This window comes from Gemmatimonas sp., from assembly GCF_031426495.1.
GTDB lineage: Bacteria > Gemmatimonadota > Gemmatimonadetes > Gemmatimonadales > Gemmatimonadaceae > Gemmatimonas.
In genome coordinates, this window is the sequence record NZ_JANPLK010000078.1 from 56,528 (window position 1) to 113,371 (window position 56,844).

Here is a 56,844-nt window from a genome sequence, read left to right on the forward strand (position 1 = left end):
GGCAGCGACGCGCGAGCCGTTCATGGAGGACATGGCGATGTGTTTTTGGAGTGGTAGGCGGCACGACGGACGTAAGCTGACCGACTGTACCGCTATTCGTGCACAAGTTGCAGGAATATGTCAGACTCGGGCACAAAAACCAACGTCACATTACCGGATCGTACCGGCGATGCTGCCAGAGGTGCGAAGTTTATGGTACAGCTCGGTGTTAATGCCATCATTAGCGAACATAGCCCGAACAAAGGTGCCCTCCGTGTACTCTGCGCCCTCTTTCTCTCTGCGTGATCTTTTCTGGTACACGTCGGTGCTTTTGCGGCTCGGATCGGGGGAACCGATCACGCAGAGACAAGGAGAGCGCAGAGATCACGGAGGGTTTGGCGGTCGATAGGGTCACGGGGTACACTGGGTCATGCGAACTGCTTTTCTTTTTGAATGCGCGCGACGGACGGCGGTGATAGCGGCGGTGGTCGCGGTTGCCGCCTGCAGTGGCGACGACGCCCCGAAGGTCGATTCAGCGGCCGGCACGCCCATCGTCGCGGTGATGCCGCGGCCGATGACGCCGAGCGATTCGGCCTGCCCGCGCGATGGCACCTGGAAGCGGTGCGCGCTGGAGGATCGCGTCGTGAAGTCGGGGCTGGCGTTCAAGCCGGCTGGCGACTCACTGCAGGTCGCATATCTGAGCGTGCCGGGGGTGCGCTACAAGATCGGGCTCACGGCCTCGATGGTCGCCTTCTTCTATGCGGATACGCTGGCTGCGGCCAAGGACGTAACCGCGCTGGACCGCTTCCGGCTCACGCCGCGGGGCGACACGATCGGTGCATGGAAGTCGGTGCCGAGCGATGTGATCTGGTCGGGGAATCTGGTGGCGGTGTTGTTCGACGCGTCGGCCACGCAGATCGAGCGCATCCGCCTCACGATCACCGCCGGAGCCCCGCAGCCCTGGAGTGAGGCGGCCAAGGCGGCGAAGGCCGCCGCCGATACACAGACGGTGCAGAAGCTGCCGCTGATGCCGGCGCGTTAGGGCGCCGCCGGCGCGCGCGCCGCCGGCTGCCGCGCCTCGGGCCGTCGCCGGGCATCGGCGCGCCAGTCGGTCACCAGCCGGACGAAGGCGGTCGCCCCGTACGTGATCGCGATGCGCTGCAACACAAACGAACGGCTGGAGACGGCCGTCTGCCGCTCGGGGCGCCAGCTCAGCGACGTCACGGTGCCGATGACGGCGCCGGCGAGAAACGGCAGGTTTGGGCGTACATCCCCGTGGGCCGTGCGCAGCGTGCTGGTCCGCACGATCGCGCAACCTGCCCGGGTCAGGGTCTCACGGGCCAGCGACACTGGCGGCGTGATGCAGACAGAGTGGTCGTCGACCCACGGTACGGCGCGATCAACCAGGTGTCTCACGGTCGTCTTGACTGCGAGGTAGCCCAGTTGATCGCCCACGCGTGAGCCGTAGCCGCCCCAGGTCCGCTTCCAGGCTTTGGGGGTGCCCAGTGTTTGCGACCAGCCGGCCGACAGGAGCGGCGTCACGAACAGCATGGGGCTCGGCTTCCCGGACACAGCGGCGCGCTCGACGGAGGTGGTGTCCTGGGCGTCGAGGCGCAGTGCGGCGGAAGTCGCGAGGATCAGCAGGGCCGCGCAGCGGCGCGCCGGTGAGGTGAGCATGCGGTGGGATTGAACGGAAACGAACGGTTCCAGCGTAGGCACTGCCTTCGGCACTGTCGATAGGAAATGATAGGAAGCGATAGGCGCAGATCAACTGCAAGAAGTTGGGCAAGGCAAATGGCCGCCAAGTTGACTGCTTGGCGGCCATCTGGACGAGGCTACTTCATAGGTCCATTAAAGGGACACTATAGATACACTTGCTACTATCTCCGACCAGCGGGAGTCGGCGCCGGCGGCTGAGCGTCGAGAGCGGCACCCAGTGCTTCGGCGGTCCAGCTGATAGCGTTGGTATAGAAGTCGCCGACCTTGGCCGGGTCGATGCCCATCTCCTTGGCGATCTCCGACGCGTTCTCGAAAAGGCCGAGCTCGTACGATTCGGCGAAATTGATGGCGTTTGCGTACGGGCCGGTGCGGTCGAGCAGGGCTTCGTTGGCCTCGTCGCTGAGCACGACGCGCGAGAGAATTTCGGGAAGCGGCATGCGGAAGACGGCATCGAGCAACGAGAAGAGGCCGACGAGGAACAAGGTGCCGGCGTCGCGTGAGCCGCCAACCAGCTGCTCGAGCAGTCGACCGCGTTCCACCGCCTGACGTACCAGTTCCTGGTCCACGCCGTTCGACGAGCGGCGGGCGGCGGCCACGGCCACGGCCAGCCAGCGGAGGAAGGCGGTGCGACCGATCAGCCGCAGTGCCTGTCCGATCGAGCTCACGCCGCGCATGCCGATGGCGGCCGAATTCACGAGACGAAGCAGCTGGAAGGTGAGCACCGGATCGGTCGATATGACGTCTTCGAGCTGGCGGTCGTTGATCTTCTGATCGCGCGCCATGCCCATAAGTCGCATCGCGGCAACGGTGGACTGCGGCATGTTGGCCGACGGCAACGGCTCGGGGCGGCTGAAGAACGTGCCCTGGAACGCGTCGAAGCCCAGCCCCAGCACCACCTCGTACTGCGCGAGCTCGTCGATCTGCGTGGCGATCAGCTTGGGGGCGTGCTTGCCGAAGCCCTGCGTGATGCGATCGCAGATCTTGCCGATCGTGACCGCGTTCTCGCTGCTGATATCGACCCGGACCCAGGTGACGTAGGGGACCAGTGCCTCCGACGGGCCGGCGGTTTCGCCGACGTCATCGAGGGCGAGCAACCCGCCGTGCGCCCGGTAGCGGGCGACGGCTTCGGTCACCGCTTCGTCGGCTTCGAGATCAGGCGGGAGCATCACGATCGCGGAGCCCGGCTCGGCGACGTGAAACGCATCATCGAGCAGCTGCGTACGCGTGCAGGACACGAAGGCCGGCATGCGATTGCGCACGAGGTCGAAGGTGCCGCTCAGGAAGCTCTCGACGAAGCCGTGTTCCCCGGTCTCCGTTTCCTTGAAGCGGATTTCGTACCCGAGCAGGGCGCCGGTCGTACCGAAGACGGGCTGGCGAACGAGGCAGAAGTCGGACATTTGGCTGGGAAGAACGCGGTACAGGGGTGGCGCAGACGACGTCGTCGTAGCGACTCTAAGACGATTCAACTGCTCGCGAGGTACTCTTTCGGGATTCGGTCCCGGCGTCCCTCGTCATCTCCCTTCGATCAGACATGAGTATTACGACGCTCGACGGAAGCCTTCACCGCGGCTGCGGTGGCCGGTACGCCCTTCAGACGGAAACGGTCACGATGCGCATCAGCGGCATGGCGGCCGAAGTCACCCGCGAGTTCTATCGCTGCGAAAAGTGCGGGCATGAGAACCGGACCATCGACCAGCGCGATGTGGCGGAGAAGTCGGCGACCGAGCAGATCCGGGTCGCCCACGATCTGTTGGCGCCGAAGGCGATCCGACAGCTGCGTGAGTCGCTGGGGCTCACGATCCCGCAGTTCGCGGAGCTGTGCTACGGCACGCCCAAGGGGATCGTGGAAGGCTGGGAGAAAGGGAAGTACCTGCAGAACCGCGACGCTGATGCGCTGATTCGCGGGCTACTCGATCGCGAAACGCTGGAGAAGCGCGCGGCGAAGGCCGGCGTGACGCTGCCGGTGATCGTCGATCCCGCCGCGGCAGCGGCAATCGCCGTCTGAACCCGAGGACGCTCCCATCGCACTGATCATCACCCACGAGCTGACGCGTCGGTTCGGCGACGTCACCGCGCTCGATGGCCTCACCGTGTCCATCGAGCCGGGCATTACCGGCTTGGTGGGGTCGAATGGGGCCGGGAAGAGCACGCTGGTGAAGATTCTGCTTGGCCTGCTCGATCCGTCGAGTGGGTCGGCGCAGGTGATGGGACATGATGTGGTGCGAGAGAACCGCGCGATCCGCTCACTCGTGGGCTACATGCCCGAGCATGACTGTCTGCCTCCGGAGATGACGGCAGCGGAGTTCGTGTCGTTCATGGCCCGTTGCTCCGGGCTTCCCGCGACGGCGGCGCGCGAGCGGGCGGCCGAAGTGCTACGTCATGTGGGGCTGTTCGAGGAGCGGTACCGGCCCATGCGCGGCTACTCCACCGGTATGGCGCAGCGCGTGAAACTGGCGCAGGCGCTGGTGCACGATCCGCGCATTCTGGTGCTCGACGAGCCCACGAACGGACTCGATCCTGCCGGCCGCGACGAGATGCTGGCACTGATTCAGCGCACGGGGCGCGAGTTCGGCATTTCGGTGTTGGTGTCGTCGCACCTGTTGGGTGAGCTCGAGCGCGTGTGCGAGCATGTCGTCTTGATCGACGCGGGGCGCCTGGTGCGTGCGGAACGACTGGGCGCGCTCATCGGTGAGACGAGCACGTTGCTGGTGGAAGTCGACGGCGACGTGGACGCGTATTGTGCCGCGTTGGTGGCGCAGGGGTTGGTGGTGCAGCGCGAGCTGTTGCGCGCGCTGGTGGACCTGCCGAACGGCGACGACGCCGAGAGTGTGGCGCGGGTGTTCGCCACGCATGACATCGTGCGCGATGTCGCGGTGGCGACCGGCGTGGGACTGTTGCGCATCGAACGCCGGCGCGGACATCTGGAAGACCTGTTCGCCGGAGCCAACACGTGAGCCAACACGTGTTCCAACACGTGAGCGATCGCGTCAGCGATACCACGATTCACGACCTCGGCTATCGACGCTATGAGGGTGCGCGGGACGGCGTGCGCGGAGCGTGGCGCGCGCTGTTTGCGCAGGGATTCCGCGCGATGTTCGGATTTGGTCGTCCACTCAAGTCGAAGGCGGTGCCCGCGTTCGTGCTGGCGGCTACGATGCTGCCGTGTCTTGCCACGCTGGCGGCGTCGTCCGCCACCAAGGGGCAGTTGCCGATCATGTACGGCGGCCTGATTCAGGCGCAGCTCATTCTGTTCGTACTGTTCGCCGCCGCGCAGGCGCCGGAGGTGATGAGTCACGATCAGCAGCATCGCGTGCTGCCACTGATTCTCACGCGCGACGTGACGCGCGACGTGTACACCAGCGCGCGGGTCGCGGCCGTGCTGTGTGCGCTGCTGGTGGTCTGTGCCGCGCCATTGCTGTTGCTGTACATCGGCGAGATCGGCATCGCGGTCGATCCGGCCACCGCGTTCTCCAAGATGGGCACAAAGGCCGGCCCGGTGCTGATGCAGGCCACGCTCACCGCGTGGGTGATCGGGGGAATCGGCGGTGCGATGGCGTCGATGACGCCGCGCCGCGCCTATGCCACGACGTCGGTGATCGGTGTGTTTCTGGTAGCGGCGGCGGTGTCCATCGGGCTCGACGATCTGGCCGGCATCTCTGCCGACGTCTCGGGGTTCATCGATCCGCTGCGTTCGTTGCACAAAATGGCGCTGATTCTATTCGGCGAGAAGAATCGCGCGATGGAGCTGGCGCCACCGCCGCCGCTGTGGATGTTCGCGGTGCTGGCGCTATCGCTCGGGGCGGCCGGTGTGCTCGCGACGTTCTGGCGCGTGCGCCGCGTGCGCGTATGAGCACCTCGCAGAGCGTCTTGCAGATTCCACTGGCGTTCGATCACGTCTCTCACTGGTACGGTGACGTGGTGGCGGTCAATGATGTGACCTGTGCCATCGAGGCGGGCATCACCGGATTGCTGGGTCCGAACGGCGCGGGCAAGAGCACGATGCTGCAGATGGCGGCAGGACTGTTGGCGCCATCCAGCGGCACGGTGCGCGTGTATGGCGAGTCGCCGCTCGAGCGCCCGTCGATCTTCCGCCATGTGGCGCTGGTGCCGGAACGGGAGGCGCTGCCCTCGATGTTGTCGGCGCGCGCCTTCGTGGAAGCGCGCGCCGTACTGCTTGGGCTGCGCGATCCCAAAATGGCCGCGCTGCGCGCGCTCACGACGGTCGAGATGGACACCGTGGCGGATCGCAAAGTGGGTGGCTTCAGCAAAGGCATGCGACAGCGCACCAAGCTGGCGGCGGCGCTCGTGCACGAGCCGACGCTGTTGTTGCTGGACGAGCCGTTCAACGGACTTGATCCGCGTCAGCGCATGCACATGATGCGACTGCTGGAAGACCGTGCGGGTGAAGGCACGGCCGTCTTGCTCAGTTCACACATTCTCGAAGAGATCGAAGGGGTGGCGTCGCGCATTTTGGTGATGTTGTCCGGGCGACTCGCGGCGAGTGGCGATCATCGCACGCTGAGGCGCATGATGACCGATCGGCCGCACACCGTGCGCATTCGCTCCACCAACGATCGTTCGCTGGCCTCGGTGCTGCTGGCATCACCTTCGGTCATGGGCGTCGATATCGAGGCTGATGCCTTGATCGTACGCACGATTGATTACACCGGCTTTGCGCATCACATCGCGGCCGTCGCGCAACAGGCGTCGATTACGCTGCTCGAAGTGCAGCCCACAGATGAATCGCTGGAGCACGTATTCGCCTACCTGGTGGCCCGATGAGCGTGGCGTACGGTCGTATCTCTCCGTGGGCGACGGCGCGCGTGCTGGTTCAGCTCGCGTGGGCCCGCACCTTCTCGGTCACGCTGGTGGTGGGGGTGATCGGACTCCTGTTGCTGCCGGTGCTCTTCGCGTTGGCGTTTGCCGCACGCGGGAGCCTGAGCGGGGATCCGGTGGTGTTTCTGGTGCAGCGCTACGACACGCTGGTGTGCGGACTGGCCATGCCGTTGATCGGCTTGTTGCTGGGCACCAGCGCGTTTAGCGCCGAGACAGATGACGGCACGCTGCTGTATCTCGTGACGACCACGACGCCGCGATGGTGGATAGCCTGCGTGCGCGTGCTGTATGCGTCGATCGTGACGGGAGTGCTGTCGGCGTTTGCGGTGTGGAGCACGGGTGCGATCGCCGCCGACGGCAGCAATCCGGAGCATGTCACCACGGCGTTCACGGTGGCCGTGCTGTTCGGTGGCGTGACGTACGCGGCGCTGTTCACGGCGCTCGCGTTGCTGACGCGTCGGGCGCTGGTGGCCGGCCTGGTGTACGTACTGTTCTGGGAAGGCGCGCTGAGTCGCACGTTTCCGGCGCTCAATTATCTCAGCGTGCGACAGTGGACCCTGTCGGTGGCCGCATCACTGACCGAGTCATCCGAGCAGGCCCTGCAAACTGGTCCGTCGCTCGCGGCGTCACTGATGGGCGCTGCGGTGTTGGTGGTGCTCTCGGTGTATGTCGGTGGGCGGAGATTGCAGCGACCGCGAATTACACGATAACGGCGAAGTAAGGGGTTCGGAGTAGGGAGTAGGGGGTACTCCATACTCCGTACTCCATACCCCCTACTCCATACCCCGTACTCGTTACGCCTTACTTCGCTTTTAGCGCTGCCTGCAGCTCCAGATCCGGGATCGCCTTTCGCAGCACATGGTCGATCTGCGTGAGTCGTGCGGCCGGCGAACGCTCGGCCAGCAGCCGATACCGGCTCTCGAGATCGAGGTCGATCATCGCGCCGACACTCCACGCGACCTGTGCAGCGTCGTCGGGCAGGTTGGGGAGCGGATCGGTGTCGTCGTTCAGCGTGCGCACGGCCTGCACGACGCGTTTGAAGTTGGCGAGCACTTCATCGGCGGCGACCGCCAGCGCGACGGGGGCGTAGCCGGTGTGGTCGAGCACGACGGTGCCGGTGGCCACGTGATATGGTGCGTCGTGTTCGATGAACGCCGTGAGCGCGAAGCGTTCGCGCCCTGTGACGATGATGTTGGCGCGACCATCGGGCATCACGTCTACATCGGTCACTTCGGCCACGCACCCCATGCGTCCCGCCGGTAAGTCGCGTTCGGCGACGCCAGGCATAGCCGCGATGATGCCGAAGCGCCCGTCGCCGTCACGCACATCGGCCAGCATCTGCCGATAGCGCGGCTCGAAGAGATGCAGTGGCAACATCGTGCCCGGGAAGAGCACGACGCCCAGCGGGAAGATGGGAAGCAGGAGATCCGTCACTCGGGAAATATCTAGCGAAAGCTGGTCGTGCGCTCGATGGCGTGACGATGCGAACGGAATCCGTCATCGGCACCGCGACCGAGGGCCACCATGGCGGTCATCGTGGCGCTGGCCGGGATGTCGAGAATGGCCTTCACCTGGTCGGGCTGAAAGCCGAGCATCGGCGAGGTGTCGAAGCCTTCCGATGTGGCGATGAGGAGCAGATAGCCGAGGGCGATGTTGGCCTGTCCGTTGCCCCAGGCGGCGAGGGCTTCCGGCGTCATGCCGCTGAAATTCTTCTCGAGCATCGCGATGGTGCTCGCGCGCTTGTCGGGCGTGAGGTCGGGGTGCACGATATCGCCGAGGTTGGCCATCGTGTCGTCCATGTCCGAGTACATCGCGATCACGACCGGGGCTTCGCCGACCTGCTTCTGCCCGTAGGCGGCGTCCTTGAGCGCGTTCTTGACCTCTTGGTCGCGCACGACGACAAAGCGCCACGGCTGGAGATTGAACGCGGACGGGGCGCGTCCAGTGAGTTCGAGGAGCGTATGGATCTCGTCGTCGGTGATAGGGACGTCGAGGTACGAACGCACCGAGTGACGCGCCATCGCGGCATCGGCCGCCGAGAGGCGTTCGGTGGGAGTGGCGTACGCCGCGGTGAGGAGCGCGGAGGTGGTGGCTTCGGAAGTAAGCATCTCAGTAAATCCCTGTTGGCGTGACGTATTTCGTTATAACAAGCGTTGGCGCGAAAGAATCAGTTCCCGGGGCAGTTGCGGCGAACACCCTGGAGCAGAATGGCCAACTGCGCGCGCTGGCTATCGGCGAGCCCGTCGAACACGGTCAACTCCGCCTGCTGCACCGCCGGAGCGGCCATCTCCAACAGTGCCTCGCCTTTCCCGGTTAGCTCCGTATGTACAACTCGTCGGTCTTTTTCGTCGCGCTTACGCGCCACTAACCCGGCACTATCGAGCCTGTCAAGCATTCTGGTGACGTCGGGCCCAGGTGCAGCCAAGTGTTTTCCTAGCTCGCTGCAGCCGGCGCCACTCTTGCCGTGGCGCTGGATCACCAGAAGCAGCTCGTACTGTGCCGTGGTCACGGCGAACGGTTCGAGCGCCCACGTCATTGCTCGTTCTACATGCGCCGCGGCAGTGCGCAGCGCATGCACCGTGGACGCGGGGCTGTTTGCGGAGGCCAAATCCTGAGGTGTCGGGTCAACAGTGGCGCGAGAGGACATGCGAGAATTGTATCTGTTAGAACAATAGTTGTCAATCTAACACATTGAGCGAGGGTCGAGCATGGGTTGCTACCACTGGAGGGGTGAGTTCGATACATTGCCGTGCTGTCTGTGAAGTGCAGGCACGGCGCCGTCGCCAAGTGGTAAGGCAGGAGACTGCAAATCTCCCACCGTCGGTTCGATTCCGACCGGCGCCTCTTCGAACTCCAGTGCTGCGCTGTGGGTCCTGGATTCTGATGCGCGTTCAAAAAAGTCTTTGCACGGTTTTTCGAAAGTCTTTGCACGACCTCCGATGTACTGTCGTGATGCTGTTTGTGTCGCACTGCTCGGCCATCTCGTTGTACGAGATGGCCGTCTGTGTTTCTCGAGGGAAAGAGAGAGGCTGCGCGCTTACGACTCGCGCCTGCTGAATCCATGCTCGCCGCGGCGTTGAGGATCGCGTGGTGGATCGCCGCGCGCTTGCGCCGCCATGTCGCAGCGCGACGGAGCCTCCCACCCGGGAGCCTGGTCATCGCACCGATGACGCCGAGCTGTGTGGCGAGGGCGGGTATTCAGTGCCCACTGGATGCGAGTCCAGCACCACATTGTTTGCGCCATTCACAACGCTCCCGTTGTCTACGTCGCTTGCTGCCGAATGGCGACAGTGCGAGCGCGTTGGTACGTCTCGATCAACTCCGCCTCGGTGGGCAGCCCCGCCAACACCTCGGCTGGGGCCGTCGAGTACGTGGCCACGCCCATGGGAACTTGCGTGCCGCGCAGGGAGTAATCGACCACGACTCCGTTGCTTTCGCGGCAGAGCAGGATGCCGATGGTTTGGTTGTCGCGAGCGGCTGGTCCGAGATGACGGTCGGTGAGAAGATCGTCGACCGCGTTGACATAGAAACCGAGCTTGCCGAGAAACTCTGGCTCGAACGCGCCGATTTTGAGTTCGAACACGACCCATCGATGCGTGGGTACATGGTAGAACACAAGGTCGAGGAAGAACTCTTGGCCGCCGACGACAAGTCGGTACTGATTTCCTGCGTAGGCGAATCCGGTATGGAGCTCCGTGAGGAACGCCTTGAAATTCGCCAAGAGGCCAGCTTCGACCGCTCGCTCAGAGGCGTCGAGTGGAAGGCCCAAGAAATCAAAGTTGTACCGATCCTTGACCAAGGCCTGAGCCAAGTCCGATTGCGCGGGCGAAAGCGCAACGGCGAAGTTCGTGGGCGCGGCACCTAGCCGGCGATGCAGCCCGTTGCCAATGTGGGTGATAAGGACATTGCTGGACCACCCGTTCGCGACGGCCTGCTGGGCGTACCAGAGGCGCTGCTCAGTCTCATCGAGTCGCTCCAAGAGCGCGATGTTAGATCTCCAAGGCAGGTTTGCCATAGTGGCGGCCACGACCGTTTCGTCCGGGTAGGCCGCGGCAAACTGGCGCATGTAGTAGAAAGTGCGCGGAGCGTACCCGCGCAGTCCGGGCAACCGCAGCTTCAGGTCGGCTGCCAATCGTCCCGCAACGCCCTCTCCCCATAGCTCTTTGCTGATTCGTGCATTCAGTTCACGACCGATGCGCCAGTGCGCCAAGATCGTCTCGCGATTGACTGCTGCGGCCGCCTCACCAGCCCCAATCGCGATGAAGTTGAGGACGCTCTCTAGGATCTCTGCGTAGGGCGCATCACCGGGGGCAGGAATCGGGGCGGGCAACCGGCTCTTTCGGGTCGACATTTGGGGATTTCCAAGTAGAGGGCAATTTTGCAACACCTGTTGCAATACTGTAAGTCGTTGCAATATAGCGATTTGGACTGCCGGTTCAATTCTGCAACACCCGTTGCAAAATGCAGACGAGTCCGCCGCTGACCCACCCGCGCGCCAGGCGCAGAATCCGGCGTTCGCGGAGTATCTGCTGCGAAAAAATATGGCGACATGCTCTGTGGCGCTGAGCGCTGCACGAGAGCCTCACGCATGCCCACGCCCTGGCGGACGCGATCTGGGCGTCGTGGGATGCCACAGTCCCCCACTTCGGGAAGACTCTGCGTGAGCCTTCCGAATGCAAGAGGCAGTCGCCGGCAAACGCCAAGCGGGGCGATCGGAGCCGAGCACGAAAAGCTTGAAACGACGAGACACGAAAGGCTAGAAGTCGCGGGCGGGCGCTACGGACAAGCGGGAAGCTCGCTGTCGCCTTGCTGACGTGCAAAAACCCTCGTGCAAAACCGTGCAACAACTTTTGCAACCGCGCATTCTGCGTATGCGGAAGCGGGCGACTCCCGAGGGGAGCCGCCCGCTTTTCATGGCGCCGGTACGGGCGCCGCTACCGGAGACAATTACTCCCAGTAGGCGGTGAAGTCGTAGTACGCGGCGCCCGACCGGGAATCGTTGATCCGGATAATCGCCGTGTAGCCGTTCCAGGAACTGGGCTGCTGCACCACGGCGATGCTACCACGGCCCGAACGCTGGTCGATGCGGAGGTTGACGTTCCGGTTCGGCAGGCCGCCGCCGCGGATGTTCGAGTTCACGTCGCTGACGCGGACACCGCTTCGCGTGATGGCGTCCACCCGGCGCCCCGAGATCTGGATCTCCACGACGTCGTCCACGCGACCACTCCAGTTCAGCGAGCCGGCGCCACCGTTCTGGCTGCCGCCGTTGTTGCCGCCGCGACCGTCGTAGCCACCATCGCGGTCGTCGCGGTCGCCGCGGTTGGGATTCTTGTCTCGGCCGTTGCCCCGGCCGTTGCCCGGGAACGGTTCGCCATCACGACGGCCGCCGCGTCCCCAGCCCCCACCGTTGCCGTTGTTGCCCTTGTCGCCCTTGTCGCCCTTGTCGCCCTTGTCGCCCTTGTCGCCCTTGTCGCCGCGGTCATCATCGCGGCGATCGTACACGTCGTCGCGACCATTCCGGCCGTCGCGATCGTCGTAGCCACGGTCATCGACATAGGCGGTGATGCGATAGTTGTCGGCACCGGCGCGCGGGTCGCGCACGCGCAGCACCGCCTGATATCCATTGCGCGCCGACGGCTGCTCGATGACGTCGACATCACCGCGTCCGTCGTTGAGCTGCACCACCACGTTGGCGCTGGTACGAGGGAGCGCGGAATTCACTCGCGTGCGGCTCGGCAAACCCGCATCGAAGCCACGCGTGCTCACGTCACGTCCGCGCACGACGATCAACACTTCGCGATCGACGCGACCCGTCCAGGTGAAGAGTGCGCGATCGGCATGATCGGGCGGCGTGGCGCCGGCTTGCGTCGCAGCGATGAAGAGCCCGGCGATCACCGGCACGGTGATGACAGAGCGGCGGACACGAGATGAAGTCGAACGATGCAGCGTCATGTGCTCCTCCAGAGAGCAATAGTCACTGCGGTATAGGGCATCTGTGATGCCATGCCGCCGCTGCGCCGACGGGTTGCCGGGCCAGATGCCTTTGGCTCGGCGCAACTGCTTGTGGGGGAATCGCTTCGCCACCGTCGCGCGTGGTCCATGCGATGTGCCCTGCACGCCAATACGCGCCGTAACTGTCCCCAAAGACGGACAGTCGTCGCAGTCGCGACAGGACGATGCCCGGCGATGTGCTGCTATGCGTTCGCCGTTCTCGCACGAAAGACGGCGCGCCCGATCCGTCGCACCCAGCCGGGTCGCGGCGCCTGCTGCACATCGTGGCTGAGGAAGAACTCCTCCGGCCGGTAGGCATGCATGGCTTGTTGAGCGTGGGCCAGCACGATGCGGACCTGATCTGCCGACAGCGGCTCGAACGGTTTGAACTGAAATGGATGTCGACGCGCTTCTTCCGCGAACGCATGCATGGCCGGCCATTCGCGCGAGAGCTTGGGCATCAGTTCGAGTACGCTGGCGAGCAGTTGCTTGGGGCCGGGCTGCTCGCCGAAGGAGTAAGCGAGATAGCGATCTTGCGCCAAGCGCCAAAAGGCGTCGGTGGCTTCGTTGATGCTCACCGCGTCGTACTCGAGCGCGGTGCACATGAGCCCCCAGAGCACGTGCTGCTCACGGCCGGTCATGTTACGCGTGGGCGATTCAGGCGCTTTGTGCCAGTGACGAAGATATCCGCCGCCGAGCACGTAGCCGGTGGGGAAGCCGTGTCGCCACATGCGCAGATTGAGTTCGGTCCATTCGCCCCAGAAGAGCCGTCGCGGGTTGAATCCACCGATTTCCGCGAAGAGCCGACGATAGCCGGCGACCAACATGCCCTGCACGGGCATATAGCGCACACCGTCCACATCGACGGAGGGCGTGGAATCCCGCGGCTTGAATCGGGTATCGGTGTCCTCTTCGTACGACGGCAGTCCCACGATGCCGAGCGGCGTGGAGCGCAACGTCGCTTCGATCGTGCCGATGATGTCACCGTGTACCGTGAGATCGTCATCGATGAACGCCACGAGTGGCGTACGGCACACCGACAGTTGCATGCGGCGACCGCTGCCGATCGATGGTTCGTTCACGTTCACGTAGACGCGAATCGGCAACGAGGGCGCCATGGCGCGAATACGCTGTTCGATCGTGAGCGGCTCTTCCTCCGTGATCGCATTGAAGATTACGACTACGTCAATGCGATCGGCCGATGGCACGTCGGCCAACGATTGCAGCAGTCGCGCGAGATACTCCACGTGGGACGGGATGGTGAGCATGGTGAAGGTCCAGCGCGGTGCCCCATCGACACCGAGTGGAGCGCGGCGGGAAGCGGAAACCGCCGCGCGCTTCATTGCACCAACTCCTGCAGACAATTCAGCATTTCCAACCATCCTCCTGGTCCTTCCGTGTCCGACACCACTGCTCGGGGTATGGCAGTGAGCGCGGGATGCGGACCACGTCCGGGGTTGCGGATCACGAAGGCGAGGTCAGCGAGTGTAAGCCACCGTCCGCCACGTCGCAGCTGCAGCCCGCGGTCTGCGGCGATGGTACGAATCGTCTGCCTTTCGTCCCCGGACATTCGCGAAGGATCGAGCAGCAGCGAGTGATGTCGCGCGTGCAGCGCGCGTCGGATCGCGCCGGTAGTGCGAAGCCCCAGTGCTGACAACGATTCGCGATCGAGCTGTGACGCATCGGCCCGTTGCACGGCGTCCAGCTCCTGAATGGCCATGCGTAAGCCGCCGCGTGCTGGGCTCGGGTCCAGATGCACATGGTACGCCGTCCGTACGCGCGAAGCTCGTCATGCGGAGCAAGCGCGGGGTCTCGATCCGACGCGCCGTCGGCAGCACGCGCGAGCACGGCACCGTCTTCGGCGATGCAGGGTCCTTGCACGCCGAGGGCGCGCTGCAGCACCATGAGCTCGTCGAGCGTGCGGCTCGAGGCGAAGGCGACACGGCATCCAGCTGCGCGCGCTCCCAGTGCGTGTATCGCACGTCGCCACGTATCGGCGCGAAAGGGCAACTGCGCGTCGTGATCGAGCAGCGTGCCATCGATATCGGTGGCGATGAGCAGCGCGCGGTCGCGAGTGACTATCATGCGCCGACGGGAACATTCTCCGTCGCCGCCTTGGTATGACGTGCGAAGAGCAGCAGCGCGCCACCGCTCCCTGCGATGAGCGACCCTGCAAGAACGCCCACCTTGGCCGCATCGAGCAAGGCGCCTTCGCCGAAGGCCAGTGCGGCGATGAAGAGCGACATGGTGAAGCCGATGCCGCCGAGCGCAGCGACGCCGATCAGGCGTGGCCAGTCGGTGCCCTCAGGCAGTGCGGCCCACCCGGCGCGCACGGCGAGCCACGCGGCGCCGGTGATTCCGAGTGGCTTGCCGAGCACGAGTCCCAGAGCGGTGGCCAGCACGGCCGGCTGACTAGCGAAGCCTGCGACATTCCCAGGGAAGGTGACGCCGGCGTTGGCGAAAGCAAAGACCGGCACGATGAGATACGTGACTGGCCAGTGCAGTCCTGCTTCCATGCGATGTTGCACGCTGGGCGCGCCGCCGGCGGCGGGCTGGCGCGCAGGAATCGTGCAGGCGAGCAGTACACCGGCAATGCTGGCGTGAATGCCGGACGCATAGACGGCACCCCAGAGCAAGAGTCCACCCAGGAGATATGGCCACAGCGCGTGCACGCGCTTGGTGTTCAAGAACAGCAGCAGGCCAACGAGCAGGGCGGTCGCGCCGAGCGCGACGGCATTCACCGAGGGCGTGTAGAAGAGCGCGATGACGAGCACGGCGCCGATGTCGTCGGCGATGGCGAGCGCGGCGAGAAAGATGCGGAGCCCGGTGGGAACGCGGTCTCGCAGCAATGCGACGATGCCAAGCGCGAAGGCGATGTCGGTGGCCATCGGGATCCCCCAGCCGCGCATCGCATCGGAGTCACGAGCGACGGCGACATACACGAGCGCCGGCACCACCATGCCGCCGATCGCGCCAACGACCGGCAGCGCGGCCTGGCGCATCGTGGACAGGGCGCCGCCCTGCACTTCGTGCGTGATCTCGAGACCGACCATAAGAAAGAAGAGGGCCATCAGACCATCGTTCACCGCGTGCAGTAGCGTCGTCGAACCGATCGGCAGATGCCACAGGGCGTGATAGTGCGGCGCCCACGGCGAGTTGGCCCAGCCGAGCGCCAGCAGGGCACAGACCAGCAGCAGCACGCCGCTGAGGGCCTGTGCGGCGGGTGGCGTCGTGGCGGAGATCATTCCGGCGTCGTCGGACGCGTGCACGGGTGTGGTCATGTCGAATGTACATTCATGGTGGTGGTGTGCTCATCCATACCCGATGGCGCGCATGAAGTGCGCCATTGCCGGAAATCTCTGCGATTGACGGATCACGGCATGGCTCGTGTAGTATGAAACAGTCTGCTCCCTGAGGCCGACGTTTCCACCCACCCAAGGTCATCATGACCGTTTCGACCCGCATACGCCGTTACTGGCTGGCTCCGCTGATTGCGGCGGGGCTTGGCGGTGCGTTTGCGCTGGGGTCGTGGCACGGCGCGCATCGCGTGCGCACGATGAATGAGTGGGCCGATGCGCAGTTGTTGTCCACGGCGATCGATTCCGTGCGCGCGAATGCGATCGACTCGTTGGGGAGCGATGAGCTGATTCGTCGGGCGGTGGCCGGGATGCTGCGCGAGTTGCGGGACCCCTATGCGGCGCTCCTGCGTCCTGACGGGTTTCAGCGGTATCGGGGCAGCATGATGGGTGAAGGTCAGGGCATGGGCCTCACGCTGCGTCGTGAGCCGGATGCCGCCGGTGTGGTGCGCGTGGCGCCGGGATCGCCGGCGTTCACGGCGGGCGTGCGGGCCGGAGATCGCATTCTGATGGTGGATGCCGTCGCCGTTGGCGAGGCGTGGAAGCGGAAGCCGGGCGACAGCACCCGCACGTTCGGCGACTCGAGCGTCCTGACACTGTGGCGCGCGCCCTTCGGCGACACGCTGCGTCTGACGGTGCGTCGGACCGCGTGGCACATGCCCGCGGTCAGTGAACACGGACTGCTGGCCGACAATGTAGGCTATGTCCGCCTGGCCACGTTTACGTCGCATGCCGCGGATGAATTGGAAGAGGCAGTCGCTTCGTTGCTGCAGCGCGGCGCCACGTCGTTGGTGCTCGATCTGCGCGGCAACATGGGTGGATTATTCGAGGAAGGGGTGAAGTCCGCCGGGCTCTTCCTGCCGCGCGGGGTGGTAATCGCGTCGTTGGCGGGTCGTGGCGGGGCGGCACCGCAACCGCACAGCACGCGTCATTCGCGCTGGCCCAACCTGCCGCTCACGGTGCTGGTCGATGGGAGTACGGCTAGCTCGGCGGAAGTCACGGCGGCCGCGTTGCGTGACTACAACCGCGCGCTGTTGGTGGGGACGCCGACGTACGGCAAAGGCGTCGTGCAGCGCGTCGTAACGCTCTCGAAGGATCTGTCGGTGCGTCTCACGACCGCGCGATGGCTCACGCCGAAGGGCATCAGTCTCGACCGTCGCACAGGAAACGGCGCGCTGGCGAAGGGGGGATTACACCCCGACGTGCTCCTCGATGATGCCACTCGGCGCGACGCATTCGCCGTGCCGCACGCATGGGAACCGGCGGCCACCACGCAGGTGATGCGCATCGCGGATTCTCTGGCCATGTATGCGCTTCGTGAGGGTTGGTCGACGACGCCGATGGCGCTGCTCGAAGCGCGATTGCGGACGACGCTGGCGCAGCTGGCGCCCAGATCGGCGCGCGACCCACTCGCGCGGGCGGAGTGGGTCACCGTGAGCACACGTCTGGCGCTAGTGCGGATCCTCGAGGTAGAACGGGAGAGCGAAGCGTTGTTGCGCTACGCGGTGCGTGAGGACGCGGCACTACGCGCCGGCATTGATGTGGTGGCCCCCGGCACCGAAGTGGCCCGCGTGCTGCCCGCCACGCTGCCGGCGGTGATTTCGCGGAAAGGATTGGCGCAGTCGCTCCCGCTGCTGCGACCGTGATCGGGTGGAGTGCGTGCCTGTGCCTGGTCACGCAGCTGGCGGTGAACGCGAATCAGCCGGTGAGTTCGCTCGATGCTTGGCTGGTGTCGCGCTTTCAAGGCACACAGCTGCTGGCCGACACCATGCCGACCACGGCATCGGTGGCGGCCGAGAGCCCGTTGCCACGGATTGAGGGCACGCGCGCGGGGCGTTCGGCCGACACTTTGTATGCCATTCACTTCGGCGTGCGGCTTGGCACACCGGCGCTGGCCGTGAATGACGTGGTCCAGCTGACCGGCCCAACGGGTACCATCACGCCCCTCTCGGCCCGCGTCATCGCGCGCCGCGCCTTTCGGGCACCGCGGCGGCCAGGTGCGTTGTCGAATGCCGATGCCGCCTGGCGCTACGGATGGAGCTACCAAGTGGTCATGCCGCGCCGTGCGAAGGCCAACGGCGCGGTCGCCGTACCGGTGGCGCGATACCGCGGGTGGTTGCTGCTCGCGGTGAACCGGCGATAGGCGGGTGGGTAGACGTTCAGGCGCGCATCATTCCCGCTACATTGCCCGTCGCTATGGAAAGCCTGACGTGACATCGAATCGACCGCGGTCCATGCGACCGGCGTTTGCCACGCTGACGGCCGCCCTGGTCGCACTCGCGATGCTGACGCATGTGGTGGAGGCCCAGGCGCAAGGGCAGACGCCGTCGGCGGCACCGGCCCAAGGAAATCAGGTGTGGCGCGACGCGTTGGCGGATTCCCTCGTGCGCCGTGCCATCGATCGACGCAGCGTGCAGCTCGCCGACAGTACGCTGCTCAGCTACACCGCCAGTGCGCACGGCTTCCTGGCGTTTCTGGCGCAGCTGGGCGAAGGCGTGATCATTCCGCCCAAAGTCGTACAGAGCGAAGAGCTGCAGCTGTCGATTGCCTGGTGGCAACCGGGGCGCAGCGCGCAGCGACTGGTGGGTCGCCGTGACACCACGCTGCTGCCGGCCGATGTGGGCTACTATCGCGATCGCTACAGCGTAGTACTCGACAACCTGCCCGATCGCATTCGACTCGGCGATGGGCAGGATGTGCGTGACGTGCCACATCCGCTTGGCGCCGTCGCGCCCAGGCAGTACGAGTACGCGATGGGCAGTGCCCTGCGCATCCGCATTCCCGGTCGCGAGATCGTGGTCGATGAGATCAAGTTCCGCCCCCGGAATGCCGCGCTGCCGGCGGCCGTGGGGTCGGTGTATCTCGATCGCGAGACGGGCGCCGTGGTGCGGCTGTCGATGACGTTCACCCGCGCGGCGATCATCGACAAGCGCATCGAGACGCTGGTGGTTACGCTCGAGAACGGGCTCGTACGCGAGCGGTACTGGCTCCCGCGCCGACAGGAAGTGGAAGTCTCGCGCGGCAGCACGTGGTTCGACATTCCGGCGCGCGGCATCGTGCGCGGTCGCTGGGAGATCTCGGGCTACGACGTGAATGAACGCTTGCCGCAGAGCACGATGCTCTTGCCGCGATGGAGTGCGGTGCCGCGCGACTCGGCCAAGGCGTATCCGTTTGCCGGTCGCGTCATCGATGCGTTGCCGCCGGAGATTCAGATCGCCAGCAGTGAAGAGGTCGTGCGCGCGCGGGTGCAGGCGGAGGCGGCGATTCGCAGTTCGATGCTGTCACGGCCCACGACGGCATCGGTGACGGGTCGCGGCATCAGCGATCTCGCGCGCTACTCACGCACCGAGGGGATGGCCATCGGAATCGGCGCGTCGCATCGCAGCAGTCTCGGAGTGCAGGTGGGTGGCCGGTTGCGCTACGGATTCAGCGACGAGCAGGTGAAGGGCCAGCTGGCGATCGGTCCGGTGCCGGCCTTCGGACGCACGCCGCTGATTCAACTGTTTGCCGAGCGCGACTACCGCGATCTGGCGTTTGCCGAGCGGGCTGGGGTGACGAACTCGCTAGGGTCGGCGCTATTCGGCAGTGATTACACCACGCAGGTGGACACGCGCGCCATCGGCGTGCTGTGGCGCCGCCGGCCCACGAGTGCGTTTACCTGGCGACTGGCGTACGAGCGCGATCGACCGTTGTCGGTGCAAGCGTCATCGGTGTCGGGGCGGTTCGCGCCGACGCTGGCCGCGCGGGAGATTTCCGGCGTGCGCGCCGAGGTGCAGGGCACGGGCGGTTGGGTGGGGGCCGACGAGCGAGGCGCCCGCGGGAACTGGACGTTGCAGATGAGTACCGGCGCCCTCGAGGGAAGTGGAAACGTGTTGGCCCGCGCGCAGGCGCTGGTACAGATCACGAAGCCGCTGGGCGGCGACCGCGCGCTCTTTCTGCAGAGCTTCGCCGGGGTGGCCGGCGGGCGTGACTTGCCGCCACAGTGGCTGATCTTCGCTGGCGGTCCGTGGTCGGCGCCGGGATACGACTTCCACGTCTTCGCCTCGCGGGCGATGCTGTCGCAGCGGGTCGAGTTCCGGCAGCCCATTCCGGCGCCGTCGATTCCACTGAAGCGGTGGGGGAAGTCGCCGCCGCACGTGACGCTTGCACCGTTCGTGCAGCTGCTGGCCACGGCTCGCGGGACGCCCGATCGTCCAACCATGGCCGCGCTGCGGCCGTCGGCGGGCATGGGGATGCTGTTCTTCTACGACCTGGTGCGGGCCGATGTGGCTCACGGCCTTCGCGACGGACAGTGGCGCTTCGCCATCGACATCGATCGCGGCTTCTGGGGGATTCTCTGAGCGAACGCTACGACGCGGCATACTTCGACAAGTGGTACCGGCACCCCACGCATCGTGTGAAGACGGCGGCCGAGCTGGCCCGTCAGGTGTCGTTCGTATTGCATACGGCCGAGTGGGTACTGGGGCGGCGCGTGCGAACGGTGCTGGATGTGGGCTGCGGCGAGGGCAACTGGTATCCGGCGCTGCGGGCGCTTCGTCCCCGGATCGCGTATCAGGGTGTTGACCCGAGCGCATATGCCGTGGCCAAGTTTGGCGCGCAACGGAATCTCCAGCGGGGTGGCATCGAGGATCTTGGCTCCCTCGACCTGCGCGAGCACTACGATCTGGTGGTGTGCTGCGGGATGTTGAACTACCTGTCGGTAGCCCAGCTCACCAGCGGCATCACGCACGTGGCAGCGCGCACCGGCGGGATGGCCTACCTGGAGCTCTTCACGAAAGACGACCACTTCGAAGGGGACACCGACTGGCCGCCACCCAAGTCGACGTCGTGGTATCGCGGGCTGATGCAGCGGGCCGGCCTGGTTCCCGTCGGCATGCAATGCTACGTGGCGGAGGCCGAGCAATACCGGGTCTCTTCGCTGGAACGGCTGTAGATTCTGCAGCATGACTGATCGGATTGCCGCGCCGACGCGCTGGTCGACGTTTCTCGAGGAGCTGCGCGCCGAACGCCGCGCGTGCGATGCCCCGCGTCCACTGCGGGCGCTGGCGGAGGAGTTCGCCGGTCGTGTGTTGGCGCTGCTGTTCCCGCAGTTCGCGCATCCGTCGCGACTTGGCGTGGCTGGTGTCGACGAGGAAGCGGCGCATATCGAAGCGCTGCTGCGCGCGGCGATCACGCCGATCGTGAGCGACGTCGAGCAGGTGGTCGCGACGTTCCTGAACCGCTTACCGGATGTGCGCGCGTCGCTGCAACTCGATGCCGAGGCGATTCTGTCGGGCGACCCGGCAGCCGAGAGTCTGGAAGAAGTGATCGTCGCGTATCCGGGATTTCTCGCCACGGCGGTGCATCGCGTGGCGCATGAGCTGTATCGGCTGGGCGTCCCCGTCTTTCCGCGATTGCTTTCCGAATGGTCGCATGGGGAAACCGGCATCGACATTCATCCGGGCGCGGTGCTGGGGGCGAGCTTCGCCATTGATCACGGCACTGGCGTCGTGATCGGTGAAACGAGCATCATCGGCGATCGTGTGCGACTGTATCAGGGGGTGACGCTCGGTGCGCATGCCGTCAGCAAGAAGCTGGCGAATCAGAAGCGGCATCCTACGCTCGGCAACGACGTCGTCGTGTATGCCAACGCGACGATTCTCGGTGGGACCACCAAAATCGGCGACGGATCGATCATCGGCGGCAACGTCTGGATGACGTCGTCGGTACCACCGCGGTCGGTGGTGCAGTTCTCGAGTCGGGTGGAGCAGCGCCCGACCGACGACGGACTCGAGTTTCATATCTAGCACGCCGCGAGCACTCCGTACCCGCCCGCAGCAGCAGCACCGCTCACTCACTCCGACCTTACCGACCATGCGCGTCTCCACGATTCTCGACACCATCGGCCACACGCCGCACGTGCGCCTGCATCGCTTGTTCGATCCGCGCGTGGAAGTCTGGATGAAACTCGAGCGCGCGAATCCGGGCGGCAGCATCAAGGATCGCATCGCTATGGCGATGATCGAGGATGCCGAGCAGCGTGGTGTGCTGACGAAGGACAGCGTGATCATCGAACCGACATCGGGGAACACCGGCATCGGCCTAGCGATGGTCGCGGCGGTGAAAGGCTACAAGCTGGTGTTGGTGATGCCGGAGTCGATGTCGATTGAACGTCGCAAGCTGATGGCCGCGTACGGCGCGACCTTCGACCTGACGCCGCGCGAGAAAGGCATGAAAGGCGCGATCGAGCGCGCCAATGAACTGGCGGCCGAAACGCCAAACGTGTGGATGCCCAACCAGTTCAACAACGAAGCGAACATCCGTGCGCATGCCATGACGACGGCGCGTGAGATTCTCGCCGACTTTCCCGATGGCGTGGACTATCTGATCACCGGTGTCGGTACCGGCGGTCACCTCACGGGCTGTAGCGAGGTGCTGAAGCAGCACTGGCCGGCGATGCAGACGTTCGCGGTGGAGCCGGCCAAATCACCGGTGCTCAGCGGTGGCGCACCGGGTCCGCATCGCATTCAGGGTGTCGGCGCGGGCTTCATTCCCGACAACCTGCATCGCGACACGATGGACGGCGCAATTCAGGTCACCGAGGAAGAGGCCTTCGAGTACACGCAGCGGTCGGCGCGTGACGAGGGAATCTTGATCGGCATTTCGAGTGGTGCTTCATTGGCGGCGGTGGCCCAAAAGATTCCCGACATGATCGACGGTGCCCGCGTGCTCACGTTCTGCTACGACACCGGCGAACGCTATCTGTCGATCGACGGGCTGTTCCCCGCGTGATACGCCTCTTCAGGGCGGTCGCTGCCGTTGTGTGGTGTGCGCCTGCGCTCGTGCGGGCCCAGGCGTCGGCGCCGGCGCCGGCGTTGAAGATCACGCGCGCCGATCTCGCGGCCGCGTACATGCGCGTCGATGCGGCGTATACGCAGCGGGAGAACGCGAAGACGCTGCCCGACAGCCTGCGCGCTCAGGTGAATCGCACGGTCGATCGCGCGGCGTTGAGTTTCTTCAGCGGACAATTCGGTGCGGCCGTCGGCACCATCGACGCGGCTGCCGCGCAGCTGACCGGCGCGCCGACACTGGGGCCCACGAAACCGACGGGGCCGCGCTCGCTGAATGGCGCGCCGGTCAGTGCGGCGCGCGACGAGTATCTGGCGCGGCTCGCGGTGGTGGACAGCGCGGGGCCATTGGCGCAGGCGCTGCTTTCCGCGCGGGAGCGGGCCAAGCTGCTGGTCGATGTACCGTCTCCTGAGAGGAGCGCCGAGTTTCTGAATGACCCCGCACGGTTGTCTCGCGATCTGGCGCGCGAGGTGAGCGTGCTGGAGCGCGGACGCGATCCGTATATCGGTCTGGTCGGCGATTTCTGGCGCGTGTATCGCGGCGCGAACAACGCGCTGGTGCCCATGCGTATCGTGGCACCGCCATCGGCAAATGTGCGCAAGCCGGTGGGCGTGCTGCTGGTGCTGCACGGAGCCGGTGGCGATGAAAACATGTTCGTTGATGCCTACGGCAGCGGGATCGCCACGAAGCTTGCGGCCGAGCAACGCTTGATTCTGGTCTCGCCGAAAACCGATCTGTTCGGTGTGACGCCGGAACACTTCGACGCGCTGATGGTGCTGTTGCGCAACGAGTTCCGCATCGACAGTTCGCGGGTGTACCTGATCGGCCACTCGATGGGTGCCGGCGCCGCCGCACGGCTCGTGCAAGCGCGCCCGACGCAGTTCGCCGCGGTCGCCCTGCTGGCCGGTGGCAGCCCCATCACGGTGGCGAATGCACCGCCATCACTCTTCGTCGGTGCGGAACTCGACGGCATCATTCCCGCCGCACGGGTGGAAGCGGCCGCCAAGGCGACGCCGGGTGCCACGTATGAGCTGCTCCGCCACGAAGGCCATCTGCTGATGGTGGGGAACGGGGTGCGGCGCGCCGTGCCGTGGCTTGTGTCGCACACGCGATAGGCGCGCCCCGAAGCACCGTGCCGCACTTCTCTCCGATTCTGTTTGGATTGGCGTTTGCCACCTTGGTGGTGGCGCTGACGGCGTTCGGTCGTCGCTTGCCGATTCCCGCGCCGCTGTTGCAGGTGCTGGCCGGACTCGCGGTCGGATTCGTGCCCGGCGTGGAGATGCCGACGCTCGATCCCGACGTGGTGTTCTTCGTGTTCCTGCCGCCGATTCTGTGGGCCGCCGCGTTCTTCACGTCGTTCCGCGAGTTCACCGCGAACCGGCGTGCCATCGGTGGCTTGGCCATCGGACTGGTGCTCGCCACCACGGCCGTCGTCGCGGTGCTCATTCGGATGCTGATTCCCGATATGCCGTGGGCGGTCGCCGTCGCCCTCGGCGCCATCGTGTCACCGCCCGATGCCGTGGCGGCCACGGCGGTGGTGTCGCGCTTGCCGGTGCCGGGTCGCGTGATCGTGATTCTCGAAGGCGAGAGCCTCGTGAACGATGCGTCGGCACTGGTGCTGTATCGCACGGCGGTGGCGGCCGCCGTGACCGGCGCGTTCAGTTTCGGTGAAGCGCTGGTGCGCTTTTTTCTCGATGCGGGTGTGGGTGTACTGGTGGGCCTCGCCGTGGGCTGGCTCACGATTGCGGTGGCCCGTCGCACGCGCGATGAACTGGCGGAGACCGTGCTCACGTTGGCCGCGCCGTATGCCGCGTGGGTGCTGGCCGAAACGCTGCACGTATCGGCCGTGCTGGCCTGCGTGGCCGGCGGCCTCTACGCGCGTCGGCATCTTTCGACCGCAGTGGGGCCGCGCTCGCGCATTCAGTCACGCGCGGTGTGGGACCTGCTGGTGTTCACCCTGAACGCGCTGATTTTCATTCTCCTGGGCCTGCAGTTCGCGGAGCTCATGCAGCGATCCGGCGTGGCCGCGTTCGACGGCGCCGTGAAGTACGGCGTGCTGCTGGGCGTCGCGGTCATGGTGGTCCGCCTGATCTGGGTGCCGGTCACCACCATCTGCCGGGAATCGCTGCATCGCGGTCGCATGGTGACGTCGACCGCCGGCAATTGGAAGGCGATGTTTCTAGTGTCGTGGACGAGCATGCGTGGCATCGTGTCGCTGGCCACCGCGTTCGCGCTGCCGCTTACGCTCGACAACGGTGCACGATTCCCGTATCGCGACGAGGTGATCATCATGACGATGTGCGTCATTCTGGTCACGCTGGTGGTGCAGGGATTGTCGCTGGCGCCGATCATTCGCGCGTTCAAGTTCGTGCCGGAAGTTGCGCACCACGAAGAGGAACAGATCGCGCGACAGGAAGCGCTGCGCCGCGCGGCCGAGGCACTGGACGACGCATCCCGCGAGCCGTGGGCCGATCCCGCCGACGTGGAGTGGCTCCGCACGGAGCTGCGCGACCGCCAGCACCGGCACAAGCACGGCCGTCACGTCAATCACGGCAGCCGGTCGCGTTTACGCTCGCACATGCTGGACGCCGAACGACGGATGCTGCTTCGCCTCCGCAACGAAGGCGCGATCTCCGACGAAGTGCTGCGCACACTCGAGTCGGAGATCGACCTCGATACGCTGCGCCTCAGCCCTTCGTCGTAAGCTCCGCGGCAGCGGGCACGCTGGTGGTGCCTTCGGGAAGCCGGTCGAGCCGATCGAGGCGCTCGACGTCGATCGCGATCGATTCGCCAGCCGACTGCGCGAAGATATCGGCGAACTTGGCGTCCCAGGTGACATCGTCCCAGTAGTAGGACGCGCGTACGGACACGTGCGTGGAGAACGTCTCCTCGTGCGCCGTGATCAGGATGAGCAGTTCCGCTTCCGCCTCGCGCAGTTGCTGCGGTGTGAATTTGTGCAGCGGACTGTCGGCGGTGATCGGATGCACGACCGTCCAATGCAGTGGGAAGACCGCGACCCCGCTGCGTTCCAGCGCCAGCTGATGAAAGTTTCGTTCACGCTTTCCATCGAACATCTCGTATAACGCGAGACTCACGTCGGCGCGCACATCGGTGAGCTGGCTCGGGAGTTCATTCACGAATCGGAACATCAGTCCGCGTCCGCCATCATACGGCGCCACCACGGCGGATTCACTGAAGCGCAGTTGCGCCCGAGGCCGGATGAGTCGGGCCAGCAGCAGTCCACCGGCGAGCACCAGCACCAGCGGGCCGGTCAACGACTCGATCACCACGACCCAGTTGGCGGTGACCCCCACGGCGTGAATAGCACCGGTGCCGGTGGTCGTGAAAATACCGACGCTGAATACGAAGGCGCGCAGGAAGGGATCGGCGATGTCGAGCACCTCCGTCCCTACGAGCGCCCCGGCCGGTAGCGCGGCATAGGCGAGCGCGAAGAGTCCATTCAGCAACAAGACAGCGCCGAAGACCCACAACACGAACACGACCCAGGGCGCATGCAGGGCGGCGAGATAGAGTCGCTCGGTGCGTTGCGCGCGAAGCCCGTACTTGGTGGCGGTGGACGTGCCGTCCCGATTGAACAGGCGACCGCGCGAACGCTGCGCCACCACGCGGCCGAAGCCGAGGTCGTCGCTGGCTGCAGGTAGCGCGCTCGGTGCGGTCGCCGCGTTTGGCGCGGTCGTCGGCGTCGCGCTGCCCACGTCGGTATCGTCGAACGTGCCGGCGGTCGGAGTAGTCACGGCGATCTGGTTGGAGTTCGCGAGCGGGGACCATCCGAAGATACCGTATGGCCGGCCGCGTGGCGCGTGCCGCGTGGCGCGTAGTATCGTTGGAGATGACTGCTGATACCCTCCGCATCGCCGGCGCACAGATGGCGCCCGTCTGGCTCGACCGCAACGGCACGCTGGCGAAGGTGATCTCGACGATTCACGCCGCTGCTGACGATGGGGTGCAGCTCCTTGCCTTCCCGGAGGCGTTCGTCCCAGGCTACCCGTGGTGGATCGAGTGGACCGACGGCGCCCGTTTTGATGCGGCCGTGCAGAAGACCTTGCACGCGCACTATCTCGATCAGGCCGTACAGATCGAAGCCGGACACTTGGGCGACGTATGCGCGGCGGTCCGTGGCCGAAAGATCACGGTCGTGCTGGGCATCATCGAGCGCCCGCTCGATCGAGGCGGACATAGCGTCTACGCGAGTCTGGTCACGATCGACACGGAGGGTGCGATCGTGAATGTGCATCGCAAGCTCATGCCGACCTACGAAGAGCGGCTCAGTTGGGCGCCGGGTGATGGGCACGGTCTGCGCACGTGCCGCGTGGGCGCGTTCACGTTGGGGGCGCTGAACTGCTGGGAGAACTGGATGCCGCTGGCGCGGGCGAGCTTGTACGGGCAGGGCGAGGATCTCCACGTCGCCATCTGGCCCGGCAGCGTGCGCAACACGGAGGACATCACGCGCTTCATGGCGCGCGAGGGACGCTCGTACGTGATGTCGGTGTCAGGGCTGCTGCGACGTGATCAGGTGCCGGAGCAGACGCCGCATTTCGAGCTGCTGCAGCGCGTGCTCCCCGAGGTGATGGGCGAAGGCGGGACCTGCATCGCCGGTCCCGACGCCCGGTGGATCGTGGCGCCGGTGGCGCATGAGGAGCGTATCGTCGTCGCCGACATCGCGCACCGGCGCGTGCGCGAAGAACGGCAGAACTTCGATGCGATGGGGCACTACGGCCGGCCGGATGTGCTGCAGCTCGAGGTCAACCGCGAGCGCCAGCGTGGGGTACGGTTTCGCGACTGACGCCGGCCACGACGCCGGCCACCATGCCGCGCACGACGCCGCGCACGACGCCGCGCACGACGCGCGTCAGTAGCCCCGTTCGCGGTCGACCACCCACGTCGGCAGTTCGCCACGCTCGAGCGATGCGAGACACTCGAGAAACCCGTGCGCGGCGCCGTCGATCGTCGTGAGCCCCGAGATATGCGGCGACACCAACACGCGCGGATCGGTCCAGAGCGGCGAGTCGGCGGGCAATGGCTCTGTGGCGAACACATCGAGCGCGGCACCGCGGAGCCAGCCGTTGTCGAGCGCTTCCGGCAGCGCGGTCTCCTCGACGACGGAGCCGCGGCCGGCATTCAGCAGCACCGCACCCTGACAGCGCGACAGCACCTCGCGTGAAATCAGTCCGCGCGAGGCCGGCGTGTCGGGCACGGCTACCACGATCCAGTCGGCGCTGCCCACCAGATTCGCGAGTTCACTCGACGCATACACCGCACTGAACGCCGCGCTGTTTGCCGTACCGCGGCGCGAAGCGCCGGTCACGTGCACACCCAGCGCGTGCAGCGAGGTCGCGATGGCGCGGCCGATATCCCCGGTGCCGACGACGAGTGCGTGCGTGCCGGCCACCCGCGCGATGTCGCGTGGCGCCCAGCGTCGCTCGCGCTGTGCTTCGGCCAACTCCAGGACCTGCAGCTGAATGGCGAAGATGCGTGACACCGCCCATTCGGCGATCATCGGACCGAACGACTCTGGGCTGCGGGTGAGCAGGATGGACGGATCGAGATCGGACGCCATCCACGAATCGACGCCAGCGCCCGTGCACTGGATCCAGCGCACGTTGCCCATATCCGACACCGACGGTGGCCGCTTGAAGCCGATATAGGCCTCGGCCCACTCGAGGTCATCGGCCGAGATGTCGGTAAACACCTTGCCACGCAGTTCGAGGTCGGGACGACGCGCGCGAATCGAGTCGGCGATTCCGGCATGCGCGTTAGCGCCGATGGCGATGCGACGCGGAGCAAACGGAAGCGGGAAGGTCATCAGGCGAGTTGGCGTTGAGTCGGAGACGAACCGATGGCGTCGCCGACCGCATTGCAGGCGAGCACCGTGGCAAAGATGAACAGACCAGGGAAGATGGCGAGCCAGGGCTCGCTGGTCATCGCCGTCTGCGCCTGATACAACATGTTGCCCCAGCTGGCCGTCGGCGGCTGCACGCCGACGCCGAAGAAGCTCATCGTGCTTTCCAGCAGAATGCCGCGCCCGATGGCCAGCGTGGTGGCAACCGTGGCCGCGGGAATGATGCCGGGGACGATGTGGCGCACGATCACCGCCACCGGATTCGCACCAATCGCCCGCGCGGCCTGCACGAAATCGAGCGACGACAACGACTGCACTTCGGCGCGGACCACCCGCGCCGTTTCCATCCATCCAGCGGCAGCGACCAACAGGATCAGCATCGGCACGCCCGGCTGCAGCACAGCCGCGCCCAGCATAAGCAGCGGAAGACGCGGAATGGCGAGCATCGCATCGGTGGCGCGCATGAGCACATCGTCGACCAAGCGACCGGCGTATCCGGCCACCGCGCCGACGGCGACACCGATTGCTGCGCTCATGAGTGCCGACAACACGCCAATCGCGAGCGAGACGCGAGCGCCCACCAGTACGCGCGTGAGCACGTCGCGCCCGAGTTCATCGGTGCCGAACCAATGCACCAACGACGGCGCGGCGCGACGGTTGGCGAGGTCGAGCGCATCGGCGGCGAATGGCGCCAGATACGGGGCCAGCAGCGACGCCACCACGAGCGTGGCGAGAAAGAGCAAGCCGCCTCGAGGTCCCGCCTTCATAGGGTGCCCCGAGTGCGCGGGTCGATGGTGCGCACCGCGATATCGGCCAAGAGGTTGAGCACCATCACCGCGATCGCGCCGCACATGAGAAAGGCCATCAGCACGGGATAATCGCGCTTGACGAGCGACTCGGTGAACAAACTGCCCACGCCGGGCCACGCGAACACGCTCTCGGTGACGACCGCACCAGACGCCATCATCGCGGCGTCGAGCAGCACGACGGTAATGAACGGGCCGAGCGCATTGGGCAGCGCATGACGCAACAGGACGCCGCGCTCGGAGACGCCGCGCACCCGTGCCGCATTCATGAACGGCCGGCCAATCGTTTCGCGCATGGCCCGGCGCAGATAGCGCGACCATGCCGCCGCCTGCACGGCAGCGAGTACAACCACCGGGAGCACGAGGTGTGCGATACGATCGGCGAACGAACTGGCGCCGAACGACGCGCGACCCGACGACGGCAACCAGCCCAGCGTGATCGCGAAGACCAGCTGCAGTAGCAAGCCGAACCAGAACACCGGCAGGGAGATGCCCGCTACGGCACCAAACGAGGTGATGCGATCGAACAGGCGATGCACCGACGCCAGCACGCCGACCGGCAGCGCGAGACAGAGCGCCAGCAGCGTACTCGCGCCCACCAGTTCGAGGGTGGCGGGCACGCGCTCGATCACGCGGTCGAGCACGGGACGGCCGTCGGCAAAACTGTAGCCCCAGTCGCCGCGCACGAATGCCGAAAGCCACGAGAAGTACTGCGCCGCCAGCGGACGATCGAGCCCCATCGCGGCGCGTAGGCGTTCGATGTCCTGCGGCCGGACATTCGGATTCTCGAGATAGGCCGCCAGCGGACCGCCGGGCACCGCCTGCAACAGGGCGAACACCAGCACCGAGATGAGGACCAGCAGCGGAATACTCTGCAGCACCCGCCGCACGATCATGCCACCCATCACGGCGTGCCGATCTCCCACCGGTACACATTCCAGAACGGGCCGGCGTTGGTCGGATTGCCGGTGAAGCCCTTCAGCGACTTCGGTACGGCATCCACCTTGGCGGTGTTGTACAGCACGATCTCCGGCGCGAGCGCCGCGATACGTCGCTGCGCTTCACGCAACAACTCGTTGCGCTGCGCCACGTCGGCGGTACGATCGGAGCGATACAGCAACGATGACAGCTCGGCGTCGTTGACGTAGTTGATGTTGCGTCCAGCCGGCGGCATGCGATCGCCGGCGAAGAAGAGCGTGAGCTCGGGGTCGGCACCCATCTGCCACCAGTGCAGCATCGCGTCGAAGTCACCCGCGAACCACACGCTGCTGATGGTCGTGCCATCGAGCAGCTTCACCGTCATCTCGGCGCCAACGTCGCGAAACGCCTGCTGCAACGCTTGCGACACATTCTCACGGATTGCGAAGCCCGACTGCGTGATCAGCGTGAACGCGAGTCGCTTGCCGTCCTTCATGCGGATGCCATCGGCGCTTGGCGTCCATCCCGCGTCGGTGAGGAGCGTGCGTGCGCGCTCCGGATCGAATCCGTACGTGGGCACCTTGGGTTCATAAGCGGCGGACAGCGGCTGAATCGGACCGTTCACCACTTTCACCTGTCCGTCGAGAATCGTGCGCACGAGCAGATCGCGGTTCACGGCATGGGCCATCGCCTGTCGCACCTTCACATCGGCGAAGGGCGTGAAGTGCTTCTGGTTAAGCGTGACGTGCTCGTAGCCATTGCCGACCACGCGATTCATCCGAAGACCCGCGATGGACTCCAGCTCGCGCACCTTGTCCCACGCCACGAGGGCGACCATGTGCACCTCGCCCGACTTGAGGAGGTTGATGCGCGTGGTGGTGTTCGTGAGAAAGCGGAAGAGCAGCTGCTTGATCTTGGGATACTGCGCGCCACGCCAGTAGCCCTCGGCGCGTTCGAGCAGGATGTACTCGCCCGTCTTCCATTCCTTGACCTTGTACGGACCGGTGCCGAGCGGGGCGCGATTGTAATCATTGGCCGTGTTGAGATCACGCCCTGCCAACACATGCTTCGGCAGCGTCCCGCGCACGAACTGCAGTTGATAGGGCGCGTACACTTCCTTGTAGTGCACGATCGCCGTGAGCGAGTCGGGCGTGTCGACCGACGAGATACGATCGAATCCGTCCACGCTCTCGGGCTTCCAGTCACCTTTGTTGATGGCGTCCACCGTGAACTTCACATCGGCTGACGTATGTGACACGCCGTCGTGCCACTTCACGCCGGGACGCAGTTTCCACGTGACATCCATGCCGCCATCAGGACGCACCACCACGCCACCATTCTCCGTGGTCGGGATCTCGGCGGCGAGCACGGGAATCACCTTCATTTCCTCGTCGTTGGTGACAAGTCCTTCCACCACGCACGACTCGATGTCCTCGAGGATGTGCGTGGCGTAGCGGTTCATGGTATCGGGCTCACGGTCGTAGCCCACGATGAGCAGATCATTCGACGGTCCACCACGGGAGGTCTCTCCGCCGCACGCCACGAGTGATGCGCACAGTGCGGCGGCCACGCCAAAGGCCGCGAAGGGAGTTGAGCGACGGGACAAGCGTACCGACCAACGCATCATGAAGTTGCCGTGAGAAGTCGCGCCGCGAGCGCCACGGGAATCGATCCCCGGCTCAGAAGTGCGTCATGAAAGTGCCGCGGCGAGTAGTCCGCACGCTGGCGCATGGTGTCCCGCAGATCGAGAATGCCCTGCGTTCCCAGCCAGTACATTACGGCGGTGCAGGGGAACATCGAGTTCTTGGTGGCTTCGCCGACGGCGACGCCTTCCGGCATACTGACTTCCTGCACGTAGTACGCCACCGCGTCGGCGAAGGTGAACTCGCCTGTGTGCAGGCGGATGTCGACGATCGCGCGCGCCAGCATGCGCACGCGGCTCTGCTGCTCGGCGGCGCGCTCGAGCGGTGTGAGAAATCCGAGTTCGTCGGCGAGCTCGGTGGCGTAGCAGGCCCAGCCTTCGGCCATGGAGCCGCCCAGGAACATGCCGATACGACTCGCGCAGTCAACCGCAGCCACCTTGCCGACTCGTGAGTGCGAGCGATGCGTCGCGTGGCCGTTCTGTACATGATGTCCGAGCGCGCCGTGATGCACGACGTGATTGAGCGTGATGGTACTGTGGTTCCACGCCTTCAGCCGGCGTTCCCGCTCGTCCGGCGCAATGCTGTCATCAACGGGTGTTACCAGATACCGGTGCTCGGGGCGGGGTTCGTACGGTGCCGGCGAGCGATAGAACAAGAAGTACAGCTGCGGTGCGATGTCGCGGGCCCACACCGGAATGGGCACGTAGCGCAGCGGCCAATCGGGCCAGTCCACCTGATCGTGCGACAGGGCGAGCGCGCGACACGCGTCAAACTGCGATGTGAAGGTGGCGAGATAGTCGGCCTCGGCCGGGCGATCATCGGCAAGCTTCGCGCCGAGTGCCTCGGGAGAGCCGGCGATCTCGGTCGCGAGGGCGTGGAAGCGCGCCTTGGCGGCGGCCATGTCGCCAAGCACGCGTTGCAGCAGCTCGGCCGACGACTGCGCGCAAAAATGGCCGCGCTGTAACAAGAGGTCGTACGAGTCGACGCCGATCGTGTAGCCCGACTGCACGTCGTGTGGCAACAGGAACAGCCAGTGCGCGGCCACGTCGAAGGCCTTTGCGGCATCCTCCGCCGCCTCGGCAATCGACTGACGTTCGGCACTGTCGATCTCGTGCTCGTCGCACCAGAGGCGCAGCGGCCCCCGCAGAAACGCCGCGAACACGCGCGCCTCGCGGGTGGCACGATCGATCCAGATCGCGGGTACCGGCTCCGTGAGTGCGGCCGGCATCGCGCCAAGAAACGCCGGGATGGTGCGAAGCCGTTTCTTGATCGACGCGGTGCACGACGACATCGGTTGCGTGGGACGCAGCAAGAGCGAGACAACGCTGAAGATCGCCTCGCCGGTCCAGAGCACGGGATTCCGGTCGTGGAAGAAGCGGCTTTGCGTTTCGAGAATGCGGACATCGATGTTGGCGCGCGCCAGCTCGGCGTCGACGGCGTCGATATCGACCGCGAGGGTGGCGTCGCTGCGGTGCGGCGAGGCGCTGAAGAGCGCGTCGTGCAACTCGGCCAGCTCGGCCACTTCGGTGTCACGCGCTTCGCGCGACCAATCGGGGAGACGATGGTCGTGCGTGTGCAGTCCCGTGAACGTCGCGTTCACGGGATTGCGCGCGAAGTAGTGCGAGAAAAAGCGGTCGAGTGCAGCGGTCGTGTCGTGAATCAGGATGCCGATCCCGCGACTGGAGGCTGTTCGAGCGGAATGTTCACCCAGCGCCGTTCCCGGAACGAACGCTCGACGGCGTTGATGAGCTCCTGCACGTGCGCACCATCTTCGAAGTTGCCCTCGTTGCCTTCCACTTCGCCACGGATCTCGGAGATGAACGAGCCGATCAGATTCGCGTAGAACAGCGAACGCCATGATTCACGCGCGCTGCCACCCGCCGGGTAGAAGCGCTGCGGAATCTCGAGCTCCTTGAACTCCACGGAGTCGGCGGTGGCCCCTTTCAGCGTTTCACAGATGCCATTCTCCTCGACGAGACGGCAGATCAGCGCGCCCTTGCTGCCATAGACGCGCGCTTCGATGCCGGGATAGTTGCCTACGGTCACGAAGCTGGTTTGAATGGAGCCGATGCCGCCGTTCTCGAACTCACCGATAAATATGTCGCCGTCGTCGATATTCATGCGCATCATGGTGCCGGTCGCGCGCACCATGCGTTCGGGGATGAAGTTCTTCATCGTGCCCACCACTGACTTGAAGCGACTGCCCATGAAGAGATGCCCGATGTCCATGATCGGTGCGCCGTAGCCTTCCAGCGACGACACGTGAATCTCGGTCTGGTCGGCCTCATGATCGACCTGACGCAACGGTGTCTGCGGATCGAGCCACTGCGAATTCTGCTCGTAGCCGTTGAAAATGAAGGGCGTGCCGATGTAGCCCTCGTCGATCAGCGCTTTCATGTAGCGCATGGCCGGCGAGTAACGAAAGGTAAATCCGAGCTTAGTCTTCAGACCTTTGCTGGCCGCCAATGCTGCCGCGCGTCGCGTTTCCGTGAAATCATAGGCCACCGGCTTCTCGCATAGCACGTGTTTGCCGGCTTCGAGCGCCGCGCAGCTCAGCGCAAAGTGCGTTGCGCTGGGCGTGCACACGTCGACTACATCGATATCGGTACGCGCGAGGAGCTCTGCATGCGTGGCATACACGTTCGGAATGTCGAACTGCGCCGCGAACTCGCGGGCGCGTTCAACGATGGGATCGGCGATGGCGACGATGGTGCAGCGCGGATCGCGCTTCCAACCAGGAAGGTGCGCGAACTGCGCCCAGGCACCGGCGCCGAGCACTCCAACACGAACGATGTCGTTACTGACGGTCACTGAATTACCCGTGAGGTGTCACCCGGCAACAACAGCTGCCGGTGCGCCCAGATCGGCGCGATGCCGTTCTTCATGACGCGTTCGTGGAAATCGCGAAGGTTGAACTTGTCGCCTTGGGCGGCCTTCACATCGCGCCGCAACGTGAGCATGCCGCGCTTGCCCAGGAAGTAGCCGCCGTAGGTGGGGTCGTACGTACCACGCTGCGCTTCGCGCTTGGCTGCCGGAGGCGCGACGTAGGCCTGCTGCTCGAAGCAGGCTTGTGCCTGTTCAAGTGTCCATGCGCCGGTGTGCAGGCGGATGCCCGACAGCAACCGGCAGATGCGCGTGAGGGCGTCGCTGAGCTGGGCCATCTCGTAGCGCGGGTCGCCGTTCATGAAGCCCTGCTCGACGACCAGCTCTTCCGAGTAGTGCGCCCACCCGTCTTGGCCGGATGATGGCTGCGGAAACGGGTTCAGGCCGATCCAGATACGACGGATCTTCCCTGGTGTTTCGCGCATGTGGACCGAGTGCAACCAATGTCCCGGCATGGCCTCATGGGCCGATGTAATCGCCAGCGATGCGAAGTTGAAACGTTCCAGCCATGCTTCCTGCACGGCGGGGGCGTCGGCCGAGTCGGCATCCGTGATATAGTAGTAGCTCTGCACCGGCGTCTTCTCGAGCGGCGGCGACGCGTGCATCGAGGCGAAGCCCAGCGAGAATGGCTGGGCGGGTTTGACGACCACGCGTTCGCCATTGGGCACCACGGCCAGATTTTTGGCCGCGATGAAGCGCGTGACTGAATCCACAATAGCCTGCGCCGCTGCCACCACGTCGCCGCGCTTCGGATGATTGCGACGGATCGTGAGCCACGTGGCCTGCGGGTCGGCGCTCGGCGCCAATCGCAGCGCGGCGGCGCGGAAGCGCTCCTGCGCGCTCTTGAGCTCGCGCTCGCCGAGCGCGGCGAGATCGGCCAGCGGCACGTCGATCAGTTCTTCCGAGCGATAGCGTCGCGCCACGGCGTCACCGCCGATCTTCCACTCGCCGTTGGCGGTGGGCAGCACTGTCTTTTCGAAGTCGGCGGTATATGCGTCGATCTCGCGCGCGGCGACCGCGGCCGCGCTCAGCAACGAATCCATGAGCGGCGTGCCTTTCTCTGCGGCGAAGGCGACGGGCAGGTCGGTGGTGAGCATCGTGGACGCGCCGCGCATCATGCCGAGTCCGCGTTCGGCGAAGATTCGGGGCGGGTTGACGATGTTGGTGCGCGCCGCCTGTAGAAATGCCGACACACCGGCGAGCTTGGCGATGATGCGACGCATGCGCACCGGCGCCGCGTCGTTCTCCATCGTCATCAGATTGTGCACGCCGTCGGACAACGCACTGGCGTACGTCATCGGATTGCGCTTCCAGTTCTCGAGCGTTTCCTGTTCAAGCAGCCAGCCGTCGATCACGCCGGCGAGAATGCGCTTGTCCACGCGCTCGTCGGGCGTGAGGGACGAGTCGCTGAACGCCGCGAGCTCGGCCGCTGCCGTCTTCAGCGCAGCGATTTCGGCGGCGATGGCCGGCGCGGAAAAGTCGTCGAGCAGATCATCGTGATCATGCAAGCCGTTGCCGGCCGCGATCGAGGGATGACGGCGCGCGAAGCCGTCGAGGTAGCGGTCCACGAACGGCACGAATCCGGCCGTGGTCGGGGGCGTGTCGGCCGTGTCGGCCGTGTCGGCGGCGGGGGCGCAGGCGGTGCCGGACGCCATGCCGGCAGCGGCGAGCGAGAGCAGCGCGAGCGCGGCGAGTCGTTTGGGAGTTCGCATCGCGGCTTAACCTGCGACCGATCTCCCCCCTTCGCAATCGCGCGGACGGGCGTTATTTCGTCGCGCTGGGCAGCGGTTTCACCGCCAGCGTGAGCACCAGTCCCACGACCAGCAAGCCGGCCAGCAGCATGAGCGGTTGATCGTAGATGTGGACGCGGGGGGCGCCCGGGGCCAGCGCCGCACGGGCGCGTTCCGACAACTGCGTGATGATTACCGGTCCCATCACGGCGGCCACACTCCACGCGGTGAGCACGGCCCCGTGAATGGCGCCCACGTTCCGCGCACCGAACAGGTCGGCCAGAAACGCCGGCATGGTGGCGAATCCGCCGCCGTACATCGTGAACACCGTGAGGAGGCAGGCGAGGAACGGCCACCACGCGCCCGCCTGGGCAAAGCGCGGAATCGCCAGAAACAGTGCGAACTGCACGGCGAAGAACAGGAGATATGTGGCACGGCGACCCAGCAGATCCGAGGCGCTCGACCAGAGCAGACGTCCGCCGGCATTGGACAGACTGATCACCGCGACCACGGCGGCGGCCTGCTTGGGTGTGCGGCCAAAGAGGTCCTGCATCATGGGCGACGCCTGGGCAAGAATGCCGATGCCGGCCGTGACGTTCACACACAGCATGCCCCAGAGCAGCAGGAACTGCGGGGTTCGGATTGCTTCACTGCGGGTGAGTCCGGTCGCGATCGGCATGGTGACGCCGCGGTGCACCTCGGGCGCGGGACGCAGCAGCTGAGCGCCGGCCGACATCAGGGCGAAGTACACGCCGCTCAAGACGAACAGGGTGCGCGCCACACCCAGCTGTTCAATCAGAAAGGCATTCGCATAACCACCCAGAAACGCGCCGCCGCCGAAGCCCATGATGGCGAACCCGGTGGCCATACCGCGTCGCTCGGGGAACCACTTCACCAGCGTGCTTACCGGCGCGATGTACCCAATCCCGCAGCCGATGCCACAGAGGATGCCCAGCCCCAGAAACACCAGCAGCGGTTGCTGCCAGAGCAGGCCAAGCCCGCCCAGCGCGAGTCCGCCCGCAAAGAACATGGCCGACGTTTTGGCCGCGACCCGCGCGCCACGCCGTTCCACCCACGGTCCCATGGTCGCCGCGCTCAGGCCGAGCAGCACGAGCGCGGCGGTGAACGTGGTGTACGGTGGGCTTCCCCACCACGGCTGCGGGGGGAGCGCGGCGATGATCGGGCGGTTGAGCGTGCTCCAGGCGTACACCGAGCCGATGCCCAGATGAACGAGGACGGCGCCGAGGGGGATCGGCCAGCGGGATTTCGACATATGGCGGAATCAACCATATCGGCGCCCGATCCGTGCCGGGTAGCTTGCGAGATGTCTTCGCGCGAAAGTCCGATCGCGGCCCAGCGGGCCCGGAATGCCCGTCTCACCACGCAGGCCGAACAGATCGCCCTCGCCGATCGCGCCGAACACGGATTGCCGGAGTTGCCGGTGATCCTGCTGCCGGCGAACTCGCGCAACACGACCGAGCTCCCCGAGGAGTCGCGCGACGCGTTTCTGGACAAGTTGCGCGGCACGATCGCCGAGGCTTTCCTCGAGGCGGTGCGGGACAATAGCGCACCGATGAGTGCGGAAGCGACGCAGGCGCGCGAAGACGCCGGCTGGGCGCTGCCCGCGTCGATCCCGGCGATGCCCGATCTCATCGGCGCGAGCTGTGGTACCTGCCGCGGCGAGTGCTGCACTGCCGGCGGCACGCACGGCTTTCTGCACGCTGACAGCATCATGCGGGTGCGCGCCCAGCTGACCGACGACGGCGAGACGGTCACGCCCGAGTCGCTGGAGGCGCGGTACGCGTCGCATCTGCCGACCCGTCACTACCGGGGCTCGTGTGTGTTCCATACCACGGCCGGGTGCAATCTGCCGCGGGCGCTGCGCTCGAATCTGTGTAACCGCTACGTGTGCGGCGGACTGGCGCAGCTCACGCGGGCGCTGGTGTCGACCGCTCAAACGTCAGCCTATGTAGCGGCGGCCGATTCGGTGCATCTGCGCCGCATGGCCTTGGTCACGGTGATGGGATCGCGGTCGCTGGCGTTGCGCGACGGATAGGAATCGTCCCTTTCCGTTGCGATCCCAAGGGCCCCGGTTGCGATCCCAACGACCTCAGGAACCTGAACACGGGTTTCGCCGTAGACGAGCGCATGACTCGCTTTCCTCTGGCCATTCTCGTGAGTGCGCTGATGCTGTCGAATTACCCGCTCGAGGCCCAGTCCGCGCCGGATTTTGCTGCGGTTGACTCCTTCGTGACGCAGGTGATGCGAGCCGACCGGTTGCCCGGCGCGTCGCTGGCGATCGTGCATGCTGGGCAGGTGGTGCATGTGCGCGGGTTTGGTACGGATGGCTACCGTCGCCCCGTGACGCCGAACAGCAGTTTTACGCTCGGATCGATGAGCAAGGGGTTCACCGCGCTCGCCATCATGCAGTTGGTAGACCGCGGGCGCGTGGAATTGGATGCGCCGGTGCAGCGGTATCTGCCGTGGTTTCGGGTGGCCGACAGTACGGCCAGCAGGCAGATCACGGTCCGGCATCTGCTGCTGCACACCAGCGGTATTCCCACACGTGCGCGACGCGCGGCAGGGGCGTCGCGCACCCTGACCGACCACGTCCGCGCATTGGCTGGCACTGCGTTGGCGCGCGCGCCGGGCGCGGGACATGAGTATGCGAGTCCGAACTATCTCGTGCTCGGTGCGATCATCGAGGCCGTCACAGGCGAGCCGTACGCGACCTATGTCGAGCGATCGATCTTCGCGCCGCTGCAGATGGGTCACAGTTACACCGATCGGACGCGTGCCATTGCGCAGGGCATGGCGAAGGGACACGTGTATGCGCTCGGCTATCCGCGCGCGACCACGCTCCCCTTCGAGCACGATCGCCTGCCGACGGCGGCGCTGATCAGTAGCGCGCAGGACATGGCGCAGTTCCTGATCGCGCAGCTCAATGCCGGCAGGTACGAGGGCGCGCGCGTGGCGAGCTCAGCGTCGGTGGAGGCGATGCACACGGGCGGCGCCCCGTCCGAAGGCTTCTCCTATGCCTTCGGGTGGCGCGACGGAAAGATCGGTGGAGTGCGCGCCGTGCATCACGGTGGCATCACGCCGAACTTCCGTGGAAAGATGGTGTTGCTGCCGGATTCCGGGTGGGGCGTGGTTGTCCTCACGAATGCCTCTACGGGGATTCCGATGCCGCTCGCTCCGACCAGTCACCGGTTGGCAGACGACATCGCCGCGTACCTTGTCGGTGTCCCGCTCCCGCCGCCCACGTCCCCACATCGTACACGCTGGCTAGCGCTTGCCGTGGTCCTGTTCGGCGTGCTGGCGAGCCAAGTCCGCGGCCTGTGGCGACTACGTCGTGCTCCAGTGCACACTTTCCCAGGCCGAGCCTGGCTGATGGCGGCGTTCGACTTGGCCGTGGGTGCGGTCATGGCGATCGTACCGCCGCGCCTACTCGCGGCATCATGGCGAGAGTTGCCGGCGGTCGCCCCGGACCTCGCGCTGTGGCTATTCGTGGTAGCGACCCTCTGCGCCGCATCGGCCCTGATGCGCATTCGAGCGCTCGCGAGATCGTCCGTCAATTCCACGGGTCCAAGGGCGCTTTTGTGATGGTAGTGGTCCGCAGGTTCTGCGATGTGGCGATCGGTGGACCTCGATCTTCCGGGCGATGGTCGGTATCGGTCGATTGCTGCGCGGCCGCTCCCCCTATACCCTTACAGATTCCAACCTTCCTGTACGCGGCCGGTGTCCCATCACGTGACCAAACCGATGCCTCCTTCCCTCCGCCGTCCGATCCGCCTGGCTGCCTTGAGCGCCGGGCTCGTGGTCATGACGGCCTGCGCGACCTCGCGGTCGGCCTCGTCGGCCGGTCCCGCCTTTCAGATGGGTGACGCCGGCGCGGTCGCGCGCGCGCGCGCCGACAGCCTGCGCTATCCCTGGGTGAAGGCCGACGTGGACTTCATGAGCGGCATGATCCACCACCACGCGCAGGCGATCACGATCTCCCGCTGGGCGCCTTCACATGGCGCAAGCGCGTCGGTGCAGCGGCTCACGGCGCGCATCATCAATGCGCAGGCCGATGAGATCACGATCATGCAGACGTGGCTGAAAGACCGCCGTCAGACGGTGCCGATGGTCGATTCCCTCGGCAACGTGACCATGGGCGGTGCGGGGCATGACATGGCGGCCATGGCTGGCCACGATATGTCGGCAATGGGCGGCATGGCCATGGGCCAAATGTCGATGCCGGGCATGCTCACCGATGCGCAGCTCAAGGAGCTCAACGCCGCGCGCGGCACCGAGTTCGACCGGCTGTTCCTGACCTACATGATTCAGCATCACCGCGGCGCCGTCTCGATGGTGAAGACGTTGTTCGCGGCGCAGGGCGCGGGGCAGGACGAAACGGTGTTCAAGTTCGCGAACGATGTCGAGGTCGATCAGAGCACCGAGATCAAGCGCATGTTCACGATGATGTTGGAGATGGGATTCGCGCCGCCGGCGTAACGTGAAGCGCCGGGCGGGCGAGCTGTTGGACGTGATGTTGTCGGACTAACCACCTTTTGAACACAGGAACAGACATGTCAGAAGCACTTCCGCGTCGTCGCGGGGCGAGTGTTGTCACCGGGTACGCGGCCGTGGCGCTGCTGGGCCTTGCGGCGTGCGCGCCGTCGAAGCCCAAGACCGCCCCGACGCCGATGAACGATCCACGCGTCGGCCTCAAGGCCGGTCTGTTCGACGCCGGCGAAGCGATCTCGAACATGAAGGTCGTGGCCAAGGCGGTCTCACCGCCGGGCTTCCTCGGCATCACGAACTCCGACCTCGCCTTCACCGGCAAGTACGCGATTCAGGGTAACTACAATGGCCCGGTGATCTGGGACATTTCGAACCCGGCCAAGCCGACGCTCGTCGTGGCCTACACCTGCCCCGCGTCGCAGAACGATATCTCGGTATACAAGAACCTGATGTTCATGTCGGCCGAAGCGAACAACGGCCGCGTGGACTGCAAGCCGGGTGGCGTGCCTGATCCCGTGAGCAAGGAGCGCATGCGTGGCGTGCGCGTGTTCGACATCAGCGATATCCGTAATCCGAAGCTGATCGCGAATGTGCAGACGTGTCGCGGTTCGCACACGCACACGGTGCTCGAGGATCCGAAGGACAAGGACAACGTCTACATCTACGTCTCGGGTTCGTCGGGCATCCGCTCGGCGGGTGAACTCGAGGGATGCGCCGACGTGGCGGCCAGCGACGCAAACTCCTCGCGCCTGCGCATCGAGATCATCAAGGTGCCGCTCGCCAACCCGGCCTCGGCCGCGGTGGTCGGTCGCGCCAACATCTTCGCCGGGCTCAGCGCGGCCCCGGCGCACGGTCTCTCTGACGCCGACAAGGAAGCGGCGGCGAAGACGCTCGCCACGGCCAAAGCGGCGGGCGCGTTCATCGCGAAGAATCCGCAGTCGGGCGCCGAGATGGTGGTGCCCCCGCAGGTGATCCGCCCGATGCTCGACAGCGTGATGAAGGCGCGTGGCGGCACGACCGCTAATGCGGCGGATAGCGCGGCGGTACGCGGCATGGCGCAGGGCGCGGTGACGCGCATGTTCGCCGGTGCGGCCGGCGGCGGTGGTCGTGGTGGCGAGCGTTCGCAGTGTCACGACATCACGGTATACCCGGCGCTCGGACTGGCTGGCGGCGCCTGTGAAGGACACGGTCTGCTGCTCGACATCAGCAACCCGACGGCTCCGGTGCGTCTCGATGCCGCGGCCGACTCGAACTTCGCATACTGGCATTCGGCGACGTTCAACAACGACGGCACGCAGATGCTGTTTTCCGACGAGTGGGGCGGTGGTTCGTCGCCCAAGTGCCGCGCCGGCGACAAGCCGGAGTGGGGTGCCAACGCGATCTTCTCGATCGTGAACAAGAAGCTCGTGTTCAAGAGCTACTACAAGATTCCGACCGTGCAGTCGTCGAACGAAAACTGCGTGGCGCACAACGGCTCACTGATTCCGATCCCGGGCCGCGACGTGATGGTGCAGTCGTGGTACCAGGGCGGCATCTCGGTGTTCGACTGGACGGACCCGTCGCAGCCGAAAGAAATTGCGTCGTTCGATCGCGGCCCGGTGGATTCCACCCGCATGGCGATGGGCGGTTCGTGGTCGGTGTACTGGTACAACGGATCGATCGTGAGCTCGGAGATCGCGCGTGGTCTCGACGTGGCCGAACTCGTGCCCAGTCAGTACATCTCGCAGAACGAGATCGACGCGGCGAACACGGTAAAGTGGGATTACTTGAACGCGCAGGGTCAGCCGAAGATCTCGTGGCCGCCCAGCTTTGCGCTCGCGAAGGCGTACACGGACCAGCTGGAGCGGAAGGGCTGTGTGGCGCCGACGAAGATCTCCGAGATCCGCTCGTCGATCTCGAGCGCCGAGAAGACGTCGGGCGCGGCGCGCAACGCCACGCTGACGAAGCTCGTGACGGATGTCGAAGCCAGCCGTAGCTGCGATCCGAAGAAGACGGATCTGCTGAAGAAGGCGCTGCAGGATCTGCAGACGCTGGCGATGTAAAACGGAGTACGGAGTACGGAGTACGGAGTACGCAGCCCCCGTTCCAGCAGAGGAGTGGGGGCTGTGATGTTTCTCAGGCTTTCTTGCGGAGCGATTGATGGCGTCTGATCTCAGTTTCGTGGAGTACGTGCGCGACCAGATGCACGGCGCCGGCGCCGTGACGTTCAAGAAGATGTTCGGCGAGTACGCGCTGTACATCGACGAGAAGATCGTGGCGCTGGTGTGCGACAATCAGCTGTTCGTGAAACCGACGGTGGCCGGCCGCGCGCTCCTGGGCACCGTCACGGAAGCGCCGCCGTATCCCGGCGCCAAGCCGCAGCTGCTGATCACGGAACAGCTCGAGGATCAGGAGTTGATCGTCGCCCTGATGCGGGCAACGGCGGCCGAGTTGCCGGCGCCCAAGCCGAAGCCCGCGAAGAAAGCACCGAAGAAAGCACCGAAGAAAGCGCCGAAGAAAGCGCGCTGAGCTACTGCGCGAACAGGTCGCGCGTGCGTGTGACGTTGCCGTCTTCGATCACGACGGCGGTATACGGCGAGTCGGCCCGCAGCCGCTTCGCGGTCCACACCATCGTGGTTGGCATACCGCTGCGCAGCGTGACTGTCTGCGCGACGGTGGTCCCGCGCAGATTGTCGGTGCGCAACTCATAGCGGTGTACACCCGTGCCGCTCACGCTGAGCGTGAAGGTGATCGTGCCGTCAGCGGCGATGGTGCTGCTGAACGCCAGCGTGGGAAATGACGCCTGGTGGCGCGAGAGCGCGTTGCCTATAGTCGTGACGGGTAGCAGGTCTTCCATGAGCCACAACCAGCGGCTGCTGGAATGCACCCACACTTCCTTGTACACGTACGTGTTTTGCGACGGCCAGTAGGGCAGGTCAGTGGTGCCGCGACTCTGCATTCCCACCGGCAGTGACCCTACGAAGTCGGCCGACGACACGCTGTACTGCTGCGCCCAGTCATACCCCTCGCCGTACATCGTGCTCTGCACGAAGGGATTGCGGCCGACGACCCACTGCGCCTGCTGCTGCGCCAGGTCGAGCCCCGTACTGTCGCCGCGAAGCCGAGAGGCGGTGGAAAGTGCCTTCGCCTGCGACAGCAGCACGCCGTAGTTGCCGCGACGCTGAAACCACACGGGGAATGCGCGCAGGAACCATCCGTCGCCCATGGGCATACCGGCGCGCACTTGCGCGGCGTACTGATCCTGTTTCTCCAGATAGCGACCGCCCGACTCGGGCACCTGCACGCTGTCGGCGAGTCGATACACGTAGGCCGGCAACACATGATACGGCGCCGTGGTGGTCGCACCACGCTTCTGGTACTCGGCGTAGCGTGCGATCGTGGCGTACCATTGCATCCACTCGGGGTGGTCTGGTAGCGCACGCACCAGCTGCGACAGCGCGACAATCGGCGCCTGATCTGACGCCTTGTGAAACTGGTGAAAGATCGTGTCGCGATCGGGACCGGTGTAGAAAAACCCGGACAGGGGAAACACGGAACCCACGCGCGCGACTTGCTGCGACGCCATCACCACCCGCGCCAGCTCAACCGCCTTGTCGCGGTATCGCGCTTCGCCGGTGGCCGCGAAGAGCTCGAGTGATGCCGTGATACCGACGCCGGCCAACTCCATGCGCGAGGCGGCGAAGGCCGGCGTGTGCCAGGTGCTCGGCCCTTCGATCCCCACGATCGCGAACTCCCAGTCTTCGCGCGCCACACGGAGTGCGCGTGCCGCCAGTGCCGGCTCGCGATCCTTCAGCACGCGGTATCCGATGGCTGCCGCGGCCGACGCGATGTAGTTCACGTTGGGATTGTTCTTCGCTGCTACAAGGCGATCATCCGCATCGCCTGCGATGTTGTTCGACCAGTAGTTGTGCGAACCGAAGCCGATGCGATAGCCGCCGGGAAAGCGCACGCGCAGCACCCAGTCGAGTCCCCACTTTGCCTCTTCCACGAGGCGTGCCGTGAGTGCCGGGTCGTCGCCGCGCGCGGCAAGCTTGTCGGCCAGCGCGAACATGGCGTAGGTCGCTTCGCCGGTATTGATCAATCCCTGCGACAGGTCGCCGGCATCATGCCAGCCGCCGCTCATCGTGAGGCGGGTGCTGTCGTGCGTGGCGAACCAGTCGAGATGATCGATGCCATGCACACCGGGAATGTCATCACCGCACCGGTTGCCATAAAAGAAATTGAGCGTCTTCCAGATCGACGACTTCCAGACGTCGTTGCCGATGGCGAACGGCTTGCTCGTGATGCCACCGGCGCGCAGCACGTAACTGCCCGGCGTTTGGATCTCCGAGAAGTCCATCTGCTGAAAGGTGCCGTTGCGCGTTTGCACCGTCGTGATCGGCTTGCGGAGCACCGTTTCGCCGAACGCGATGTCCTGTACGCTCACCAACTCGAAGGACTGCGCGGACAGCGCGCTGGCGATCGCGGACTTGGAGCTGCCGGACTGATAGCCGCTGTGACTGAAGGCGATCTTGTTCGCGCCGGTGACCCAGCCGGTGTGTACATCGGGGTCGACTTTCTGCAGTTCGAGCTTGCCGATCTCGAAGGCGACGTGATCGCCGGCGCCAGCGAGCATGCGGTTCACGAAATAGCCGATCTCGAGCCGCGTGACACGATCGCGCGCCAACGGATCGATTTCCCACACAATCTGCTGCCAGCCGTTGCGCGCGAAGGTGATGAAATGGGTGCCTTCACGGTCGTAGCGATCCGGCACCTTCTCCACGCCGTCATTGTGCAGCACAAGTTGCAGAGGCAGCACGGGAATGCCGGCGAAGTCGGGGCGCACCCAGAGCGAAAGTCGGTTGTAGCCGCTCCAGTCCTCGTTGGGGAACGTGCGCTGCAGATTGACACTCGAGAGCCGTGCGCGGTTCGGGGCAGGCGCATTCCGGAACATCTGCAGCTCCACGCGGAGCGACCGCATGTCGCCGAGCGCCGGCTGTTGCGGAGAGGACACGGTGCCGGTGCCGCTGAACTTCCACGCTGACGGCTGCGTAAAGTCATCGAGTACCCGACTGGCCAGCACCGGCTTCTGCAGCCAGCCGAATTCGGCTGAGTTGACATGCTCGATCGGGAGCAGCGGCCGCTGGGCGCGGGCCGACAGCGAAGTAAGCAGCAGCGCGGCAGCAGCGGTGAGCGCGAATCGCATGGCAACGGTGTGGCGACGGGGGGAAGCGATCGATTGCAACGGATGGTGGTGCGGACGGTCGCAGGCGTAAGCTGATCAGTGTGCCCGATGGTGCAAGGTGCGGCGGCTGTTGGGGCGACGCCACTGCGGTGACGCCACCGCGGAACGCCCGCCCGGCGGCGCGAGTATCAATGAGGCAGTGCAACCGCTTTTCCGCGCGCGACTCTCCAATGGAGCAGCACCATGACGAATGCCTGGCACGTGCTGGTGACCTATGCCTCGGGCTTTGAGGCCGACCTGGCGATCGCCCGCCTCGAATCGGCGGAGATCCCGGCGATGCGCGACAGCAATGATACGGTGGGCATTTTCGGGCCTGGCTTTCAGGGTGCGACGGCGCGCGGCGTATCCGTGCTCGTGCCGGAGGCGTTCGTCGACGATGCGCGTGCGGTGCTCGTCGATGTGGTGTCGGCCGATGCGGTCGAGGATGAGCCTCCCGAGGGCTACATTAGCGAGTCCTGAGCAGCACCGACGATTACGTCCGCATTTTCCGAGGCATTGGGTCCTATGGCACGCTCGCGCATTTCAAACGTGATCTACGTCGGGGTCGGTTCGCACGTGGTAGCGATTCAGGCGTCGTCGGGCGAGGAGTTGTGGCGCACAAAGCTCAAGAACTCGAGCTTCGTCACCGTCTCGTTGGAAGGTGACGCACTGTACGCCGGCGCCGGCGGGGAAGTGTTCTGCCTCGAACCGACCTCCGGACAGATTCTGTGGCACAACAAGCTCAAGGGGCTCGGCTTGGGTATCGTCGCGTTCACGGGCTCGAGCGTCAGCGCGGCGCAGGCGGCGGCCATGGCCGCGCAGGCCGCGGCGACAACGGCCGCCACGGTATAGTTCAACCGCGATTCCGGTCTTTTCGAATCGCGATCGAATCGCTATCGAGCCGCGCCGCCTCGCCCGGTACCGGCTGTGATAGCTTTCAGTCGAACGCCCATATCGTCGAATTCCGCCCTGAGCCCGTCCCGATGCAGAAGAAACGAGCAGTTGTCCTCCAGCAGGAGTGGGGCGGAAAGCCCTGCGATCACCCCGCCTTCGCCAAGGAATACGATCTGGGGGCACGCACCGGGAGCTTCATCTGCACGCAATGCGGTAGGACCTTCACGTTTCGCGAGAAGGCTGAGATCGTTGCCGTGCGTCCGGCCGAGGACACGGCTGAGTAGCCAGATCGGCGACAACGAATGTGCCAAGAATGGGCACCAATGTGCGAACGAAATGCTTGAAGACATGAACACACGGTGATGCGCAGTGCGTCATCATGCCTGGCGAAGTGGCCATGCGCCGGACTGTTCATCACGGGAACGTGTGCATGACATCCATGCAGTCCAGACTTGTGATTGCGCTGTTTGATGGAGTTTGAGATGACGACCAATACGGAAAGCGCGACCCCGACCCACGTTGCGCTGCATGATATCGTCGACACCGCGGTAGCGGCTGGTAGCTTCACGACGCTCGTGGCGGCCGTCACGGCCGCTGGACTCGGTGAGACGCTCAAGGGCGCGGGCCCGTTCACGGTGTTCGCACCGACCGACGAGGCCTTTGCGAAGCTTCCCGCCGGCACGGTCGAGAATCTCCTGAAGCCGGAGAACAAGGACACGCTGGTGTCGATCCTCACGTATCATGTTGTGCCGGGCAAGGTCATGTCGGCGGACATCGCCGGCAAGGCGTTGCACGTGAAGACGGTGCAGGGTGCGGACGTCGCCGTCGACGCGACGAACGGCGTGACGGTTGGTGGCGCCACGGTGGTCACGGCCGACATCGAAGCGACGAACGGCGTGATCCACGTGATCGATGCGGTCATCATGCCGCCGACGGCCGCGTAATTGCCTGGCGTGCTGCGCGCGGTCGGTTGAAGAACTGATTGCGCGGAGTGTGCAGAGGGCGCAGAGGCGCAGAGAGCGGCAGGATATGCTCTCTGTGCCTCTGCGCGCTTCGGATGTCATGTACATTGAATCATGCCGACACTCTGGCTCGACGCCGATGCCGCCCCGCGCGATGTGAAGGAGGTCTGCTACCGCGCATGCGACCGTCTCGCGCTCGACACGATTCTGGTGGCGAATCAGCGACTCATTCTCCCCGTTGGCTACGCCAAGCTGTCGGCGGTACGAGTGGATGGCGGCGCGGATGTGGCCGATGCCTATATCGCGGCGCATGCGGTGGCTGGCGATGTCGTGATCACCGCCGACATTCCCCTCGCAGCGATCCTGGTGCCGAATCGCATCTACGTGATCGATCCGCGTGGTGGGCTCTACACCGCGGAAAGCATTGGCGAGCGTCTCTCGGTGCGCAACTTCATGGAAGGACTGCGCGGCTCGGGGGTGGAAACCGGCGGGCACGGCACGTACGGCGCGCGCGAGAAGCAGCAGTTCGCCAACGCGCTCGACCGCGTACTGGCGAAGGCGTTGCGCGCGTGACGCTGCGCGGTAAGATCAGCGGATGCTGATCTCCCGTCGCGCCCTGACTGTCGCCCTGGCCGGAGTCGTCTCGGCGACCACGCTGTCCGCCCAGCGCCCCGCCGCTGTCCGCCCACTCGCCCCGAGCGAGTACCTGTATCTCTGGACGGCATCGGCCGACAGCAGCGGACCGGATTTTCTCGCCGTCTACGACGTCCGCGACAACGCGAAGGCCGCGCGCTACGGGGCATTGGTCACGACGGTCGCGGTCCCCGGACGTGGGAACGGTCCGCATCACACCGAGCACGATATGCCGGCCGACGGGCGCTTGTTTGCCAACGGCTTCCGGTCGGGACAGTCGTTCGTGTTCGACTTGCGCGATCCTCGCGCCCCGCGGGTCGAGACACACTTCGGCGATATCGCCGGGTTGATGCATCCGCACAGCTTCTGGCGACTGCCCAATGGCAATCTGCTGTCCACATTTCAGATGCAGCACGATGCGGCGGGCACGGCCCCCGGTGGTTTGGTGGAGCTGACACCAAGCGCGACGCTCGTACGGTCATCATCCGCCAACCGCGCGCCAGCAAGTCGCAGTGATCGTCCGTACTCAGCGGCCATTCTCAGCAACATCGACCGCGTGGTCGTCACGACCTCCGACATGGACAAGGCCGACTCCACGCGCAACGTGCAGTTGTGGCGGTTGTCCGACCTGTCGCTGCAGCGCACCATCGAGCTGCCGCTCGGCCCGCACTTCGAGGGCTATCGCAGCGCCGAGCCACGCGTGTTGAGCGACGGCAAGACGGTGCTGGTATCCACGTTCAATTGCGGGCTATTTCTGCTGGACGGCTTGCGCAGCGCGACGCCGAGCGCGCGCATGGTAGCGTCATTTCCGCGCAAGCCCGGCACGAGCTGCGCCGTGCCGGTAGTGGCGGGGAAGTACTATCTCATTACGGTGCCCGCGTGGAGCGCGGTCGTGAGCCTCGACATCTCTGACCCCGCGCATCCGCGTGAAGTGAGCCGCGTGACGCTGGGCCCGGATGACGTGCCGCACTGGATTGGCATCGAGCCCAATCACCGGCGCGTCGTCATCACCGGATATCAGGCCATGAAGACGCGCGTCCTGCTGGCCACCTTCAATGCAACGACCGGCGCGTTGACGCTCGACGAGCGCTTTCGCGCAGCAGGAAACACTGAGCCAGGCATGCGCTTGGAGAACATCACCTGGCCGCACGGTGGCACCGGCGCCGGCATTCCGCACGGCGCCGTCTTCAGCCGGTCTCGCTGACATGACAAAGACCGACTGGGAAGGACAGGACATCTCCGGGCAGACCCACACCGGCGTGAAGTTCATCGACCTCGAATGCACCGAGGCCGTGAATCGTGGCGCAGTGTTCACCGACTGCACTTTTCAGCGTGCCACGTTCAACTGCTCGGTGCACACCGATGCTGCGTTCGTGAACTGCACGTTCAACGGCTGCTCGTTCTTCGACGCGCGTTTCACCGAGTGCAAGTTCGTGGGCAGTAATTTCGTACGCTGCACCTTCGACTTGATGCAGATCGCCGGCGGCAATTGGTCGCATGTCGGTCTGTCGGGCGCGGATCTCTCGCGGGCGATCGTGCGTGGCGCGCGCCTACGCGAAGCCGACCTTTCACGGGTGCGCTGTCACGACGGATCGATCCGCGATGCGGATCTTTCGGGCGCCGACTTCGACGGCGCCGATTTTACCGACTGCGATCTGCGTGGCAGCGACTTGAGTTCCCTCGACTCGGCCCGCGTGCGGCTCAAGGGCGCGATCATCGACATGCAACAGGCGCTGTCACTCGTGCAGGCCATGGGGCTCGACGTCCGGGCCGACTGATTCGATGGAAGGGAGACAGGCCACATCACGGCGCCCGCTCGGCGAGTGATCGCCGGAGGAATGCCTGCACGGCCGCCTTCTGTCGTTCGTCGTGCCAAGCGATCCGGTTCGACAGATCGAGTGCGGCCGTGATCGCCTTGCGCGTGCCATCGAGGTCGCCGCTCAACTGCCGTGCGTCGGCCAACAGCGTGTGGCTGTCCATTTGCTCGGGGTAGTCGCGCACCAGTCGTTCGGCCGCCGTCAGTGCGGCACGGGCGTCGCGGCGAGCGAGCCAGGTGCGCACCACGGTCGCCATCCATGCGGCCGTGGGGGCAACCGGCTGGCCGATGCGCGCCGAGACCGCGGCGGTGCCGGCGGCCAGCAGGGCATCGGGATCTCCCAGCCGCTCGCGCAGGCTGTCGGCGATGGACGGTGGGAGGTCCCACGCCTCGCCGTCGAACACGAAGCGCAGGCCCATCGGGATGCTCACCAGCGGCGCACCGGTGTGTTCGAGTCCGGTGGCGTCGACGCGATGGATGCGCCACGTCGGTGCGGCCTGGGCGCTGAGTTGACCGCGCAGCGTCGCGAAGAGCCGATCCGTGCTCGCCATCGTGCGCGGCTCGAGCGAGCCGCCCGAGATCACGAGATGGCGCAGTGGCGCGGTCGATGTGCCACCGCCCGCGGCCGACGACAGGCAGCGGGTTGATTCGTCGCGCGACGAATCGGCAAGCGCCCCGCTGATCGCGATGATGGCCGAGAACTCTGTGGGCGTGCGGCACATCATGGTGAGCGCGAAACGGGCGCCGAGCGAGTGGCCAATGAGCGTGCGGAACGGCATCGTGCGATACTCGCGGTCGATGCGCGGTAGGACCTCGGTGGTGAGGAAGCGATGGAACGCGTCGGCATTGCGGGCGAGATCGATGCTGCGCTCACCTTGTTCTACGCCGATCACAATCTGAGGCGGCATCGCGAATCGATACGCGTCACCGGTGAGATTGTAGTTGGTGCTGGCTACGGCGAGATCGAAGAACGCGCGCACCTGTCCGTCGAGCAGTACCACTACCGGATAACGCTGGCGTGCCATCGCATAGTTCGGCGGCAGCTGTACATGCACCGCGCGCGTTTCGTTCAACACCGTCGAGGCGATGCGCAGCACGCGCGTCTGCGCACCACCAGCGGAAGGGAAGGCACCGACGGTGAGTAGCCCGGCGGCAAGAGTGAACCGCACATCACGCAACCGTCGCACCATCAGACCCGAAAGTATTTCACGTACTTGGCGACGAACGTCCCGCGCGTTGGCGTGCGCCACGGTACACCATTCGGTAGGTCGGTCGGCCATTGACTGGTCCATACGAGGTAAAGGTCGGAACCTGGTGACGACGTCCAGCGCACGCGGGCATTGAGTGCGCCGCGATTGGACTCGTTATCCCACTGGGCGAACAGCGTTGTGCTGAGACGCGGACTGGTCGCCACGTCAAGGCGAAGTCGCGCCGTTTGTGCGACGAAGCGCACGGTGCTCTCCACCAACGTGAGGGAGGCCGCGGTGCGAGTGTAGTCGACGCTCACGTTCACGTGCGGCGCGAAGCGACCGCGCACACTCAACTCGAGTTCCGATGACCGTCCCGAATAGAATCCCCCTCGCGAGATCTGCGCATCCACGCTCACCGTTCGGGCACTCGACGACTGAAAGTCGAGCGCGGCGCGATTCCATGCATACCGTCCCGCCTCGATCACGGCGCCGTCGAACAGATCGAACGCGTCTTCTGGCGCGTCGTAGGAACGCGTGAGATCCACCGTGAACTCGTCGCCGCTGTCGAACTCGAGTCCGAAGGGCGTGGTCGTGAGGCGGCCATTCGACAGCCCGGACAGCGACGACGTGTTCCCCATCGTGCGCACCAAGTCGCCTTCCAGCAGGTTGAACTTCAACTGTCGTACGTGCATGGCCGCCAACGGCCGCCCCAGCGCGCCCAGCGCCGAGGGGCGCGGCGTGAACTCCGCCTGCCAGGAGGTGCGCGTGATGCCGCGCTGCTGCACGAACCCGAGGTCCGGATTGAACCCCTGTCCGACGCGGTCAACGCGCAGGGCGATATCGGCAATGTCGTTGGGGAAGTCGACCATCGCGCGCGCGTAGTACGGATCGCCTGTGGTGTTGCCACCGTCGACCGCTGCGGTGCCCAGCAGCACGAGGTTCTGATCACGAATGACGTAGGGGAGCGTGAAATCGACACCCCCGGTGCCACTCGCCGCGCCGGTTCGTGGCGTGTTCAGCGTGGCCATGGCGCCCACGTACCCGCGGCCAAGTACATCGCGCTTGATACGCGCGACCGCGGCGGTGGAAGGATTGTCACCGCCCGTGTGCGTGGTGAGGAAGCCAACCTGCTGTTGCCCCAGCCGTCCGGTGAGACGGGCACCGCCCTGCAGGGGGATGGGCACCCCGTTGCCGCCCAGGCCAATGCGGCGACTGTAGAACAGCTGCGACTGTCCCTGTCGGCCGAATTGAAAGATGCCGGCGCCCTCGGTGAAAAACGTGCGCTGCTCGGGGAAAAACAGGGAAAAGCGCGTGAGATTCACCACCTGCCGGTCGACTTCGGCCTGCGCGAAATCCGCGTTGGCCGTGAGGTCGAGCGTGAGCGTTGAGGTGGGCGCCAGCTTGGCATCGAGTCCCGCCGTGCCGCGGAAGCCGGGATCGCGCGTCGCCTGCAGCGCGCCATCGTCACCCACGCGGCGCTCGGTGAGCGCACCGCTCGAAAACACATACGGGCGCACTTCCGCGAACGCGCGACGCGGGAGCCCATCTTCGAGCACCTTCACGGCCTCTTTGAAGCCCGTGAGTGCTCCTGCCCGTTCGAGAAAGCGGATGCCCTCGGTGCGCTTCCACGCCGACCAGAGCGCCGACTCATTCTTGCGGCGAATGTAGCGGCGCACGTTGATATCCCACGCATCAGCGGCGGCATCGGCGTCGATGTGGCGATAACGGAGCGTTTGCCACGGAATCATCATCTCGGCTTGCCACCCGTCGGCGGTGACGCGCGCCCGTCCATCCCAGATGCCATCCCACTCGCGTGACTCGCCCTCGAAGCTCAACACCTCGGCGTCGTTCAGCGCACCGTTGGGGTTGATCGTGAACAGAAAGGCGGTGCGTTTATCCGCGGTCGGCGACAGCATCACCGACACGTTGTCGTCGGCGCCAAGGTCGGCGTCGCGTCGCAGCTGCGTGCGCCGGATCCCCGACGGGTCGCGATCGTACGCCCAGATGCCCACCCAGAGTCCCTCCGGGGATCCGACAAAGCGGACCACCGTGCGCTCGCTGACGGCCTCGCCTTGGCGTGGATCGCGCTGCGTAAAGCTGGTCAGACTATCCGTCTGCGACCACGCGGACTCGTTCAGCACACCGTCGAGCGTGAGCCCGCGTTCGAAGAGAATGCGCGGCGGTCGCGGCGCGTCGGGGTGCGGGGCGTCGGCGCTCTGTGCGCCCAGTGACGCCGTGGCGACGACCAGCGCGAAGCACGTCCAGCGAGGCAAAGACAGCATAGCGAGGATATCTGGTGTCGCATTGCCGGGAAGGCAATACAACGGCATTCTACCTGTCGGGGCAGCTGATTTTCCAACTTCACTTCATGACCGAGAGTGGGCATGCGCGCGGTACCCGTCGTCATCGGCATCATCACGACCCTCGCGTTCACACCGTGCGCGCTCTCGTCGCAACGGAAGCCGGCGGGCGCGCCCGTATCCGTCGTGGAAACGAGTCTCGCCGACTTGCGCACCGCGCTCGAACAGCGGCGGATCACCTCGCGCGAGATCGTGCAGCAGTATCTCGCCCGCATTGCGACGTACGAAGACAAGCTCAATGCTGTGATCATGGTGAATCCGCAGGCGCTGGCGATCGCCGACTCGCTCGATCGCGAGCGTGCGGCCGGTCGAGTGCGTGGTCCCCTGCACGGCATTCCGATTGCCCTCAAGGACAACATCCAGACGACCGAGATGGCGACATCGGGTGGGGCGCTTGCGTTCGCCGACCTGCTGCCGAACTACGACGCCACCGTCACGCGCAACCTCAAGGCGGCCGGCGCGATCATCATCGCCAAGACGCAGCTCACCGAGCTCGCCAACTGGACCGCCACCGGCATGCCCGGCAACTACACCGGGCTCACCGGCTACGGCATGAATCCGTGGGACCCGCGGCGTGATCCACGCGACGCGTCGTTCGACGGACGCCCGGTCATGAACACCGGTGGCTCGAGCTCCGGCGTGGGCACCAACGTCAGCTTCTGGGCCGGCAACGTGGGCACGGAAACGTCGGGATCGATTCTCAGCCCGGCACAGCAGAATTTCCTGGTGGGCATCAAACCCACCGTGGGGCGCGTGAGCCGTTACGGCGTGATTCCCATCACCGCCGATCAGGACACTCCCGGGCCGATGACGCGCACCGTACGCGACGCGGCGATCATGCTGGGCGCGTTGGAAGGCACCACGCCCGACGCCAACGATGCCGCCACCAAGGTGTGCACCCCGCCGCCCCGCAACGACTACACCGCCTTTCTCAGCGCGGACAAGCTCAAGGGCGCCCGTATCGGGATTCCCCGCGCCTTCTTCTACGAGCCGACCGTTCCCCCGGCTGGCGGCAGCAGCACGCCCCGCGGTGGGCTCAATGCGGCCCAGAAGACGGCCATGGACGAGGTCATCGCCGTCCTCAAGGCGCAGGGCGCCGTGATCGTCGACCCGGCGGACATTTCGAGCGTCGTGGAGCCGGCGCCGGCCAACAACTTCCTGAACTGGAATCCCTGCAGCGGCCTCGAGCAGGCCAAGGGACGCGACGCTGACTGCTCGATCGCCTTCAAGTACGGCATGAAGCGGGATTTCAACGCGTGGCTCGCGCTCCTCGGCGACCGGGCGCCCGTGAAGTCGTTGTTGGCGCTACGACAGTGGAACATCGCCCATCAGCGGGCTGGTGCGATCAAATACGGACAGGCGCTGCTCGACATCTCCGATGAGATGGACGTGCAGGCCGACCGGGCGCGCTACGAGGCCGACCGCCGCAAGGACATCCTGCTGTCGGCCACCAACGGCATCGACGCCGCCATGAAAGCGCACCAGCTCGACGCCTTGCTTTTCCCCGGCGCCAGCAGCGCGAATATCGGCGCGCGTCCCGGTTATCCTACCATTACCGTTCCGTATGCCCTGCTGCCGGTGGCGCAGGGGCAGGGCGCGCAGGCGTTCCCCGACGGCTTCTCGCCGCGGCCTGCCCCGTTCGGTGTGAGCTTCACCGCGTCGGCGTGCGGTGAGCCCACCCTGGTCGGGCTGGCATATGCGTTCGAGCAGGCCACGAAGAAGCGCGTACGTCCGCCGCTGTTTCCGTAACTCCTACCTCTTCTCTCATGCGTCGCTCTCTTGTGTTCCTCGCGGTCGCTGCGGCCGCGGCGTCGTTGTCGCAGCCGTTGGCCGCGCAGACCTATCCGACCAGCTGGAATCCCGAGCTCCTCAAGCGGGCCGACGTGAAGTCGGCGCTGGCGATGATCGAGCAGCGCTTTCCGAGTCAGGTCGAAGAGTGGATCCGTATTGCCGAAATGCCCGGCAAGTCGCGGCTCGAGCAACAGCGTGGCGCGTACGTGAAGTCGGTGTTCGAGAAGGAGGGCCTGAAGGTGTCGGTCGATTCCATCGGCAACGTGACCGGCGTGCGCAAAGGGACCGGCGGCGGCCCGACCATCGTGATCGCCGCGCACACCGACATTGTATTCCCGCCGGAAACGAACACCAAGGTGCGTCGCTCGGGCGACACGCTGTTCGCGCCGGGTGTGGGTGATAACACCGCGTCGGTGGCGAACATGCTGTCCACGTTGCGCGTGATGAACGCCACCAAGTTCACGAGCAAAGGCGACATCATCTTCATCGGCACCGTGCAGGAAGAACTCGGCCTCAAGGGCATGGAGTACTGGCTGCAGCACAACCCGAAGCCCGACCTGCTCATCGTGCCCGATGGTGCGTACGGCAGCGTAGCCTACGGTGCCCTCGGCATCTACTGGACCAAGTTCGTGTTCACACATCCCGGTGCGCACACGCTGTCGTCGCGCGGCATTCCGACACCCGTAAAGGCGGTAGCCAAGGCGATCGACCGACTGTACCAGCTCCAGTTCGACGCGCTGCCCAATGGCGCCGTAATGAACATCGGTCAGATCCATGGTGGCAACATCTTCAACGCCGTGCCGCAGGAGCTGTACTTCACGGTCGACCTGCGCAGCTCGGATCCGGTGCTACTGGATTCGCTCGATCGCACGATCACGCGCATCACGCAGGAAGTGGCGGCCGAGCAGAAGGTCGGTCTCAAGATCGAGATCGAGCAGAA

General features: G+C 65.4%; 53 protein-coding genes and 1 tRNA gene (2 of these 54 only partly in view). 31 read left to right on the top strand and 23 right to left on the bottom strand.

The annotated features are described in order from the left end of the window. Window positions 1–33 carry the start of a glutamine synthetase III gene (locus RMP10_RS19660; RefSeq protein WP_310571791.1) on the bottom strand. Its footprint begins 2,190 nt before the window's first position, so only the first 33 of its 2,223 coding nucleotides appear in the window; its start codon is at window positions 31–33; the stop codon falls past the left edge of the window. A gap of 376 nt (window positions 34–409) precedes the next feature. Here RMP10_RS19660 and RMP10_RS19665 point away from each other — a divergent pair, with 376 nt between their 5' ends. Next, the gene (locus RMP10_RS19665; RefSeq protein WP_310571792.1) at window positions 410–1,021 is read left to right on the top strand and encodes a hypothetical protein; all 612 of its coding nucleotides are present in this window, start codon (window positions 410–412) and stop codon (window positions 1,019–1,021) included. Here RMP10_RS19665 and RMP10_RS19670 read toward each other — a convergent pair. Both RMP10_RS19670 and RMP10_RS19675 read right to left on the bottom strand, forming a co-directional pair. After that, on the bottom strand, window positions 1,018–1,656 hold the full coding sequence (locus RMP10_RS19670; protein WP_310571793.1) for a hypothetical protein: 639 nt from the start codon (window positions 1,654–1,656) through the stop codon (window positions 1,018–1,020). The genes RMP10_RS19665 and RMP10_RS19670 overlap by 4 nt on opposite strands. 203 nt (window positions 1,657–1,859) lie before the next feature. Then, on the bottom strand, window positions 1,860–3,095 hold the full coding sequence (locus RMP10_RS19675; RefSeq protein ID WP_310571794.1) for an HDOD domain-containing protein: 1,236 nt from the start codon (window positions 3,093–3,095) through the stop codon (window positions 1,860–1,862). A gap of 134 nt (window positions 3,096–3,229) precedes the next feature. On the opposite strand from RMP10_RS19675, the gene RMP10_RS19680 reads away from it, so the two are divergent. From RMP10_RS19680 to RMP10_RS19700, 5 genes are read left to right on the top strand one after another with little or no spacing between them, the layout of a single operon-like run. Continuing rightward, on the top strand, window positions 3,230–3,703 hold the full coding sequence (locus RMP10_RS19680) for a hypothetical protein (protein WP_310571795.1): 474 nt from the start codon (window positions 3,230–3,232) through the stop codon (window positions 3,701–3,703). Between the two features lie 16 nt (window positions 3,704–3,719). Beyond that, a complete protein-coding gene (locus tag RMP10_RS19685) occupies window positions 3,720–4,652 on the top strand; it encodes an ABC transporter ATP-binding protein (protein ID WP_345785831.1) in 933 nt (310 codons plus the stop codon). Beyond that, the gene (locus RMP10_RS19690; protein ID WP_310571796.1) at window positions 4,649–5,548 is read left to right on the top strand and encodes a hypothetical protein; all 900 of its coding nucleotides are present in this window, start codon (window positions 4,649–4,651) and stop codon (window positions 5,546–5,548) included. The genes RMP10_RS19685 and RMP10_RS19690 overlap by 4 nt, the downstream gene beginning before the upstream one ends. Further along, window positions 5,545–6,480, top strand: coding sequence for an ABC transporter ATP-binding protein (locus tag RMP10_RS19695; protein WP_310571797.1), 936 nt, complete (start codon window positions 5,545–5,547; stop codon window positions 6,478–6,480). Before RMP10_RS19690 ends, RMP10_RS19695 begins: the two co-directional genes overlap by 4 nt. Beyond that, window positions 6,477–7,244, top strand: a complete 768-nt coding sequence (locus RMP10_RS19700; RefSeq protein ID WP_310571798.1) for an ABC transporter permease subunit — start codon at window positions 6,477–6,479, stop codon at window positions 7,242–7,244. The genes RMP10_RS19695 and RMP10_RS19700 overlap by 4 nt, the downstream gene beginning before the upstream one ends. Before the next feature lie 91 nt (window positions 7,245–7,335). Here the strand turns inward: RMP10_RS19700 and RMP10_RS19705 are convergent, their stop codons facing one another. Genes RMP10_RS19705 through RMP10_RS19715 form a run of 3 tightly spaced genes read right to left on the bottom strand, consistent with a single transcriptional unit; the run spans window position 7,336 to window position 9,181 of the window. Beyond that, a complete protein-coding gene (locus RMP10_RS19705) occupies window positions 7,336–7,968 on the bottom strand; it encodes an LON peptidase substrate-binding domain-containing protein (protein ID WP_310571799.1) in 633 nt (210 codons plus the stop codon). Between the two features lie 11 nt (window positions 7,969–7,979). After that, window positions 7,980–8,642 (bottom strand): nitroreductase family protein, encoded by a 663-nt coding sequence (locus RMP10_RS19710; protein WP_310571800.1) that lies wholly within the window; start codon window positions 8,640–8,642, stop codon window positions 7,980–7,982. Window positions 8,643–8,701: 59 nt separating this feature from the next. Next, entirely contained in the window at window positions 8,702–9,181 is a 480-nt protein-coding gene (locus RMP10_RS19715; protein WP_310571801.1) for a MarR family transcriptional regulator, read from the bottom strand. A 126-nt stretch (window positions 9,182–9,307) separates the two neighbouring features. Here RMP10_RS19715 and RMP10_RS19720 point away from each other — a divergent pair. Next, window positions 9,308–9,378, top strand: a tRNA-Cys gene (locus RMP10_RS19720). 418 nt (window positions 9,379–9,796) lie between these two features. Here the strand turns inward: RMP10_RS19720 and RMP10_RS19725 are convergent. From RMP10_RS19725 to RMP10_RS19740, 4 genes are all read right to left on the bottom strand, one after another. Next, entirely contained in the window at window positions 9,797–10,921 is a 1,125-nt protein-coding gene (locus RMP10_RS19725; RefSeq protein ID WP_310571849.1) for a PDDEXK nuclease domain-containing protein, read from the bottom strand. Window positions 10,922–11,481: 560 nt separating this feature from the next. After that, a complete protein-coding gene (locus tag RMP10_RS19730) occupies window positions 11,482–12,486 on the bottom strand; it encodes a hypothetical protein (RefSeq protein ID WP_310571802.1) in 1,005 nt (334 codons plus the stop codon). Between the two features lie 242 nt (window positions 12,487–12,728). After that, complete coding sequence (locus tag RMP10_RS19735) at window positions 12,729–13,868, bottom strand: glycosyltransferase (RefSeq protein ID WP_310571803.1); 1,140 nt, start codon at window positions 13,866–13,868, stop codon at window positions 12,729–12,731. After that, entirely contained in the window at window positions 13,865–14,245 is a 381-nt protein-coding gene (locus RMP10_RS19740; protein ID WP_310571804.1) for a hypothetical protein, read from the bottom strand. The genes RMP10_RS19735 and RMP10_RS19740 overlap by 4 nt, the downstream gene beginning before the upstream one ends. A gap of 71 nt (window positions 14,246–14,316) precedes the next feature. On the opposite strand from RMP10_RS19740, the gene RMP10_RS19745 reads away from it, so the two are divergent. Next, entirely contained in the window at window positions 14,317–14,649 is a 333-nt protein-coding gene (locus RMP10_RS19745; protein WP_310571805.1) for a hypothetical protein, read from the top strand. On the opposite strand, the gene nhaA is transcribed toward RMP10_RS19745, so the two are convergent. Continuing rightward, on the bottom strand, window positions 14,607–15,806 hold the full coding sequence (gene nhaA, locus RMP10_RS19750) for a Na+/H+ antiporter NhaA (protein WP_310571806.1): 1,200 nt from the start codon (window positions 15,804–15,806) through the stop codon (window positions 14,607–14,609). The two genes, RMP10_RS19745 and nhaA, sit on opposite strands and share 43 nt — an antisense overlap. A gap of 164 nt (window positions 15,807–15,970) precedes the next feature. Between nhaA and RMP10_RS19755 the strand changes: the two genes are divergently transcribed. From RMP10_RS19755 to RMP10_RS19790, 8 genes are all read left to right on the top strand, one after another. Then, on the top strand, window positions 15,971–17,527 hold the full coding sequence (locus RMP10_RS19755; protein ID WP_310571807.1) for a S41 family peptidase: 1,557 nt from the start codon (window positions 15,971–15,973) through the stop codon (window positions 17,525–17,527). Then, window positions 17,524–18,024: a hypothetical protein gene (locus tag RMP10_RS19760; protein ID WP_309671901.1), complete on the top strand. Its 501-nt coding sequence runs from the start codon at window positions 17,524–17,526 to the stop codon at window positions 18,022–18,024. Before RMP10_RS19755 ends, RMP10_RS19760 begins: the two co-directional genes overlap by 4 nt. A 91-nt stretch (window positions 18,025–18,115) precedes the next feature. Further along, window positions 18,116–20,221: a hypothetical protein gene (locus tag RMP10_RS19765; RefSeq protein WP_310571808.1), complete on the top strand. Its 2,106-nt coding sequence runs from the start codon at window positions 18,116–18,118 to the stop codon at window positions 20,219–20,221. Window positions 20,222–20,277: 56 nt separating this feature from the next. Then, complete coding sequence (locus tag RMP10_RS19770; RefSeq protein WP_310571809.1) at window positions 20,278–20,814, top strand: class I SAM-dependent methyltransferase; 537 nt, start codon at window positions 20,278–20,280, stop codon at window positions 20,812–20,814. A gap of 10 nt (window positions 20,815–20,824) precedes the next feature. After that, entirely contained in the window at window positions 20,825–21,667 is an 843-nt protein-coding gene (locus RMP10_RS19775) for a serine O-acetyltransferase (RefSeq protein WP_309671898.1), read from the top strand. Window positions 21,668–21,734: 67 nt separating this feature from the next. Continuing rightward, the gene (gene cysK / locus RMP10_RS19780) at window positions 21,735–22,652 is read left to right on the top strand and encodes a cysteine synthase A (RefSeq protein ID WP_310571810.1); all 918 of its coding nucleotides are present in this window, start codon (window positions 21,735–21,737) and stop codon (window positions 22,650–22,652) included. Then, window positions 22,649–23,824, top strand: coding sequence for a PHB depolymerase family esterase (locus RMP10_RS19785; protein ID WP_310571811.1), 1,176 nt, complete (start codon window positions 22,649–22,651; stop codon window positions 23,822–23,824). Before cysK ends, RMP10_RS19785 begins: the two co-directional genes overlap by 4 nt. 17 nt (window positions 23,825–23,841) lie before the next feature. Beyond that, window positions 23,842–25,413, top strand: a complete 1,572-nt coding sequence (locus RMP10_RS19790) for a Na+/H+ antiporter (RefSeq protein ID WP_310571812.1) — start codon at window positions 23,842–23,844, stop codon at window positions 25,411–25,413. Here RMP10_RS19790 and RMP10_RS19795 read toward each other — a convergent pair. Further along, window positions 25,397–26,464: a hypothetical protein gene (locus RMP10_RS19795; protein WP_310571813.1), complete on the bottom strand. Its 1,068-nt coding sequence runs from the start codon at window positions 26,462–26,464 to the stop codon at window positions 25,397–25,399. The two genes, RMP10_RS19790 and RMP10_RS19795, sit on opposite strands and share 17 nt — an antisense overlap. A 95-nt stretch (window positions 26,465–26,559) precedes the next feature. On the opposite strand from RMP10_RS19795, the gene RMP10_RS19800 reads away from it, so the two are divergent. Then, window positions 26,560–27,513 carry a carbon-nitrogen hydrolase family protein gene (locus RMP10_RS19800; RefSeq protein ID WP_310571814.1) on the top strand — a complete coding sequence of 318 codons (954 nt, stop codon included), beginning with the start codon at window positions 26,560–26,562 and terminating at the stop codon, window positions 27,511–27,513. A gap of 66 nt (window positions 27,514–27,579) precedes the next feature. Here RMP10_RS19800 and RMP10_RS19805 read toward each other — a convergent pair whose 3' ends face one another. From RMP10_RS19805 to RMP10_RS19840, 8 genes are read right to left on the bottom strand one after another with little or no spacing between them, the layout of a single operon-like run. Beyond that, window positions 27,580–28,533, bottom strand: a complete 954-nt coding sequence (locus RMP10_RS19805) for a D-2-hydroxyacid dehydrogenase (RefSeq protein WP_310571815.1) — start codon at window positions 28,531–28,533, stop codon at window positions 27,580–27,582. After that, a complete protein-coding gene (locus RMP10_RS19810) occupies window positions 28,533–29,336 on the bottom strand; it encodes an ABC transporter permease (protein WP_310571816.1) in 804 nt (267 codons plus the stop codon). The genes RMP10_RS19805 and RMP10_RS19810 overlap by 1 nt, the downstream gene beginning before the upstream one ends. Continuing rightward, entirely contained in the window at window positions 29,333–30,280 is a 948-nt protein-coding gene (locus tag RMP10_RS19815) for an ABC transporter permease (RefSeq protein ID WP_310571850.1), read from the bottom strand. The genes RMP10_RS19810 and RMP10_RS19815 overlap by 4 nt, the downstream gene beginning before the upstream one ends. Beyond that, entirely contained in the window at window positions 30,280–31,920 is a 1,641-nt protein-coding gene (locus tag RMP10_RS19820; protein ID WP_310571817.1) for a peptide ABC transporter substrate-binding protein, read from the bottom strand. The genes RMP10_RS19815 and RMP10_RS19820 overlap by 1 nt, the downstream gene beginning before the upstream one ends. Further along, window positions 31,917–33,536, bottom strand: coding sequence for a DUF885 family protein (locus tag RMP10_RS19825; protein ID WP_310571818.1), 1,620 nt, complete (start codon window positions 33,534–33,536; stop codon window positions 31,917–31,919). Before RMP10_RS19825 ends, RMP10_RS19820 begins: the two co-directional genes overlap by 4 nt. A gap of 59 nt (window positions 33,537–33,595) precedes the next feature. After that, window positions 33,596–34,747 carry a Gfo/Idh/MocA family oxidoreductase gene (locus RMP10_RS19830; RefSeq protein ID WP_310571819.1) on the bottom strand — a complete coding sequence of 384 codons (1,152 nt, stop codon included), beginning with the start codon at window positions 34,745–34,747 and terminating at the stop codon, window positions 33,596–33,598. Then, entirely contained in the window at window positions 34,744–36,531 is a 1,788-nt protein-coding gene (locus RMP10_RS19835; RefSeq protein WP_310571820.1) for a DUF885 domain-containing protein, read from the bottom strand. Before RMP10_RS19835 ends, RMP10_RS19830 begins: the two co-directional genes overlap by 4 nt. Window positions 36,532–36,583: 52 nt before the next feature. Next, window positions 36,584–37,822 (bottom strand): OFA family MFS transporter, encoded by a 1,239-nt coding sequence (locus RMP10_RS19840; protein WP_310571821.1) that lies wholly within the window; start codon window positions 37,820–37,822, stop codon window positions 36,584–36,586. 51 nt (window positions 37,823–37,873) lie between these two features. On the opposite strand from RMP10_RS19840, the gene RMP10_RS19845 reads away from it, so the two are divergent. The 5 genes from RMP10_RS19845 (at window position 37,874) to RMP10_RS19865 (ending at window position 43,563) form a co-directional block, all read left to right on the top strand. Then, window positions 37,874–38,605, top strand: a complete 732-nt coding sequence (locus RMP10_RS19845) for a hypothetical protein (RefSeq protein WP_309671885.1) — start codon at window positions 37,874–37,876, stop codon at window positions 38,603–38,605. Between the two features lie 92 nt (window positions 38,606–38,697). Next, the gene (locus tag RMP10_RS19850; protein WP_310571822.1) at window positions 38,698–40,152 is read left to right on the top strand and encodes a serine hydrolase domain-containing protein; all 1,455 of its coding nucleotides are present in this window, start codon (window positions 38,698–38,700) and stop codon (window positions 40,150–40,152) included. Window positions 40,153–40,311: 159 nt separating this feature from the next. Further along, a complete protein-coding gene (locus RMP10_RS19855; protein WP_310571823.1) occupies window positions 40,312–41,046 on the top strand; it encodes a DUF305 domain-containing protein in 735 nt (244 codons plus the stop codon). Window positions 41,047–41,120: 74 nt separating this feature from the next. After that, window positions 41,121–43,097 carry a hypothetical protein gene (locus tag RMP10_RS19860; protein ID WP_310571824.1) on the top strand — a complete coding sequence of 659 codons (1,977 nt, stop codon included), beginning with the start codon at window positions 41,121–41,123 and terminating at the stop codon, window positions 43,095–43,097. A 97-nt stretch (window positions 43,098–43,194) separates the two neighbouring features. Next, window positions 43,195–43,563 carry a TfoX/Sxy family protein gene (locus RMP10_RS19865; RefSeq protein ID WP_310571825.1) on the top strand — a complete coding sequence of 123 codons (369 nt, stop codon included), beginning with the start codon at window positions 43,195–43,197 and terminating at the stop codon, window positions 43,561–43,563. Window position 43,564: 1 nt separating this feature from the next. On the opposite strand, the gene RMP10_RS19870 is transcribed toward RMP10_RS19865, so the two are convergent. Continuing rightward, the gene (locus RMP10_RS19870; RefSeq protein ID WP_310571826.1) at window positions 43,565–46,240 is read right to left on the bottom strand and encodes a glycoside hydrolase family 9 protein; all 2,676 of its coding nucleotides are present in this window, start codon (window positions 46,238–46,240) and stop codon (window positions 43,565–43,567) included. Between the two features lie 222 nt (window positions 46,241–46,462). Here RMP10_RS19870 and RMP10_RS19875 point away from each other — a divergent pair, with 222 nt between their 5' ends. The 7 genes from RMP10_RS19875 (at window position 46,463) to RMP10_RS19905 (ending at window position 50,525) form a co-directional block, all read left to right on the top strand. Next, on the top strand, window positions 46,463–46,738 hold the full coding sequence (locus RMP10_RS19875) for a DUF2007 domain-containing protein (protein ID WP_310571827.1): 276 nt from the start codon (window positions 46,463–46,465) through the stop codon (window positions 46,736–46,738). Between the two features lie 45 nt (window positions 46,739–46,783). Continuing rightward, window positions 46,784–47,110, top strand: a complete 327-nt coding sequence (locus tag RMP10_RS19880) for a PQQ-binding-like beta-propeller repeat protein (protein WP_171225997.1) — start codon at window positions 46,784–46,786, stop codon at window positions 47,108–47,110. A 131-nt stretch (window positions 47,111–47,241) separates the two neighbouring features. Continuing rightward, window positions 47,242–47,436 (top strand): hypothetical protein, encoded by a 195-nt coding sequence (locus RMP10_RS19885; RefSeq protein WP_310571828.1) that lies wholly within the window; start codon window positions 47,242–47,244, stop codon window positions 47,434–47,436. 198 nt (window positions 47,437–47,634) lie between these two features. Then, a complete protein-coding gene (locus RMP10_RS19890) occupies window positions 47,635–48,096 on the top strand; it encodes a fasciclin domain-containing protein (RefSeq protein ID WP_310571829.1) in 462 nt (153 codons plus the stop codon). Window positions 48,097–48,228: 132 nt separating this feature from the next. Then, complete coding sequence (locus RMP10_RS19895) at window positions 48,229–48,687, top strand: DUF188 domain-containing protein (RefSeq protein ID WP_310571830.1); 459 nt, start codon at window positions 48,229–48,231, stop codon at window positions 48,685–48,687. A gap of 22 nt (window positions 48,688–48,709) precedes the next feature. After that, window positions 48,710–49,951 (top strand): hypothetical protein, encoded by a 1,242-nt coding sequence (locus tag RMP10_RS19900; protein ID WP_310571831.1) that lies wholly within the window; start codon window positions 48,710–48,712, stop codon window positions 49,949–49,951. A 1-nt stretch (window position 49,952) separates the two neighbouring features. Then, complete coding sequence (locus tag RMP10_RS19905; protein ID WP_310571832.1) at window positions 49,953–50,525, top strand: pentapeptide repeat-containing protein; 573 nt, start codon at window positions 49,953–49,955, stop codon at window positions 50,523–50,525. 25 nt (window positions 50,526–50,550) lie between these two features. On the opposite strand, the gene RMP10_RS19910 is transcribed toward RMP10_RS19905, so the two are convergent. Further along, window positions 50,551–51,753, bottom strand: a complete 1,203-nt coding sequence (locus RMP10_RS19910) for an alpha/beta hydrolase-fold protein (RefSeq protein WP_310571833.1) — start codon at window positions 51,751–51,753, stop codon at window positions 50,551–50,553. After that, window positions 51,753–54,035 carry a DUF5916 domain-containing protein gene (locus tag RMP10_RS19915; protein WP_310571834.1) on the bottom strand — a complete coding sequence of 761 codons (2,283 nt, stop codon included), beginning with the start codon at window positions 54,033–54,035 and terminating at the stop codon, window positions 51,753–51,755. The genes RMP10_RS19910 and RMP10_RS19915 overlap by 1 nt, the downstream gene beginning before the upstream one ends. Before the next feature lie 102 nt (window positions 54,036–54,137). Between RMP10_RS19915 and RMP10_RS19920 the strand changes: the two genes are divergently transcribed. Further along, window positions 54,138–55,862 (top strand): amidase family protein, encoded by a 1,725-nt coding sequence (locus RMP10_RS19920; RefSeq protein WP_310571835.1) that lies wholly within the window; start codon window positions 54,138–54,140, stop codon window positions 55,860–55,862. A 17-nt stretch (window positions 55,863–55,879) separates the two neighbouring features. Continuing rightward, a protein-coding gene (locus RMP10_RS19925) for a M20/M25/M40 family metallo-hydrolase (RefSeq protein ID WP_310571836.1) crosses the window boundary here: on the top strand, window positions 55,880–56,844 show its 5' portion. Its footprint extends 334 nt past the window's final position; 965 of the gene's 1,299 nt are visible here — the first part of the coding sequence; the start codon lies at window positions 55,880–55,882; its stop codon lies beyond the right edge, outside the window.

Coding starts and splice junctions, on each gene's coding strand:
- RMP10_RS19695 (WP_310571797.1), top strand. CDS start 5,545: ATGAGCACCTCGCAGAGCGTCTTGCAGATTCCACTGGCGTTCGATCAC.
- RMP10_RS19855 (WP_310571823.1), top strand. CDS start 40,312: ATGCCTCCTTCCCTCCGCCGTCCGATCCGCCTGGCTGCCTTGAGCGCC.
- RMP10_RS19805 (WP_310571815.1), bottom strand. CDS start 28,533: ATGACCTTCCCGCTTCCGTTTGCTCCGCGTCGCATCGCCATCGGCGCT.
- RMP10_RS19840 (WP_310571821.1), bottom strand. CDS start 37,822: ATGTCGAAATCCCGCTGGCCGATCCCCCTCGGCGCCGTCCTCGTTCAT.
- RMP10_RS19775 (WP_309671898.1), top strand. CDS start 20,825: ATGACTGATCGGATTGCCGCGCCGACGCGCTGGTCGACGTTTCTCGAG.
- RMP10_RS19710 (WP_310571800.1), bottom strand. CDS start 8,642: ATGCTTACTTCCGAAGCCACCACCTCCGCGCTCCTCACCGCGGCGTAC.
- RMP10_RS19835 (WP_310571820.1), bottom strand. CDS start 36,531: ATGCGAACTCCCAAACGACTCGCCGCGCTCGCGCTGCTCTCGCTCGCC.
- RMP10_RS19920 (WP_310571835.1), top strand. CDS start 54,138: ATGCGCGCGGTACCCGTCGTCATCGGCATCATCACGACCCTCGCGTTC.
- RMP10_RS19880 (WP_171225997.1), top strand. CDS start 46,784: ATGGCACGCTCGCGCATTTCAAACGTGATCTACGTCGGGGTCGGTTCG.
- RMP10_RS19715 (WP_310571801.1), bottom strand. CDS start 9,181: ATGTCCTCTCGCGCCACTGTTGACCCGACACCTCAGGATTTGGCCTCC.
- RMP10_RS19905 (WP_310571832.1), top strand. CDS start 49,953: ATGACAAAGACCGACTGGGAAGGACAGGACATCTCCGGGCAGACCCAC.
- RMP10_RS19680 (WP_310571795.1), top strand. CDS start 3,230: ATGAGTATTACGACGCTCGACGGAAGCCTTCACCGCGGCTGCGGTGGC.
- RMP10_RS19850 (WP_310571822.1), top strand. CDS start 38,698: ATGACTCGCTTTCCTCTGGCCATTCTCGTGAGTGCGCTGATGCTGTCG.
- RMP10_RS19730 (WP_310571802.1), bottom strand. CDS start 12,486: ATGACGCTGCATCGTTCGACTTCATCTCGTGTCCGCCGCTCTGTCATC.
- RMP10_RS19665 (WP_310571792.1), top strand. CDS start 410: ATGCGAACTGCTTTTCTTTTTGAATGCGCGCGACGGACGGCGGTGATA.
- RMP10_RS19845 (WP_309671885.1), top strand. CDS start 37,874: ATGTCTTCGCGCGAAAGTCCGATCGCGGCCCAGCGGGCCCGGAATGCC.
- RMP10_RS19670 (WP_310571793.1), bottom strand. CDS start 1,656: ATGCTCACCTCACCGGCGCGCCGCTGCGCGGCCCTGCTGATCCTCGCG.
- RMP10_RS19915 (WP_310571834.1), bottom strand. CDS start 54,035: ATGCTGTCTTTGCCTCGCTGGACGTGCTTCGCGCTGGTCGTCGCCACG.
- RMP10_RS19910 (WP_310571833.1), bottom strand. CDS start 51,753: ATGGTGCGACGGTTGCGTGATGTGCGGTTCACTCTTGCCGCCGGGCTA.
- RMP10_RS19815 (WP_310571850.1), bottom strand. CDS start 30,280: ATGGGTGGCATGATCGTGCGGCGGGTGCTGCAGAGTATTCCGCTGCTG.
- RMP10_RS19860 (WP_310571824.1), top strand. CDS start 41,121: ATGTCAGAAGCACTTCCGCGTCGTCGCGGGGCGAGTGTTGTCACCGGG.
- RMP10_RS19800 (WP_310571814.1), top strand. CDS start 26,560: ATGACTGCTGATACCCTCCGCATCGCCGGCGCACAGATGGCGCCCGTC.
- RMP10_RS19820 (WP_310571817.1), bottom strand. CDS start 31,920: ATGATGCGTTGGTCGGTACGCTTGTCCCGTCGCTCAACTCCCTTCGCG.
- RMP10_RS19890 (WP_310571829.1), top strand. CDS start 47,635: ATGACGACCAATACGGAAAGCGCGACCCCGACCCACGTTGCGCTGCAT.
- RMP10_RS19870 (WP_310571826.1), bottom strand. CDS start 46,240: ATGCGATTCGCGCTCACCGCTGCTGCCGCGCTGCTGCTTACTTCGCTG.
- RMP10_RS19765 (WP_310571808.1), top strand. CDS start 18,116: ATGCGACCGGCGTTTGCCACGCTGACGGCCGCCCTGGTCGCACTCGCG.
- RMP10_RS19735 (WP_310571803.1), bottom strand. CDS start 13,868: ATGAAGCGCGCGGCGGTTTCCGCTTCCCGCCGCGCTCCACTCGGTGTC.
- RMP10_RS19895 (WP_310571830.1), top strand. CDS start 48,229: ATGCCGACACTCTGGCTCGACGCCGATGCCGCCCCGCGCGATGTGAAG.
- nhaA (WP_310571806.1), bottom strand. CDS start 15,806: ATGACCACACCCGTGCACGCGTCCGACGACGCCGGAATGATCTCCGCC.
- RMP10_RS19745 (WP_310571805.1), top strand. CDS start 14,317: ATGCGGAGCAAGCGCGGGGTCTCGATCCGACGCGCCGTCGGCAGCACG.
- RMP10_RS19700 (WP_310571798.1), top strand. CDS start 6,477: ATGAGCGTGGCGTACGGTCGTATCTCTCCGTGGGCGACGGCGCGCGTG.
- RMP10_RS19865 (WP_310571825.1), top strand. CDS start 43,195: ATGGCGTCTGATCTCAGTTTCGTGGAGTACGTGCGCGACCAGATGCAC.
- RMP10_RS19900 (WP_310571831.1), top strand. CDS start 48,710: ATGCTGATCTCCCGTCGCGCCCTGACTGTCGCCCTGGCCGGAGTCGTC.
- RMP10_RS19675 (WP_310571794.1), bottom strand. CDS start 3,095: ATGTCCGACTTCTGCCTCGTTCGCCAGCCCGTCTTCGGTACGACCGGC.
- cysK (WP_310571810.1), top strand. CDS start 21,735: ATGCGCGTCTCCACGATTCTCGACACCATCGGCCACACGCCGCACGTG.
- RMP10_RS19755 (WP_310571807.1), top strand. CDS start 15,971: ATGACCGTTTCGACCCGCATACGCCGTTACTGGCTGGCTCCGCTGATT.
- RMP10_RS19885 (WP_310571828.1), top strand. CDS start 47,242: ATGCAGAAGAAACGAGCAGTTGTCCTCCAGCAGGAGTGGGGCGGAAAG.
- RMP10_RS19810 (WP_310571816.1), bottom strand. CDS start 29,336: ATGAAGGCGGGACCTCGAGGCGGCTTGCTCTTTCTCGCCACGCTCGTG.
- RMP10_RS19875 (WP_310571827.1), top strand. CDS start 46,463: ATGACGAATGCCTGGCACGTGCTGGTGACCTATGCCTCGGGCTTTGAG.
- RMP10_RS19740 (WP_310571804.1), bottom strand. CDS start 14,245: ATGGCCATTCAGGAGCTGGACGCCGTGCAACGGGCCGATGCGTCACAG.